Source organism: Photorhabdus hainanensis (assembly GCF_018448965.1).
Classification (GTDB): Bacteria; Pseudomonadota; Gammaproteobacteria; order Enterobacterales; family Enterobacteriaceae; genus Photorhabdus; species Photorhabdus akhurstii.
Map to the genome: position 1 here is coordinate 1 of NZ_RCWD01000027.1, position 57,671 is coordinate 57,671.

At 42.3% G+C, this 57,671-nt stretch carries 35 protein-coding genes and 1 tRNA gene (1 of these 36 running past the window's edge); 19 read left to right on the top strand and 17 right to left on the bottom strand.

The window, feature by feature from the left end; genetic code table 11:
- Positions 1 to 240, top strand: a 240-nt coding sequence (locus EAE92_RS16070; protein ID WP_214066812.1) for a transposase, incomplete at its 5' end; no start/stop codon positions are given.
- Positions 241 to 517: 277 nt separating this feature from the next.
- On the opposite strand, the gene mltD is transcribed toward EAE92_RS16070, so the two are convergent.
- A complete protein-coding gene (gene mltD, locus EAE92_RS16075; RefSeq protein ID WP_214068808.1) occupies positions 518 to 1,882 on the bottom strand; it encodes a murein transglycosylase D in 1,365 nt (454 codons plus the stop codon).
- Positions 1,883 to 1,953: 71 nt separating this feature from the next.
- Positions 1,954 to 2,706 (bottom strand): hydroxyacylglutathione hydrolase, encoded by a 753-nt coding sequence (gloB, locus tag EAE92_RS16080; RefSeq protein ID WP_214068809.1) that lies wholly within the window; start codon positions 2,704 to 2,706, stop codon positions 1,954 to 1,956.
- A gap of 42 nt (positions 2,707 to 2,748) precedes the next feature.
- Between gloB and EAE92_RS16085 the strand changes: the two genes are divergently transcribed.
- Positions 2,749 to 3,465 carry a methyltransferase domain-containing protein gene (locus EAE92_RS16085; RefSeq protein ID WP_214068810.1) on the top strand — a complete coding sequence of 239 codons (717 nt, stop codon included), beginning with the start codon at positions 2,749 to 2,751 and terminating at the stop codon, positions 3,463 to 3,465.
- Here the strand turns inward: EAE92_RS16085 and rnhA are convergent.
- Positions 3,462 to 3,932, bottom strand: coding sequence for a ribonuclease HI (gene rnhA, locus EAE92_RS16090; RefSeq protein ID WP_214068837.1), 471 nt, complete (start codon positions 3,930 to 3,932; stop codon positions 3,462 to 3,464). The two genes, EAE92_RS16085 and rnhA, sit on opposite strands and share 4 nt — an antisense overlap.
- 57 nt (positions 3,933 to 3,989) lie before the next feature.
- On the opposite strand from rnhA, the gene dnaQ reads away from it, so the two are divergent.
- A complete protein-coding gene (gene dnaQ / locus EAE92_RS16095) occupies positions 3,990 to 4,736 on the top strand; it encodes a DNA polymerase III subunit epsilon (protein ID WP_214068811.1) in 747 nt (248 codons plus the stop codon).
- Between the two features lie 129 nt (positions 4,737 to 4,865).
- Positions 4,866 to 4,942, top strand: a tRNA-Asp gene (locus EAE92_RS16100).
- Positions 4,943 to 5,084: 142 nt separating this feature from the next.
- On the opposite strand, the gene EAE92_RS16105 is transcribed toward EAE92_RS16100, so the two are convergent.
- The 4 genes from EAE92_RS16105 to EAE92_RS16120 all read right to left on the bottom strand — a co-directional run bounded on the left by EAE92_RS16105 (position 5,085) and on the right by EAE92_RS16120 (position 7,977).
- Positions 5,085 to 5,351 carry a helix-turn-helix domain-containing protein gene (locus tag EAE92_RS16105; protein WP_214068812.1) on the bottom strand — a complete coding sequence of 89 codons (267 nt, stop codon included), beginning with the start codon at positions 5,349 to 5,351 and terminating at the stop codon, positions 5,085 to 5,087.
- Between the two features lie 506 nt (positions 5,352 to 5,857).
- Entirely contained in the window at positions 5,858 to 6,526 is a 669-nt protein-coding gene (locus EAE92_RS16110; RefSeq protein WP_214068813.1) for a helix-turn-helix transcriptional regulator, read from the bottom strand.
- Between the two features lie 17 nt (positions 6,527 to 6,543).
- The gene (locus EAE92_RS16115; RefSeq protein WP_339959391.1) at positions 6,544 to 7,227 is read right to left on the bottom strand and encodes a helix-turn-helix transcriptional regulator; all 684 of its coding nucleotides are present in this window, start codon (positions 7,225 to 7,227) and stop codon (positions 6,544 to 6,546) included.
- 60 nt (positions 7,228 to 7,287) lie between these two features.
- Entirely contained in the window at positions 7,288 to 7,977 is a 690-nt protein-coding gene (locus tag EAE92_RS16120) for a PAS domain-containing protein (RefSeq protein ID WP_214068814.1), read from the bottom strand.
- A gap of 642 nt (positions 7,978 to 8,619) precedes the next feature.
- Here EAE92_RS16120 and tkt point away from each other — a divergent pair.
- On the top strand, positions 8,620 to 10,614 hold the full coding sequence (gene tkt, locus EAE92_RS16125; protein WP_214068815.1) for a transketolase: 1,995 nt from the start codon (positions 8,620 to 8,622) through the stop codon (positions 10,612 to 10,614).
- Between the two features lie 105 nt (positions 10,615 to 10,719).
- On the opposite strand, the gene EAE92_RS16130 is transcribed toward tkt, so the two are convergent.
- Both EAE92_RS16130 and EAE92_RS16135 read right to left on the bottom strand, forming a co-directional pair.
- Positions 10,720 to 11,091 (bottom strand): antibiotic biosynthesis monooxygenase family protein, encoded by a 372-nt coding sequence (locus EAE92_RS16130; protein WP_036780450.1) that lies wholly within the window; start codon positions 11,089 to 11,091, stop codon positions 10,720 to 10,722.
- A gap of 157 nt (positions 11,092 to 11,248) precedes the next feature.
- Entirely contained in the window at positions 11,249 to 11,770 is a 522-nt protein-coding gene (locus EAE92_RS16135; protein ID WP_214068816.1) for a MarR family winged helix-turn-helix transcriptional regulator, read from the bottom strand.
- A gap of 387 nt (positions 11,771 to 12,157) precedes the next feature.
- On the opposite strand from EAE92_RS16135, the gene epd reads away from it, so the two are divergent.
- From epd to fbaA, 3 genes are all read left to right on the top strand, one after another.
- On the top strand, positions 12,158 to 13,177 hold the full coding sequence (gene epd / locus EAE92_RS16140) for an erythrose-4-phosphate dehydrogenase (RefSeq protein WP_040153422.1): 1,020 nt from the start codon (positions 12,158 to 12,160) through the stop codon (positions 13,175 to 13,177).
- Between the two features lie 81 nt (positions 13,178 to 13,258).
- Positions 13,259 to 14,422 (top strand): phosphoglycerate kinase, encoded by a 1,164-nt coding sequence (pgk, locus tag EAE92_RS16145; protein ID WP_214068817.1) that lies wholly within the window; start codon positions 13,259 to 13,261, stop codon positions 14,420 to 14,422.
- A 62-nt stretch (positions 14,423 to 14,484) separates the two neighbouring features.
- Positions 14,485 to 15,561 (top strand): class II fructose-bisphosphate aldolase, encoded by a 1,077-nt coding sequence (fbaA, locus tag EAE92_RS16150; RefSeq protein ID WP_036808081.1) that lies wholly within the window; start codon positions 14,485 to 14,487, stop codon positions 15,559 to 15,561.
- 67 nt (positions 15,562 to 15,628) lie between these two features.
- Here the strand turns inward: fbaA and EAE92_RS16155 are convergent, their stop codons facing one another.
- The 3 genes from EAE92_RS16155 to EAE92_RS16165 form a co-directional block, all read right to left on the bottom strand.
- Positions 15,629 to 16,141, bottom strand: a complete 513-nt coding sequence (locus EAE92_RS16155; RefSeq protein WP_036808078.1) for a GNAT family N-acetyltransferase — start codon at positions 16,139 to 16,141, stop codon at positions 15,629 to 15,631.
- Positions 16,119 to 16,415 carry a type II toxin-antitoxin system TacA family antitoxin gene (locus EAE92_RS16160; protein ID WP_036808074.1) on the bottom strand — a complete coding sequence of 99 codons (297 nt, stop codon included), beginning with the start codon at positions 16,413 to 16,415 and terminating at the stop codon, positions 16,119 to 16,121. Before EAE92_RS16160 ends, EAE92_RS16155 begins: the two co-directional genes overlap by 23 nt.
- Before the next feature lie 504 nt (positions 16,416 to 16,919).
- The gene (locus EAE92_RS16165; protein ID WP_214068818.1) at positions 16,920 to 19,667 is read right to left on the bottom strand and encodes an RHS repeat protein; all 2,748 of its coding nucleotides are present in this window, start codon (positions 19,665 to 19,667) and stop codon (positions 16,920 to 16,922) included.
- A gap of 1,105 nt (positions 19,668 to 20,772) precedes the next feature.
- Here EAE92_RS16165 and EAE92_RS16170 point away from each other — a divergent pair.
- The 4 genes from EAE92_RS16170 (at position 20,773) to EAE92_RS16185 (ending at position 25,134) form a co-directional block, all read left to right on the top strand.
- The gene (locus EAE92_RS16170; protein ID WP_214068819.1) at positions 20,773 to 22,695 is read left to right on the top strand and encodes a lipase family protein; all 1,923 of its coding nucleotides are present in this window, start codon (positions 20,773 to 20,775) and stop codon (positions 22,693 to 22,695) included.
- Positions 22,692 to 23,435 (top strand): hypothetical protein, encoded by a 744-nt coding sequence (locus EAE92_RS16175; protein ID WP_214068820.1) that lies wholly within the window; start codon positions 22,692 to 22,694, stop codon positions 23,433 to 23,435. The genes EAE92_RS16170 and EAE92_RS16175 overlap by 4 nt, the downstream gene beginning before the upstream one ends.
- 101 nt (positions 23,436 to 23,536) lie before the next feature.
- On the top strand, positions 23,537 to 24,283 hold the full coding sequence (locus EAE92_RS16180) for a hypothetical protein (protein WP_246545249.1): 747 nt from the start codon (positions 23,537 to 23,539) through the stop codon (positions 24,281 to 24,283).
- Positions 24,284 to 24,384: 101 nt separating this feature from the next.
- Entirely contained in the window at positions 24,385 to 25,134 is a 750-nt protein-coding gene (locus tag EAE92_RS16185) for a hypothetical protein (RefSeq protein ID WP_214068821.1), read from the top strand.
- A gap of 817 nt (positions 25,135 to 25,951) precedes the next feature.
- Here the strand turns inward: EAE92_RS16185 and EAE92_RS16190 are convergent.
- The 3 genes from EAE92_RS16190 to EAE92_RS16200 all read right to left on the bottom strand — a co-directional run bounded on the left by EAE92_RS16190 (position 25,952) and on the right by EAE92_RS16200 (position 38,636).
- Positions 25,952 to 26,329, bottom strand: a complete 378-nt coding sequence (locus EAE92_RS16190; protein WP_214068822.1) for a VOC family protein — start codon at positions 26,327 to 26,329, stop codon at positions 25,952 to 25,954.
- A 234-nt stretch (positions 26,330 to 26,563) separates the two neighbouring features.
- Positions 26,564 to 30,994 (bottom strand): SpvB/TcaC N-terminal domain-containing protein, encoded by a 4,431-nt coding sequence (locus EAE92_RS16195; RefSeq protein ID WP_214068823.1) that lies wholly within the window; start codon positions 30,992 to 30,994, stop codon positions 26,564 to 26,566.
- A 52-nt stretch (positions 30,995 to 31,046) separates the two neighbouring features.
- Positions 31,047 to 38,636 carry a Tc toxin subunit A-related protein gene (locus tag EAE92_RS16200; RefSeq protein WP_214068824.1) on the bottom strand — a complete coding sequence of 2,530 codons (7,590 nt, stop codon included), beginning with the start codon at positions 38,634 to 38,636 and terminating at the stop codon, positions 31,047 to 31,049.
- A gap of 723 nt (positions 38,637 to 39,359) precedes the next feature.
- Between EAE92_RS16200 and EAE92_RS16205 the strand changes: the two genes are divergently transcribed.
- On the top strand, positions 39,360 to 40,271 hold the full coding sequence (locus EAE92_RS16205; RefSeq protein WP_281422784.1) for a LysR family transcriptional regulator: 912 nt from the start codon (positions 39,360 to 39,362) through the stop codon (positions 40,269 to 40,271).
- A 225-nt stretch (positions 40,272 to 40,496) separates the two neighbouring features.
- Here EAE92_RS16205 and EAE92_RS16210 read toward each other — a convergent pair whose 3' ends face one another.
- Positions 40,497 to 43,307: an RHS repeat protein gene (locus EAE92_RS16210; RefSeq protein ID WP_214068840.1), complete on the bottom strand. Its 2,811-nt coding sequence runs from the start codon at positions 43,305 to 43,307 to the stop codon at positions 40,497 to 40,499.
- A 155-nt stretch (positions 43,308 to 43,462) separates the two neighbouring features.
- Complete coding sequence (locus EAE92_RS16215; protein WP_214068826.1) at positions 43,463 to 50,608, bottom strand: Tc toxin subunit A-related protein; 7,146 nt, start codon at positions 50,606 to 50,608, stop codon at positions 43,463 to 43,465.
- A gap of 720 nt (positions 50,609 to 51,328) precedes the next feature.
- Here EAE92_RS16215 and EAE92_RS16220 point away from each other — a divergent pair.
- From EAE92_RS16220 to EAE92_RS16245, 6 genes are all read left to right on the top strand, one after another.
- Entirely contained in the window at positions 51,329 to 53,254 is a 1,926-nt protein-coding gene (locus tag EAE92_RS16220; RefSeq protein WP_214068827.1) for a lipase family protein, read from the top strand.
- Complete coding sequence (locus EAE92_RS16225) at positions 53,251 to 53,994, top strand: hypothetical protein (protein ID WP_214068828.1); 744 nt, start codon at positions 53,251 to 53,253, stop codon at positions 53,992 to 53,994. The genes EAE92_RS16220 and EAE92_RS16225 overlap by 4 nt, the downstream gene beginning before the upstream one ends.
- Positions 53,995 to 54,068: 74 nt before the next feature.
- The gene (locus EAE92_RS16230; RefSeq protein ID WP_214068829.1) at positions 54,069 to 54,809 is read left to right on the top strand and encodes a hypothetical protein; all 741 of its coding nucleotides are present in this window, start codon (positions 54,069 to 54,071) and stop codon (positions 54,807 to 54,809) included.
- 74 nt (positions 54,810 to 54,883) lie between these two features.
- Complete coding sequence (locus tag EAE92_RS16235) at positions 54,884 to 55,639, top strand: hypothetical protein (protein ID WP_339959392.1); 756 nt, start codon at positions 54,884 to 54,886, stop codon at positions 55,637 to 55,639.
- A 319-nt stretch (positions 55,640 to 55,958) separates the two neighbouring features.
- Positions 55,959 to 56,744 (top strand): DUF4123 domain-containing protein, encoded by a 786-nt coding sequence (locus tag EAE92_RS16240; protein WP_214068831.1) that lies wholly within the window; start codon positions 55,959 to 55,961, stop codon positions 56,742 to 56,744.
- A gap of 441 nt (positions 56,745 to 57,185) precedes the next feature.
- Positions 57,186 to 57,671, top strand: the 5' portion of a protein-coding gene (locus tag EAE92_RS16245; RefSeq protein WP_214068832.1) for a LysR family transcriptional regulator. Its footprint extends 426 nt past the window's final position; the window shows 486 of its 912 coding nt (coding positions 1-486); its start codon is at positions 57,186 to 57,188; its stop codon lies off the right edge, out of view.

The following is a 57,671-nucleotide window of genomic DNA, read 5'->3' on the forward strand; positions in this document are numbered from 1 at the left end:
AGTGTTAAGCTTCCTTATTTTCAGTGGGTTAACACAATGATAAGTAATGTAAAAAATTCGATACGCGGAACATATCATTCGATTAGCAAAAAGTATTTACCTCGTTATCTTGCCGAATTCTGTTTCAGGTTCAATTGGCGCTTTAACCTTAAAAAAACATTCGAACAGCTTATTTATTCATGTATCCGGGCAGCACCTATACCTGAGTATTTACTCAAGCTAGCTGAGATTCGATGGTAATCAGGTAATGTTTTATCTTGATTATATTGTTATATTATTTAAATGCGATTTCTTAAATAGCATATTTAACACGTTAATATGTTAATGATTAGTCTGATTTTAATAATTGAGTGTTGTAGTTATCAATTGATTATATAATTTCCTTGCATTGTTTATCAATTCGTTTGATTTCGAAGAGAATAAGCTAAAGCTTATTCCACTCAATATTAAGAAATGGCCCTAAAAGAGGGCCATCTATTATCTTCTTTCAACGATAAAATACCTACTGGAAAAGATTTTAAGCTTCATCAGAAAATTCATCGACATAGAGCGTTAACTCAATTCCTGGTTTGATATCTGTTGTTTTTATGCCATCGTTCCAGTTCATTAAATCCTTAATGTTGATACCGTGACGTTTAGCAATACTGGCGATTGAATCGCCTTGGCGTACACGGTAAATAATGGCGTTGTCATTATTTACCCTTAATACTTGCCCAATTTTTAATAATCTGGCGGTTCTCAGATTATTCATGCGTTGTAATTCACGGGTAGAAACGTTAAACCGCTTTGCAATAGCGGATAATGTATCACCTGAGCGAACTTTATATTGGCTTTGTTTACTCAATCGGCGGTTGTTGTTAGCAACTTCCTGGCGAATATTGTTTAAAACGGTTTTATTTGCCAGCGAGTGTTTAAATTGATCAACTTTTGCTTTTGGCAGCATGATGTAATGTGGACCGTTAGGCGATGTTACTCCTCGCTTATATCCGGGGTTATAGGCTTTAATCGATGTCAGGGACATGCCAGCCAGTTCCGCGGCCTGAGACAGCGTGATTTGTTGACCAACATCAACTTGAGCGAGCGCCCGTTGATTATTGGATTTTGGCAGCGTAATGCCATATTTATCGCTGTTACGGATGACATCACTGAGCGCCAAAACTTTAGGCACATAGAGCGTAGTCTCCCGTGGTAGCGGTAATGACCAGAAATCCGTTGGCTGACCTTTTAGCTGGTTTTCTTTGATTGCGCGCATAACACGGCCTTCGCCGCTGTTATAAGCAGCAATAGTCAATAACCAGTCGCCGTTGAACATTTTATTCAGGCGTTGTAACAGATTCAGGGCGGCAGTTGTTGATGCGGCGACGTCCCGGCGTGCGTCGTACCATTTATCCTGAGTAAGACCGTAATTGCGGCCCGTGTCCGGGACAATCTGCCACAGACCCGCGGCCTTGGCGCGTGAGGTGGCATGCGGGTTAAAAGCACTCTCCACTATGGGTACCAGTACCAGTTCCATTGGCATATCGCGTTGCTTGATCTGCCTGACTATCCAGTACATATACGGTTCAGCCCGTAAAGTTACATCGTGGAGATAGCTCTTGTTTTTCAGGTAATAATTTCGTTGTTCACGAACCCTGTAATTATCAGGGATTTTCATCTTCAACTCATCACGGATGTATCCCCACAGCTCACGCTGAGCGCCAGAACCATCCTCTCCCCAGTAGGCAGCAAGCTGATCGGTATCATTAGTTGCTGCTATCTTGCCTGTCTTTAGACTCGTTGAAGACGAATTCTGTGCCCGTTGTCCGGCTGTCGTCGACCAATCAGGCCCGGATTGACAGCCAACCAGCAAGACAGATGCGAACAGAATCGCTTTTGTCTTCATAATTAATTTTTATGGTTGCTTAAAAGACGACCAATAATACTTATCTTGGCTCGATATAGCAACTCTCTCAATCAGAATTGATCTTTTCGTCTTCTTAGTTGACAGAAAACGGCGGAAAGTGGTTGAGAGTTGGGGGGGATTCCAATATTTCTTTGTAAATCAATATCATCACATTTTAAGAAAATATTAATTTTTTTCTCGGTTTGTAATGTGGTTGGTACTGTTGGTTGATTGCTTTCCCTCATTTGGGTTACTTTTTGCTGATATTCGCTGATAGTCTGATTGGGTAAAACAGCATGAGCAAATTTCATATTAGAAACGGTATATTCATGGGCGCAACAGATCAGTGTGTCATCGGGCAACTCAGCTATTTTACTTAGAGATGCATACATCTGTTCAGCGGTTCCTTCAAAGAGGCGTCCGCAACCACCAGAGAACAAAGTATCCCCACAAAAGAGGTAAGGCGCTTGATAAAAAGCAATATGCCCCAGAGTATGGCCGGGAACGTCGATGATCTGGAAAGAAAAATGACCGAAATGGATGCTATCACCGCCACAGACTATCATCGTCGCACCTTTGCTCTCGGTTTCTTTTGGGCCGTATACTGGTAGCTCAGGGAATCGATCAATAATTCCAGGGACGCCGCCAACATGATCGTGATGATGATGGGTAAGTAGAATTGCATCGGGTATCCAGCCGTGGGATTTTAAGGTATCAAGAACAGGCTGTGATTCTGTCGGATCAACGATGACAACATGTCTGTTTTCATCACAAAGTAACCAAATGTAATTATCCGAAAGGACCGGAATGCTGATAAGCTCCATTGTATACCTCTTATTAACAGCGGGTTATAAGGAAAAGAAGCCATGAAATCTGCACATACAATACAGAATATAAATCCCCCGGCTTCTTGGGCTGATTTACCTTGGGGGGAGTATTACCGTGCCGCTTTGGAACGTCAATTACAACCTTGGTGGCCGAAAATATTTGGTTTCCATTTGTTGAAAGTCGGTAATTTGAGTGCTGAAATCGACAGCAAGGAGTGTCCGATTTTTAATCAGATTAATGTAGGTAAGGAAGGAAAGAATATGCAGGTGATTACTGATCCTTACCATCTACCGTTTGAAGGGAAGTCCGTTGATGCTTGTTTACTGAGTCATATGTTGGCTTACAGCGCTGATCCCCATCGTCTTTTACGGGAAGTTGATCGAGTGATGATTGATGATGGTTGGCTTATTATCAGTGGTTTTAATTCATTGAGTTTGCTTGGTTTGGGAAAATTAGTGCCGGGATTATGGCGTCATCAACCCTATTGCAGCCGGATGTTCTCCCTAATGCGCCAACTTGATTGGTTGAGCTTGCTTAATTATGAAGTGGTGTATCGTGACAGTTTCCAAATATTGCCTTGGCGAAATGAAATGGGTTTTGTTAATCGGCGCCTGTCTGTATTAGGTTGTGTCAGTCTGATTATTGCCCGCAAACGCACACTGCCATTAACGCTAAACCAGATAAGAGTAACGTTATTAAAACCTAAATTGGGCAGTGCTGTTGGCGTAACAAAATGTTACCGAAAGCGCAGTTAATCTCTATTTTCGAGATATCCAGCATCGGTTTCTGTTGGTGAATTTGCTGCGGCACGGGCTAATTCATCACAACGTTCATTTTCATCGTGTCCGGCGTGGCCTTTGACCCACAGCCAATCAATGTCATGGCGGTTAATGGCTTGATCAAGACGTTGCCATAAGTCGACATTACTGACCGGAGATTTATCTGCTTTACGCCAGCCGCGTTTTTTCCAGTTATGAATCCATTGTGTAATGCCTTGACGCACATATTGGCTGTCGGTGGTTAAGATAATTTTACAAGGGCGAGTCAGCGTTTCCAGGCCAATAATTGCCGCCATGAGCTCCATTCTATTGTTTGTTGTACGATAAAAACCTTCGCTAAGGGTTTTTTCGTGTTGTTGATAGCGCAATAACACACCGTAGCCTCCAGGCCCCGGATTGCCGAGACAAGATCCATCGGTGAAAATTTCTACCTGCTTGCTCATATCTGGTAGACTCTGCTTATTCAATTCAAAACCCTAAGTCTGACATAAAAAGGCATTATGAGCACGGCAATTACACGACAAGTTGTTCTTGATACCGAAACTACCGGTATGAATAAATTAGGTGTTCACTATGAAGGGCACAAAATTATTGAAATTGGGGCTGTGGAGGTTGTTAACCGTCGTTTAACCGGCCGCCATTTTCATGTCTATATTCAGCCGGATAGATTGGTCGATCCTGAAGCATTTGAAGTGCATGGGATCAGTGATGAATTTTTGCAGGATAAACCGCTATTTGCTGATATTGCTGATGAGTTTATTGAATTTATTCGCGGCGCTGAATTGATCATCCATAACGCTCCCTTCGATATCGGCTTTATCGATTATGAGTTTGGCAAGCTGGATCGTGATATTCCGCCAACTGCGGATTTCTGCAAGATTACTGATAGCTTACAACTTGCGAGAGGGTTCTTTCCGGGGAAAAGAAATAACCTTGATGCGCTATGTGATCGTTATGATATAGACAATTCTAAACGAACCTTGCATGGCGCGTTGCTCGATGCCGAGATATTGGCTGATGTCTATTTGATAATGACAGGCGGTCAAACTTCTCTTGCTTTTTCAATGGAAGGGGAAATTGCTGGTGGTGCGAATGTTGCTGAAATACAGCGTGTTACCCGGTCTCAAACGGCATTAAAAGTGGTTTATGCAACGGATGAAGAACTCGCAGCTCACGAATCCAGATTGGATTTAGTTGAGAAGAAGGGCGGGAGCTGTTTATGGCGTATAAGTCCTGAACAGAGTTAACATAAAATTGCGAATAAATCACCTTTTGGGGTGAAAAGTTGATCAAACTCGTCACTTTGTTATAAAAGATATTGACGGAATGATCTTGGATTCGTAATATTCACCTCGTTCTCAACCAGAACGCTGCGCGGTGCGGTAGTTCAGTCGGTTAGAATACCGGCCTGTCACGCCGGGGGTCGCGGGTTCGAGTCCCGTCCGCACCGCCAAATATTTCGAAGCCCTGGGTAGTTGCCCGGGGCTTTTTCGTTTGCTCTTATAACTTGTTTGTTTGTACTTACATCATGCAGTAATCTCTCGGTAGACAATATAGATGATAATGAAATTGCATTAACACAAGACATACAGATGCTACCAGCTTTCTACATAGCTTGTTTCTGCGACTTTTATTAAGAATTTGTTTTCTTTACCAGGTCTATAGCGTGATGGCCAAATATCCGATGGATGTAAACCTAATTCAGTAGCGATTAATGCTTCTCCCTTTGGCCACGGGCGATGTAATGCATTACTCAATGTCGATGATGCTAAACCAGCTTTACGAGAAACGGCTGAAAGATTTGTTCCTTGTTTTCTCAGTGCCGCAATAATATCTGCCGGATGCCAGTCTTGAATACCCATAAATAATCTCCAAGTTTTAATTGTGAGAAAAACATTGATAATAGATAAATTATCAATGTTTTGCTGTTTGGTAGTAATTAGGTGCAGATTATCGATCAAGGTTAATTGAATAGGCTATCGGAGAGAATACTGAATAATAGTATCGATTGTTTTATAACTAAATATTCCCTATATATTGCAGGTGTTTTTTCTTAATGTAAAGATCATTATTATTATCTGTGAAAAATATTCTTAGTTTAATAACTGAGATAACTAATAGTTTCTTATGAATATTTTTTTTGTTATTTTTGAAACAATTTATTGACGGTAATGAATATTACATTTACGTATACGTACATACAGAGAAATTCCTTATCTTTTGCAAACCACGACTCTGGGATTTTATTCCATATATCATCTGGTTGAGTCGTGGTAGAGTCAGTTTAATAATCTCATGTTTGGTTTTTATAATATTCTTGCCTTTTATAGTAACTTGGATATAAAGGTGAGATTTATAAATATAAGATTTATAAATAAGGAAATAAAAATCGCTCTGGTATATAAAGGTTAAAATTATTGAGACGACAATACTCCTCAAATTGAGAGTCAGAGTGCACTTTTAGTTTCTGATATGTTTTTTCTATCTGATCTTTTACCGATTGGTAAGAAATATTAAGTCTCTCACTGATCTCCTTTCTGCTATGTTTTGCCAGAAATAGGAAAATAATTTCCCACTCTTGTTGGGAAAATTGTTCCGAGGGAGAACAAAACATAACGGAGGGTGGCAATTTTCCATTGAAAAACTCTTTCAAAGAAAGCGCTTCCGCTTTCCGCCCATGAAAAATAATGCCAATACATTCATTATCTTCATTATAAAATGGGAATTTCTCGAAGAAATAGGAACAGAGATGTTTTTCTTTGCCAAATTTATGGGTTTCTAATGAGCATATACTTTTTTCCAAACGCATGACTGTTCTGTCATGTCGTTGAAATTGTTCTTCAAAGATTGCTCCTGCCCAGGGTAATTCACAATCAAAACGCCCTTCGACGTTCAAATTAAGCGGAATATCTTGTAGCATAGCCATTGCTTTATTTTCATAAATAAAGCAAGTGCTTTTATCTTTAATGCCCCAAGGATCATGGCTATGTTTTATGGTATTTATTATCTGTGCTGATATATTACCCGTTGTTTTCATATTTTTTATTTACCACATTATACAAACATTTTACTACCAGGTTTTAAAAATCTTTCTGGGACATAGAGATCAAAATCATTAAGGCGGCAGTATTCATCCAGTTGTTGACCAGAATTAATACCAATTTTCTTGTATATACGTAACATGTGCGTTTCTACCGTGCGATAAGAGATATTCAGTATTCGCCCGATCTGTTTACTGGTGTATTTCTGTAAAAATAGAAAAATGACATCCCATTCCCGTTGAGTAAATAGCCCAGAAGGGGGCTGGAACATGATAGAGCCGGGAAGCTTGCCATAAAAAAAGCGGGTCAGAGAATAGGCTTCGGCTTTCCATGCATGGAAAATGACGCCGACACATTGATTATCTTCATTATAAAATGGGAACTTTTCGAAGAAATAGGAGGAAAGTAATTTTTCTTTACCATATAAATGGGTTTCTAATGAGCATATTCTTTGTTCCGCTTGCATTACCGCTCTGTCATGGATCTGAAATTGTTCTGCAAAAGCGGCGCCTTCCCAAGGCAGATCATTGTCTAGGCGTCCTTCTACATTAAAACCGCGGGGAAGATCGCGCAACATAGCCATTGCCTTATTTTCATAGACAAAACGGGAACTTTGATCTTTTATGCCCCAGGGTTCATGACTGGTTTCCATGAGATTAATAATTTGAGGCGATACGGTTAATTTTTTATAGCTCACAATATAATTCCTATTGTTATTGAAGAAATATCTGGATTTTAGATTTGAATTAATGGGGATTTACAATACTTGGCTGCCAATAGCGACGAACCTTTCTGGAATATAGAGATCAAACTTATTGGCTTTGCAAAAATCTTCTAATTCTATATGCAGCGGTAGATTAAATTTTTGATAAATTGATTGAATATGATTAATGGCCTCTTCTGTACTTATCATTAATTCTTCGCTGATACTCTCTTCGTCCAGTGAGCGAAGAGTTAAAAAAAGAACTTCCCATTCAGTTTGAGTCAGTGTGTCGTTAGGGGGAGTAAATTCCAGAGCTGTTGGAGATACTTTTTCATGATAGTAAGCAATAGAAAAGTTTTGAACTTTCGACATATGAAAAGTAATGCCGATGCAGTTCCCATTTTCATCACAAAGTGGGTATTTACTACAGCGATAGATTTGCTTGACCTTATTTTCTTCAAATAGGTGAGTCTCAAGTGAAGTAACGGTTTCCATAGTTTGCATCACCTTTTGATCTTGACGGCAATATTCTTCTACATACTTCGCAATAGGCGAGGGCAGTTCCCCGGTTGAAAGCCCCGTAATCTCGAAATCTTCTGGCAGATTGAGCAGTTGGTAAAAAGCAGGATTTGCATATATAAATCTTGATTGGCGATCTTTTGCGCCCCAAGGCTCATTACTTTTTTCCCACATGTAAATTAATTGCGGAGTGATATTACTTGGTCTGTTTTTGATATTTGACATGAAAATGCCCTGATTGTTAATTAAGTAGTCATCTGCGTGTCTATTTTATATGTTATATTTAAAATAACCCGATCATATAATGGATTGCAATAATTAATTTGCCAAAAAATAATATTTTTTTATTTTATCTATATCTGTTAATCAAATTGCTTATTATTGTTGGTAAAAATTTCATCATATAAGAAAATATAACTACAAGTATTATTTTATCGTGAATTATTTATTTGGTTATTGATATTAAAATAATTTTGATTTTTGAGTGGTGTCTTTTATCTCTATTCACTATTAATAAATCAAATTATTAAGAGATCATTAGCATATAATTAGGAACAATATAAACAATCAATCTAGTCGCTGAAAATTACCATAAATCAAGAGTATGTCTCTGTTTAATGGGTTATTTTATCTGTTGATTGGCAACTAATAGCTGTGTTTAATTCATTTACCCATTTATATGCGCAATGAGTTTGTTTATTACTCTGATGACGCTGAAATTTATATAGAGCCATAAGGTAAATCAAAGAATTGTCGTTCAGATGAAATTAAGATAGTTTCCTGGTATTTGGCTTTAAAGATTGCGGTTTGTACGCTGTGCTGAGAAAATTATCCCCCTAAACGTTTTTATCCCACTTGGAGTAGAAAATGACCACTCGTAAAACCCTTGCTAATGCTATTCGCTTCCTGAGCATGGATGCTGTGCAGAAAGCAAAATCAGGGCACCCTGGCGCGCCTATGGGAATGGCTGATATCGCTGAAGTTTTATGGCGTGATTATTTGAATCATAACCCAACTGATCCACATTGGGTTGATCGTGACCGCTTTGTATTATCTAACGGTCATGGTTCTATGCTGATTTATAGCCTGTTGCATCTCACCGGTTATGATGTTTCCGTTGATGATCTGAAAAATTTCCGTCAGTTACACTCTAAAACCCCAGGCCACCCTGAGTATGGTTATACTCCAGGCGTAGAAACTACGACAGGTCCTTTAGGGCAGGGAATTGCCAACGCAGTAGGTTTTGCGATTGCTGAACGCACTCTGGCCGCGCAATTTAACCGTCCTGGTCATGAGGTCGTTGACCATAATACTTATGCCTTTATGGGTGATGGTTGCATGATGGAGGGCATTTCTCATGAAGTTTGCTCTCTGGCGGGTACTTTAAAGCTAGGTAAATTGATTGCTTTCTATGATGACAATGGCATTTCCATTGATGGTCATGTTGAAGGCTGGTTTACGGATGATACGGCAAGCCGTTTTGAAGCTTATGGCTGGCATGTGATTCGCGGTATTGATGGCCATAATGCAGCTTCAGTTAAAGCTGCTATTGAAGAAGCACGTAAAGTTACTGATAAACCTTCTCTGTTAATGTGCAAAACAGTTATTGGTTTTGGCGCACCAACCAAAGCGGGTACCCATGATTCTCATGGCGCTCCATTGGGTGATGCGGAAATCGCCGCGACTCGTGAAGCACTGGATTGGAATTATCCGGCATTTGAGATTCCAGCGGACATCTATGCTGAGTGGGATGCAAAAGAAGCTGGCAATGTGAAACAAGCCGCCTGGAATGAAAAATTCTCTGCCTATGAAAAAGCGTATCCTGAATTAGCCGCTGAATTCAAACGTCGTACCAGTGGCGAATTACCGGCAAACTGGGAAGCTGAATCCAAAGCATTTATCGAACAGTTGCAAAAAAATCCGGCCAATATCGCCAGTCGTAAAGCATCCCAGAACGCCTTGGAAGCGTTTGGCAAGGTGTTGCCTGAATTTATGGGCGGATCTGCTGATTTGGCGCCAAGTAACCTTACGATGTGGTCAGGTTCTAAGCCATTGAACGAAGATCATGCTGGTAACTACATCCATTACGGCGTTCGTGAATTTGGCATGTCAGCCATTATGAACGGTATCGCTCTGCATGGTGGTTTTGTGCCTTATGGCGCAACTTTCCTGATGTTCGTTGAATATGCCCGTAACGCGGTGCGTATGGCGGCATTGATGAAAATTCGCAGCATCTTTGTTTATACCCATGATTCAATCGGTTTGGGTGAAGATGGGCCGACTCATCAGCCGGTAGAACAGCTTGCTAGCTTGCGTGTGACGCCAAATCTGAGTACATGGCGTCCATGCGATCAGGTTGAATCTGCGGTGGCGTGGAAATATGCTATTGATCGTAAGGCGGGTCCATCAGCGCTGATTTTCTCTCGCCAGAATCTGGCACAGCAAGAACGTACTGCCGAGCAGTTGGCTAATATTGAGAAAGGGGCTTACATCCTGAAAGATTGTCAGGGACAGCCAGAATTGATTCTGATCGCAACTGGTTCAGAAATTGAATTGGCGGTGAGTGCTTACAATCAATTGACTGAGGAAGGTCGCCAGGTGCGTGTAGTCTCCATGCCGTCTACTGATGCTTTTGATAAGCAAGATGCCGCATACCGAGAAGCGGTGCTGCCTGCTGCGGTTTCGGCACGTGTTGCGATCGAAGCGGGTATCGCCGATTACTGGTTTAAATATGTCGGTATAAATGGCGCTATCGTTGGTATGGATACATTTGGTGAGTCAGCGCCTGCTGATCAACTGTTTAAAGCGTTTGGCTTCACTGTAGAGAATGTGGTCGCTAAGGCTAAAGCTCTACTGAAATAATTAGTCGCTTCATGAATGAGCGCACCTGAGATAAACGTTGAGCGGGTGCGCTCTTTTTCCGCACGATATCGTTATTGAAGATGGATCGTGGCGGCTTTCCTCGGTTTATGCCACGCAAATTCCGGGAACGGCTACTTTTTGGAACACGTGAGGCGAACCGACAATCCCATCAGGATACTTGGCGAGTTTCTCCTTGAATTCAGGATCTGTGAACGCGGCGCGGAAATGCTCCAGACTCTCCCAAACAGCATAGTTCATGAATGTGCCGCTGCCAGCGATTCCGCGATGTAATTGCGCGGAAATCAGACCTACCTTAGACCGGAAATATTCTGCATCTTCCTTCCAAGTTTCTATTAGGGTGTCAGCCATTGAGGGATCAACATGAAATATGTTCACCAGCACTATGGAGCCGTCGGTGTTCGAAAATAATTGTTCCCGCAGGGTTACGTGGGTGTCCATTTCTTCTAGCTTGACCATTTCTATCTCCTGAAAATTATGTGTTTATATTTATGCTTGTATTGCTATCCTGCCGAGGCGAGTCGCGTGATTTACGCGGCTTTTGACGGCAATAATATATCAGCGTAGAGACAAATGCGTTCCACCAATTACATGCTGTTTCCACGTTGTATTTCGTTTAACTGTTTGGTAATTCTTTATCGTGATTAACGAACGAATCCAGAGCGCTATGTCTTGTATTTGGCACCGGTGACTCTCCCAGCTCCGTCTCCAAGCTGATCAAGGTGTTTAATGTCACTTTTAGCTCGTTAGGATCAGAGGATTGCATCAGTGATTCGACCCATTCAGCTTCCAGCGATATCGCCGCATCAAAAGTACGCCAACCAAGTTCGGTCAGTTGATAGAGTGGCGAACGTTCATGGCGAGGATTAGTGAGGGTTCTCACCATCCCTGAACTTAGCCCGAGATTCAATTGCTTTTGCACGCCTTGGCGCGTGATACCCATTGCGGCGGCAATCTGAGGCGCGGTAGGTGGATGTGGCGCATGCGCAATCGCACCGAGTACTTGCCATCTCGCACTCGTGATTCCCAACGGAGCAACGAGCTGATCCCCTTTGGATAGCAGTAGGGCATTGAGCCGAAATACCGCCAATGTGATCTCAGTGAATACCTCAAACGCCGAAGTTTCCTCGGTTGACACGATTTACTTCCTTTTCCTTAGCTCCTCAAAAAACGACAACCAGTTTCCATTTATTGAGATTGAATGTCAATATTTCAACGAATGGTATTGATGATCCATGTCGCAGTTGTGAGTAAATAACGGTGGGATTGTTTCTTTCTGCTTGCTTGGGGCCGGTGAATATGAGCAACAGTCTTTAATTCGAAGGTTGACCACTTTTTACTATTGCTTGCTATCAATCTCCTTTTCCCTTAATCTCGTTATTTATAGCTGAATCGTTTCATTTTGTTGTCTGAAGCGGTTTTCTATGCACGGTTTTGACAGTTTTGTGATAAGCAATCAGTACATCAGTGATTTAGTCGGTTATTCTAAGCGGTTGGGTGGTAATAACTATATTCAGGGAGTAACATGACAATCAAGGTAGCAATAAACGGTTTTGGCAGAATAGGACGCAGTATTTTACGTGCTCTTTATGAATCTGGACGCCGGGCTGAAATTGCGGTTATTGCTGTTAATGAGCTGGCAGATGCCGAAGGAATCGCTCACTTGCTGAAATATGACTCAAGTCACGGTCGTTTTGCCTGGGATGTGCGTCTGAATAATGATCTGTTGCAAGTTGGTGATGATAATATTCGCCTGTTTCATCAACCTGATATATCGACGTTGCCCTGGCAAGAATTGGGGGTTGATATTGTTCTTGATTGCAGTGGGATTTATGGCAGCAGAGCTGATGGCGAGGCACATCTTGCCAGTGGCGCCAAAAAAGTGCTGTTTGCTCATCCGGGGGGCAATGATTTAGATGCGACGGTGGTCTATGGTGTAAATCAGCATTTATTGACAGCAAAAGATCGTATTGTGTCCAATGCTTCCTGTACCACTAATTGCATTATTCCCGTCATTAAATTATTGGATGATGAATTTGAGATTGAATCGGGCACAGTGACAACCATTCATGCCTCAATGAATGACCAACCGGTGATTGATGCTTATCACAAAGATTTACGGCGTACTCGGGCAGCCAGTCAATCTATCATTCCGGTGGATACCAAGTTGGCCGCAGGGATAACCCGGATTTTTCCAAAGTTCTGTGACCGTTTTGAAGCTATCTCCGTGCGCGTACCAACGATCAACGTTACGGCTATCGATTTGAGCGTTACGGTAAAATCTTCAGTAACTGTTAAAAAAATCAACGAATTAATGCAAAAATCAGCAGCTACTTCATTTCGTGGTATAGTTGATTATACCGAATTACCGTTAGTCTCAACGGATTTTAACCACGATCCCCACAGCGCGATTGTTGATGGCACACAAACGCGGGTTAGTGGGCAACACCTGATTAAGACATTAGTTTGGTGTGATAATGAGTGGGGATTTGCTAACCGAATGTTAGATACAACGTTAGCAATGGCTGCTACGGGTTTCAAATGATCTGTTGTTGATAGACGGCCATAATAGATTTGCACACGGCGCAAGATTAAATAATTTAGAGAATCAATAAGAGGATTCACCATGTCTGTAATTAAGATGACCGATTTAGATCTGGCGGGTAAGCGAGTTTTAATCCGCGCTGACCTGAACGTTCCGGTAAAAGATGGCAAAGTCACCTCTGATGCGCGTATCCGTGCCTCCTTGCCAACCATCGAAGCAGCATTGAAACAGGGCGCCAAGGTCATGATCACTTCTCACCTTGGCCGCCCGATTGAAGGCGAATACAACGAAGAATTCTCGCTGAAACCAGTAGTAGACTATCTAAAAGAGAAGTTATCCTCCTCCGTTCGACTGGAAAAAGAGTATCTGGAAGGCGTGGAAGTATCAGAAGGTGAGCTGGTCGTGCTGGAGAACGTTCGCTTTAATAAAGGTGAGAAGAAAGACGACGAAACTTTGGCTAAAAAATATGCTTCCCTGTGTGATATTTATGTCATGGATGCATTCGGTACCGCTCATCGTGCCCAGGCTTCGACTCACGGCGTGGCTAAGTTTGCTCCCGTTGCTTGTGCCGGTCCTTTATTATTCGGGGAATTAGAAGCATTAGGTAAAGCGTTGGATAATCCGGCTCGTCCAATGGTGGCTATCGTTGGTGGTTCTAAAGTTTCAACTAAGCTGACCGTGCTGGATACGCTGTCTAAAATTGCCGACCAATTGATTGTTGGCGGTGGTATCGCGAATACGTTTGTTGCCGCGGAAGGCCACAATGTTGGCCGTTCTCTCTATGAAGATGATTTGATCCCGGAAGCGAAAAAATTGCTGATAAGTTGTGATATTCCGGTGCCAACCGATGTTCGTGTGGCGACAGAATTCTCTGAAGCGGCCGAAGCAACCTTGAAATCCACCAATGATATTAAAGATGATGAGCAGATCCTCGATTTGGGAGATGAATCCGCTCAACGGCTGGCAGATATCCTGAAAAACGCCAAAACGATCCTATGGAATGGCCCGGTTGGTGTATTTGAATTCCCTAATTTCCGTCAAGGGACTGAAATTGTCGCACGCGCCATTGCTGATAGTGATGCTTTCTCTATCGCCGGCGGCGGCGATACGCTGGCAGCGATCGACCTGTTCGGTATTGCTGACAAAATTTCTTATATCTCTACGGGTGGTGGCGCTTTCCTCGAGTTCGTGGAAGGGAAAAAACTGCCTGCGGTTGTGATGTTGGAAGAACGTGCAAAACAGTAATTAAGTCATGACGGGTAGCGGCTGATTGGCTAGCTACCCGCTCTAAACAGGACCCACGTAACATGTCTAAAATTTTTGATTTCGTAAAACCGGGTGTCATCACTGGTGATGATGTTCAAAAAGTGTTCGCTATAGCCAAAGAAAACAACTTTGCTTTACCGGCGGTCAACTGTGTAGGTACTGATTCAATCAATGCCGTACTGGAAACCGCTGCCAAAGTTCGTTCTCCTGTGATCATTCAGTTCTCTAACGGCGGCGCTGCTTTTATTGCCGGTAAAGGTTTGAAAGTTGAAGGTCAACAAGCGGCTATTCTGGGTTCAATTTCTGGTGCTCGCCATGTTCATCAGATGGCTGAACATTATGGTGTTCCTGTGATCCTGCATACTGACCACTGCGCGCGTAAATTGCTGCCGTGGATTGATGGCTTGTTAGACGCGGGTGAAAAACATTACGCAGCGACGGGTAAACCGTTATTCTCTTCTCATATGATCGATCTGTCAGAAGAGTCTCTGGAAGAGAATATTGAGATTTGCGGCAAATATTTGGCTCGCATGGCGAAAATCGATATGACGCTGGAAATCGAGTTGGGCTGTACTGGTGGGGAAGAGGATGGCGTTGATAACAGCCATATGGATAGCTCCGCGTTGTACACGCAACCGGAAGATGTGGCTTATGCTTATGAGAAACTGAATGCTATCAGCCCACGTTTCACTATTGCTGCCTCTTTCGGTAATGTTCATGGTGTTTATAAGCCGGGTAACGTTAAACTGACGCCAAAAATTTTGCGTAACTCTCAAGACTATGTTTCTGAGAAATTCAATCTGCCGCATAACAGCCTGGATTTTGTTTTCCACGGCGGTTCTGGTTCTACCGCGGAAGAGATCAAAGAAGCAGTCAGCTATGGCGTTGTTAAAATGAATATCGATACTGACACCCAATGGGCGACTTGGGAAGGTATCCTGAATTATTACAAAAAGAACGAAGGCTATCTGCAAGGCCAGTTAGGCAATCCAGAAGGCGCGGATAAACCTAATAAGAAATTCTACGATCCACGGGTATGGCTGCGTGCCGGTCAGGTTTCTATGATTGCCCGTCTGGAACAAGCGTTCAAAGAATTGAACGCGATTGATGTGTTGTAATTGGTGAAAGAGTTCCCTCTGAATTTTCATGCAGAGGGAACGTTAGCCGCATTCAGTAAATGAGATGTTACATCGCATCTACTCTTTTTATCATTTCCATTGCAACAGCCATAGACATGAACAGTTTGCTCTTTGTCTGAGGAAACTCCTCAAACCCTACGTTCATATACAGTTTTTTGGCTATGTCGTTCTTTGCATCGACGATAATCATCGGGGTAGGAATAGATTGTGACGACTCTATAGCTTTTCGAATTGCATCTATAAGCAAGATTTCACCAAACCCTTGGCGTTGAAATGACTTACTTATAGCTAGGCGACCAATAAGTGCGCAATGTAGTGTAGAAGGGTACTTTTTCGATATTTTCTCTGGTAGTTCGTCTAGCTCTACCGTGCATAGTGCTAGGGAATAGTATCCCTTTATTTGAGATCCATTTTGACTACTTGTAAGGACGAATGTTCTTGATAAGTCCTTTTTATCATGTTGTCCCGATACTGCCTTCAAGTAGTTGTTTAGTGCGGGTTCACCACAGTTAAAATTATTTCTATCGTGTTTGTTTTTATCTAGACGTTCTATCTTCATTTTTTATTGTTTCTTTATGTCTACGAGCAGCACGAAGGAAACGTTCGTTTACCTTGATTGGTTTTTCCAATGCATGAACAAACGCCAATGCATCTTCTTGACACAATTGAATACGCATATTTTGTTCAATGAGTCTTTTTGCCTCTGCTACAGCAGCATTGGCAATAAAGCTATTCAAACTGGCATACCCTGATAGTGATAACGCTCTTTCAAGTAACTCCTTGATCTCTGAACTCACCCTTGTGGTGATTCTTTCATTTGCTAATGTGGCCATAAGCCTTACTCCTACCGCATTGCGGTTATTAGTTCTTTAGTTCACTATAGATATCCACTACTCGTTTACATTATTTATTTGGAGCTAGCGGAACATATTATTTGGTGAAACGCTAAGTTTGTTTCATTGGTTAGTCTAACATTGTTTTTAACAAAATTCAATGGATGTGCCAAAATGACACCATGTTGTGAGACTAAACAAGCCATAGTCAGATAGAACAAAAATCATCAAAATTCGGACGCAAGTGAATCCGAGTATGCAGAGTTGTTAGCAAAAACCGCCGTAAACCCTCTTTACGGCGGGAAGCAGTCACCTGAGTTGTACTAGCTCTAGTCTGAGCTAGTACAGTTAGTTTCTATTTAAAGTTCTATACCCGTCATCTTTCAAGTTGCCTCTTTGTTGGCTGCACTCGCTCACCCCGGTAACAGAGTTTGCTATGCTCCTGGGGATTCACTCCCTTGCCGTCGCGATGCATCTTGAAATCCATAGGGTATGTGACCAAATTTATGAAGTTCTCCGCATTCCTAAATTCTCAGCGATAGCCGCAGAGCGAATATTAATAGCCTCTGTTGATATCCTATTAATTTTATGTCCTTTCAATGATTTTTTAATTGCTTTCATTGTCAGGAATTTGCCAACGCCTTTGAAATTGTATTCTCTATTGATTGCAACATCCGGTTCTGTTGCTTGCAGCAGCGTTCTTTCTTCATTACTCAATTGCGTATAGGGATGGGCCAATGCATAGTTGACATGTAATTCTGATTGTTTATTTTTTAAATCATGATAAACCTTAACCTCCATTGCCGCATAAATTTTTCTTTCACCGGAATAATCATTTTTTTCACTTTTATCCATTAACGCAAAGAAATCGGTTTCTGAATAAAAATCAGGGTGATTGCTTCTATATCTATGCTCTTCGGCATATTCTGATATCGTATCTTGTATGGTTCTTGCCATATAACCGGATATTTCAGATCCTAAAGAAAGATTGGTCTTCGATTTTTCTGAAAGGGCGCTATTTTCTTCAAGCCGGCTATATATTATTTGGCTTTTTTCTATACCTTTTAGAAGTTCTTCATGGCTTAACAAATAACCCGATGGATCGGAATCACCGACACGAACCACTTTTAATGATTTATTCTTTGTATAACTGCTCTCTTTCTCGTTCCATTTAACAACATGTGAATTTTTAGCGGCCAATTTAAATTTTAATTCATCAAGGAAATTGACCTCTTTGGTATATTTTCCTTTTTCTGGCGCTAATCCATTTTCATCCTGTAAACTCACAGGATTATTTCTTACCATTCGGTATAGATTCAGCCCATCAATGGTTCCTGCCGGGTCCGCGCTTAACCATTTGCCCGCCCACGGTTGGTAATAACGATAACCGTAATAATACAGCCCGGTGGCATCTCGTTCTTTGCCGGAATAGCGAATCGTTTTATAGCTGGCTTCTGTTTGGCTGTTTGCTGCCCACAGCGCTGTCCCGCCAAATGGATAATACTCTTCCTCGCTGATAATTTGTCCTTGGTTGTCCAGTTCAAGTTGGCTGGAGCCGATCAGATTATCGTAGCTGTAACGTAGTTGATTGTTGTTGATGCCTTCTGGTTTACCGCTTTCCCAGTGCAACATTCGTATCTGTGCGCGGCCCGCTTCACCGAGTGTGATAACGTGTAACTCTTCCGTTGTTGTGGTGCTGTTCTGGGTTGTGCGTAGCTCCAGCCCCGGCAAATAGATTACCCGCTGTTGCTGCGTAGTATTCTGGGTTGGTTGTTCACTCACTTTCAGTTGTCTCATTCCGTTGCTGTCGTAGCGGTACCACTCATTTCCCGGGCCATTATTCACCTGCTTCAACTCTCCTCGTGGTGTCCAGATAAGCGTCTGTCCGGGTAATAAACTGGTTTGACGACCACCGGCATCAAACAACGTATCCACTTGATTTGGATCGGTGGTCAGCGTACTGAGAACACCTCGATTGCTGCGGTTTGAAAGGGTGATAGCCACGGTGTAGTTGTTCTGGGTAGCTGGCGAGCTGTGCCGAATTTGCGTCAGATTACCGCTGTGATCATAGCTGTAGCTGCGAGTATAGTTAGTGTAAGTATTGCTGTCAGAAGGTAGTGCAGGGGAGGGTAGTTGGTTATTTTGCTGACCTATATTAGCCATTTCCCGCCCGGCGGCACTGATAAGCTGATACAGGGAATCGTAGGTATAGTTATTCTCCGGGACCACTTTCTGATTGCGCCAAAAGCGGGTGGCTTCCGCATCGTTACGGATATTGATGACATTGCCTACCGGATCATATTGATAGCGTAAGTCTTGCAACACTTTGGCGTCTGACGGACGGCGGGTGGTAATGCCGATCAGCCGTTGGGTTTCTGGTTCATAGCTGTATTCAGTGATAACGCCGTTACCGTGCTCTTCGCGTAATTTTTGTCCGGCGGCGGAGTAGGTCAGCGATTTGATAATCGCTTGTTCGGCCTGACCTTTGAGCGTCAACCAACAGCCTTTTAGCTGCCCAGCCACGTCGTAGGCCAGACGCTGGGTGTTGCCTTTGGCATCGGTCTGGGTCAATAAAGCCCCGGTGGCATCGGCTTTATTTTGGGTGGTATAGACATCACTGCTCAGTTTTTGCTGCCAGAGGCTTTGGTCTTCACCTGTCCAGTCAGCATTTTGATCATCGACGAGTAGTTGCTGAGATTGTGATAGTACGACGCCAGCCAGAGAAAGGCTGTTGAGTTGAGTGAGTCCTGCGGTATCGTAATGACGGACACACTGACCGGCAAGGTTGTAATCTTTTTCTTGCGGCGTATTACCGGCCCAGATAAGACGCTCGGTTGTTTGCTCTTCTGCCTGTACTTGTTCGGTGATAATAAGCAGACGACCGGGAAGGGTGTTATCTTCATAACGATGGTTTTGGCGGACACCGGTTGCATTGATGATCAACACTGGGCGACCTTCAATATCATTGAGGGTAATAGTCCGACCGGCATCAACACTTTCTTCACGTAAAACCTGACCGGCAAGATTAAAGACGCGAATCAAGTTCGGACCGCTTTGGTTTTTATTTTTACGAGGATCGGTACTTTTTACCTGAAATCCCGGAATATTGAACTCATAGAGCGTAATTAATTCATCACTGTTTTCATCAACTTGAGTACGTAAATATTCCAACGTGCGTACATTTAATTTCCTGTTATCTAATACCCTAATTGAGGGGGTCTTTTGGTCAATTGCAGAATTGTAACTGCTCATATTTTAACTCCTTAGATGGTGTTAATCGTTAAGAAAATTTAAGTTATGGCAACAACCAAAAGACCTTATCACTAAACAGGCAAGGAAAGCGATTTATCGTGATGTTATTAATGCAAACGCTTTGGTAATTTTTGAGATTGTATAAATGGAAATTAAAGTTTCAGATAGTGGGTGTGATTGATCAACCATCAGGAAAACAAGTGGTTGGCAGATTTGATATATCGATGATGCTTAATAACGAATCACTTGTATATCATAGTTAAATATAAAAGAAATTTATTAAACCGCGATAGTCACAATACCTTAAAAACAATACTTTAAAAACAATACCTTAAAAACAGAGGATATTATGAGTTCTACATTCGATACAGCGAAGTCAGGAGATGATAATAAGAACATACCGCTTCTATCATGGTTCTGCACCTGTTGGGTATAAGACACCTAACGGGCTGTGATGTAACACAGATGAGGCTAATCCTTCAAATAGATGATGTTATTGGTCGCTTGATAAATGGTAATAAAGGTATTTTTAATTAAAAATTAATATGTTGAATGTTTAGAGTCATGATCATTGAGTGGAAAATCAGTAAAGGCCAAATGGTTTCATACATCGTAGACTGCTATTTTGGGGATGAGTTATTTTTGTCATTGCATCCGCCATTATATTTACAATAACTTAATCATTATTGAATTTGTAACACTTTGTTACAAAGTTTACTTTTTGTAAATGAAAAAAGTGGAAATTTTTTCTTGCTATTTGGTGATGATTTAATAATCATAACTTGAGTTCTGTCATATGGACAATATGAAGGACCTTCCAACTCCTGTTCCCTTATTCAAAGGGATTAATCGATAGGGATACATTTCGTCTTCCTGTCGTTCAGCTTGCTATTACTCACGGCATAAGCGGTGTTTCTTATCTGTGGTAATAGGATTTTTACTATCTTGTTTCCTTAGTGACGCAATCAATCACGGCTATTCCTGACAGGATATTGATGCTGATGAAAGTGATTGATAGCCGGGCGGGGAAATCTTGTGGAATTTTCACCACATGATGTTTGGGCTGCGTGCCTATCTGTAATAATAAGCAAAGGAAACAACACTGATGAGTACATTAGATCCGCGAGAATGTTTCGATTGTAGGCTGTTGAAACACTGGGTGGAATTTCAATTGGTGGATGAACAGGGGAAACCCTTGGTTAATATGCCTTATAGCCTGATAAGCAAGGGGCTACCGAATTATGTGCGCAAAGGAAAGACGGATGGTTTCGGGGTGCTCAGGGAAGAAGACCTGTCAGCTCATCCGGTGACATTGTATATCCATGCCCAATCGTTGGCCGATGAGATGGAACAGCGCCCGTTGCGGGAAAAACGGGGAGAAGAATTTTCAGTGGTGAAGCCGAAAGCAGAAGCCGAAGGCCATCAATATCGCTATGTGACTATCGGGCAGATCAGTGATGGGTTGCCAGCGTTAGATGATTGGAATGATCCCAAAAAAATTCCACCTCCCTATCATTTCCCAGATCCAGAACCCAAAGGGCTTTATTCCCGTCCGCTCAACTGTCGGCATGTTCTGGAGGTATGTCCATTCCGGGCTTGGGTTCTGCTGCTACATCATCAAAAAGAGTATTCCATTGTGAATGCTTATAATCAGTGTTTGATGAGCGTGCTGGCCTATGCTGGCGGGGATGTCGATGTTGAAGGTTCTGTACTTCACTTTTTTAATCGGCAAATGGTCGATGTTTCAAAGTTACCCTATAAAGTGGAAGCATTGTCGGCAACACCTGTCGTTTACGATGTGCCGTTTAGTAAACGTTATGCCCGGGTGGAGTTTATTGATTCACAAGCAGGGAACAACAAACAGGGTGATACTAAATTGTTTTATGCCGCCAGTGAGAAAGATGTGATTGTTAGTTGGCGGGGAACCGTTAGCCTGGATAATTACCTGACTGATGCCACGTTCCAGCCATTGGCTTTAAGTTGTAATGATGACAAAGCATTGTGCAGCGAGTTTATTCATCATGGTAAAGTGCATAAAGGGTTTTGGGAGGCATTTAATCTGGGGGGGAGGTTAATCGTTCCCAGTGATGACACTGAAACTATAACAGTGTTTCGAGATATCATCAGTTTGGTTATAAACAAACGATTATTTATTTGCGGCCATAGTCTGGGAGGCGCGCTGGCATTATTGCACAGCGCACAACTGAAAGAACACAATCCTTGTCTCTACAGTTATGGAATGCCACGAACACTCACTCGTAGTGCGGTAGAGGAATTGTCTTCTATTATCCACTATCGCCATGTTAATGAAGATGATGTCATCCCTGCTGTGCCATTTGAACAAGATATGGATAATGTTTTTTTCAATTATTGGGCGCCGGCGGGGTACGACTGGGCGGTTATGAAGTTGTTGTCGCCGTCACCGATTATTCAGGCAATTAAACAGGCGACAGCCAGTAAAGAAATTTATCTGCATCATGGTAAAGTTGTTCATTTTTTTCAAGCCAACAGTTGCCCGGAATGGCTGATTTCCGCCCGGAATGCCTCTCTTATAACGGGTGTTGCTGAAAAAATATTGGATAACACCACAAAGCTCTACTTAATTCCTGAGTTAAATCAGGAAACAGAAAAGGATTTTTCGCTGGCTGGGGAGCGGCAAAATGCGTTGTTTAATCAGCTCAGTCAACAAGAAAAAGACAAATTGTTTGTTGAAAACAGAAGTGCTGATTTGAAAGGCGGATTCGGTTTCTCTAACCATAGCTCGTATAAATATGCGGGTTATATTGACAAGCGCCTCAGAGAGTTATGTGAGCCGGATAAGGTTACAGTCTATCAGGATAGTCAGCGTCAATTTAAGGCGAAAATGGACAGTTATAAGATGCTTATCCCTGACAATGTTTACTACCGAAATCTCTATTTTCTGGATATGGATAAGCAGTTAATAAAATCACTGACGGTCAGCCAGCAGGAAGAACAAGGGGAACTGGCCTTACAGCATTACTGTGATAAACAGGAACTGTCTGTATGAAAATATTGAAGATAACGCTGCCCTTATTATTTCTCTATTTTATTTACTGGGCGTTTGGGGACGCCTTTTTTGACCGGCTTTTTCCTTTTTCACCTGACGAGAAGAAACAGTTGATTACGGTGGAAGGTGTCGCGCCGAAATATACAAAACCGTATGTGTCCGCGCAGTATATCTCAAAAGACTGTCTTAGATATCAGTTTGATGCAGGTATGTCGCCTTATCAAGTGCCGACTTATTATAAATTACGTCTGGATGTGAAGTCAGATCCCCAAACTGGTTACTTTCAGGCGAAATTGCCTTTCAATGGTGGAGGATGGTGTAAATGGAAAATCAATCAAGCTTCTGTGGCAGTGGGGTATACCGATGTCCGACATCTGGTGAAAGATGCCGTGCCGTATACGGGAACAGGTTTAACCGCATTTATTAACGATGCTGTTCAGACAAACATTAGCGAAATTGCGGCATTGAATACCATTGATTTCAGCCCAATTATTTACCCTGTTTTGGAAATGGCTGAGGGGAGCCCAAAAAGAATATTTTTACAGGGTCAAGTTAGTATGTATCCCTTTCGATTCAGGTTAACGCCGGATGCTGAATGGAAAATTATCTATAAGCCTAAACTGGATGAAACTAAGATGCCGAAAATTACTATCACTAACGGAAGGGGAGAATGGGTTGAATATCCTGACGGGCGAATTGACCTCCATCGCCAAACGATAGACTACTGGAAGATAAAGTAGTGCTAACAGAGTTTCCAGTAAAAACCATTGACCGTGGGCCAGTAGGAAGGACAAGGGGAACTGGCCTTACAGCATTACTGTGATAAGAAGGAATTATCAGTATGAAAATATTGAAAATAACGCTGTCCTTATTATTTCTCTATTTTATTTACTGGGCGTTTGGCGACGCCTTTTTTAACTGGCTGCTTCCCTTTTCATCTGCCGGAAAAGGGCAGTTGATTACGGTAGAAGGAGTGGCTCCGAAGTACACTGAGCCATATGTAGCAGCTATATATAAGTCAAAAGATTGCTTAAAATACCAATTTGATGCAGGTATGTCGCCTTTTAAAGTACCGACTTATCATAGCCTAGGTTTGGATGTAAAAGCTGATGCGAAAACTGGTTACTTTCAGGCAAAATTGCCTTTTAGTGGTGGAGGTTGGTGTAAATGGAAGATTGATAGAGCCTTTGTATCAGTAAGTTATACCGATGTCAGTCATTTGGTAAAAGATGCTGTTCCGTACGAGGGAACAGGATTAACTGCATTTATCAACGACGCGGCTCAAACAAATATTAGCGAAATTGCAGCATTGAATACTATAGATTTCAGCCCGGTTATTTACCCTGTATTAAAGATAGTTGATGGGCGCCCAAATAGAATTTTCTTGCAGGGCGTGGTGGATACGTATCCTTTTCGGTTGAAATTAACTCCAAGAGCGGAATGGAAAATTACCTATAAACCTAAGTTAGATGAAACCAAAATGCCTAAAATTATTATTCCACCAGGTAAAGAACCTTCAAGAGTTGAATATCCTGATGGCAGAGTTGATTTAGACAGAGATTCTATTGATTACTGGAAAATAAAGTAGTGCTAACAGAGTTTCCAGTAAAAACCATTGACCGTGGGCCAGTAGGAAGAATAAGGAATACTGGCCTTACAGAATTACTGTGATAAACAGGAACTGTCCGTATGAAAATATTGAAGATAACGCTGTCCTTATTATTTCTCTATTTTATTTACTGGGCGTTTGGCGACACCTTTTTTGACCGGCTTTTTCCTTTTTCGCCTGACGGGAAGAAACAGTTGATTACGGTGGAGGGTGTCGTGCCGAAATACACAAAACCGTATGTGTCCGCGCAATATATCTCAAAAGACTGTCTTAGATATCAGCTTGATGCAGGTATGTCGCCTTATCAAGTGCCGACTTATTATAAATTACGTCTGGATGTGAAGTCAGATCCACAAACTGGTTACTTTCAGGCAAAATTACCTTTCAATGGTGGAGGATGGTGTAAATGGAAAATCAATCGAGCTTTTGTGGCGGTGGGGTATACCGATGTTAGCCATCTGGTGAAAGATGCCGAACTCTCTTCGGGAACAGGATTAACCGCCTTTATCAACGACGCCGCACGAACAAATTATTCTGAAGCCTCTGAGACTCGTGCATTGAATACGATAAATTTCAGCCCGGTTATTTACCCTGTTTTGAACGTGGTTGAGGGATATCCAAACAGCATTTCCTTACAAGGCAAGGTAAATTCGTTTCCGTTTAGACTGAAATTAATTCCAGGAGAGGAATGGAAAATCACCTTCAAGCCCAAACTGGATGAAACTAAAATGCCAAAAATTACTATAACTAAGGGGAAGGAATGGGTTGAATATCCTGATGGACGAATCGACCTTAATCGCCAAACGATAGACTACTGGAAAATAAAGTAGTGCTAACAGAGTTTCCAGTAAAAACCATTGACCGTGGGCCAGTAGGAAGAATAAGGAATACTGGCCTTACAGCATTACTGTGATAAACAGGAACTGTCCGTATGAAAATATTGAAGATAACGCTGTCCTTATTATTTCTCTATTTTATTTACTGGGTGTTTGGCGACACCTTTTTTGACAGGCTTTTTCCTTTTTCGCCTGACGAAAAGAAACAGTTGATTACGGTGGAAGGCATAGCACCGAAAGACACAAAATCGTATGTGTCTGTTATGTATATCTCAAAAGATTGTTTCAGATATCGTCTGGATTCCAATATGTCGTCTTTTAAGGTAACAACTTATAATGACTTACTTGAAGGAACTTAATCCGATTTGAGTGATCTGGCAATCGTCAAAAAGAGAACGTCAACCTAATCGGACTGGGTTAGGTCAATTATGGCACCTATACCGATTCATCAAGGACATTGTTTAGATTTTGGTTTTAGAGAGACAGTATGAATTTAATAATAGCTGATGCATTGGAATATAAAGTCAGGGTAAAAGAATTCGCGTTTGGGAAAAAATGTCATTATTATCGGCTTGCAAAATACAAATATCATGATGTTCAAGTCTAGATTCTCGAAGAGGAGAAGCTAGACAGCCAAAACTGATCATAGGTAAATTATTTTGTTTTAGAAACTGATGCAATGCGTGTGCGATATTTATCTACTAGCTTTGAAAACCAATCCGTCATTAAAGTTTGTCCTATTCTATATTGACTAAATGTTTTCATAGATAATACCATTTTTTATTAATATTTCAGAATAATATTGACCGGATTATCTATAACTGGGATCAAGTAACGTAGTTGGTGCTGATATATCCAGCAAAGCGCCACTTTCATCTTTAATCAGAAGGCGGCGTTGGCCATAGGGCAAATCACGTGGTGGTTCAACGATATTGAATCCAAGTTTCTGTGCTTTCAAATAATAAGGCTCAACATCTTCTACAATACAAGTGATAATAATTCCCTGGCAAGAATTCTGATATATTTCTGGAATAAACTCACTCGTTCTTAAAAAAGCGGAAACTTGTCCATGTTTTTTAGAAGACATTGAAATAAACCAGTTAGATTCGTATTCAATATTAAAATTCAAGAGGTTGACAAATAAATTCCGTGTACTTATTAAATTATCAGTAAGAATGTTAGTTAGCATATTACGTCTCCTTCTTGAGGGATCTAAAACGTCAGAATTTATAACCAAGTATTCTGATAAACAAAGATATAGGAATGATCTCGTATTTTCTAACCCACTTTAACACATCCTTGAAAATGATAAAGTGCTTTGGTCAAGTGTCATAAATGTCGCAATTGAACTTTGTTCTGGCTGTGCCAGATTAAATTCATTTATATCCGCTCGTTAACATTAAACGAGCGAATATTGATTCAATTACACCAGCGCATCAGCGGCCGTATCATTCTCATCCTCACTCACGGTAAACCACGGGAAATATTGGCTTTGGCGCAGCCAGCCTTTTGCAGTAATAACCCGGATTTCCCGCCCAATCGGATCGTAGATATGAGTATCCGCATAGGCTTCTTTTCTGGCGCTGTCATCACTGACATATCGCCAGTCGTTGAGGAAATAGGGCTGATAAGTGCGTATCGTCTGCCCTTTATTATCATATTCGGTGCGTCCCGTGACCGCCCAACGCGTTTTAGTATCCGCCATTTTTGTCACCAGAGAACCGTCTTGGTTACGTTGCCAGGCTTCGCCTGCCTCATGTCGTACAGACGCTTGTAGCAGACGGCCAAAACCATCACTGAATGCGACTTGTTGGCGAATTTGCTGCTCAGAATCGCGGTCGTAACGGTCTGTGGTCAGCGTAAGGTTATGGGGAGGTAAACCAATGCTGTTGGTTAACAGTTTAACTAATGGTGTACTGATCTTTTGACTTTGTACCCAACAGCGGCGAGCTAGTGCGCAAATACGCCAATCTTCCGTGATAATCCGCGAATCACGCAGTGTCTTCTGCTCTTCCTGCGTTAATGTGTTGAAGGTTTCCTGACTGAATAGTGGCATCCAACTGTCCGGTGCATAGACCAGACACTGCGCGACAGGCAGTGGTCCGGTTAGATTAATAGCGGTATTGATATCGTTTGGTGGAGAGAATGGTTTTTCTTCTGGTGAAGAGTAACCTGTTGCCATACCGCTTTCGATTCCCCAGAAACGTTGCGTGACAAGGCGTCCCAGAGCATCCAAGGTGATGAGATGCACATTATCGTTGATGTCAGTCAGTTGCGTTGGTGTGAGAAAACGCCAGTCATAATTGGCTGAGACGGTGAAGCCGGCAGCATCTTGGGTTTGGGTGATGACACAATAGTGAGTATCCCATTTTAGCGTCATTTTCCCGGTTAACAGGGTGTTACGTTGTGCGACAGGACGCCAAAATTGTGCTTCCGTCCCGTAATCGGTATAGCCTTGACGCGCTACCCAGACGTTGTTTTCGCCGGTGCGAGGAAACAGGTAAGGCTGTTGTTGGTATCCGGCCTGTGTCAGAATTCCCGGTAATTCGTCTGGCGTAATACCGCCATCAAATGCGGATAACAGAGATTCCGTTAATACCGCCGTTTCGGTAAAGGCGATTAACGCTTGTCGTGTCGGCATTTTCAGTGGTGTTTGGTTTTTCCCGTCGGTATAGAACGTTCGTTGCTGATTGAGGTATTCGCGTGGTTTATCATCGGCAATCAGGCTATTTTCAGCACTCAGGGCTTCCAGATTTAAGCCATCAACAGGCACCTGTTTGGCGTCGTAAGTAAAGGCGTCACTGCGTGTGCCATCCGGTAATCCCAACACTCTGAGTTCATTACCAATAAGATGGCGCCAACTGGATTGTCGGCAGGTTAATCGCAATAGCTGTTGTTGATCGTCATAACTGCTGGCAAACAGCGTATCCGGTAGGGTATCGGGATACGGATTGGTTGTTGGTTGATTGCGGCGGGGATATTGCACGGAAACCTGTTTCAGTGGTTGCCCGAATAGGTCGCTGGACAGCGTGATATCCTGATTGCACTGGGGATCACTGATAATACGTTCATAGTGATAGCTACGGCTTTCCACGACTGAGGCCCAGAGCGCCGGGGAAACGGTGGCGCCATCTTGTAATTGGCGCACCTGTGGACGGGATTCAGTCACTGTATAGGGGATCTGCTGCTGTGCGCCGCCATCCAGCCCGTAGAGTTCACTACGCAGTGGCTGACCTTTTAGCGCCCGGTTTAACCAGTATAGATTATGGTCATCTTCCGGTGTCAGTGGAACATCTTTGCCCTCTTTCCAGAGAGTAAAACGTGGCGTAAAACCGGCGAAAGCTTGCTTATCGCCACGCCAATACCCGGCGGATAACGCATTATCTACCGCAGGTAATCCGGTGGCATACCAGCTTTTGGCAAGTGCCGGCGGTGTACGTTCCGGCGCATTGCCTTGAGCGAGTTGATGGCTGTCTGTCTGCTCAACATAACCAAAGCCACGAAATTCCCGCTCACGTCCATCCCAGGCGCCGTGGGCGTAACGTAAAGTGGTCACTAATTTATTGCCGCTGATTTCATCCTCGGTTGCTGTTTGCCAAAGGGTATGGACCGGGAAGGGCAGGTAACAGACCGGTGTTTGTCCGGTAGCCAATGCCGCAGCTTTTTCATCCAGCCAGAACTGGACAGAGCTACGGTAATGCAAGGTGTGATTGGCCCCCATATTGTTGTTCATTTCACTGAGTAACCACGGTTTCGCGTTGGTCAGATCGCAGCGCCAATGATGTGGCGCCATATGCGGTACGCTTAGGATCAGGCTGACAACGCCTAACCCTTGTACATCGGCTACTTGCAACTGGCAGGTGTCATCAAAACGCAGGCCGTCAGGAAAGTGGAGTGTGAATGGTTCTGCAAAACCGTTGCCACTTTCATTTCTGAAAATATCCAGACGGTCAGCATGAACATAAATCAAATCGGCAGGGCCGCTACCATCCAGATCGGCCAGATGAACTCGGTCAGGATTAAAACTGGCGGCAGATTGGCTGAATCCCGGCAATGCGATTGGCTGACCAAAACGGCCATGTCCCAGATTCGGCCAGCAGGTGACTTGAGTCGCGCTCACTTCAACCAGATGTGCTTGGCCTGAACCCAATACGTCACTAAACGCCACTAACTTACGGGCATCAGCGCCCGGTAAAGGCAGAGTGATATCACCGGATTGCACCACATCCCGCCCTTCGGTAAAACCATCACGGTTATTCGCATATAAGCGCACACTTTTGGGACCAATTAGCACTAAATCGGACAGTCCGGCCCCCATTAAATCCGCCAGTTGCGCGCGTGGATGGGTATATTCCACCGGCAAAGCGTTGAGTGGCGTAAAATGTGTCCAGCTACCATCCGGGTGCTGACTGTAGTAGCCCCTTAGCCCCGGCCCGGTAATCACCCAGTCCAGTTGTCCGTCACCGTTAATATCCATCAGTGAGGCGTTATCCTGCACAGCCGGTGTGATGGGAAGGAGTTGCATTTTCCCCCAAGTGACTGCGTTCATCTCTTCCCCGGCTTGACGTTGGGCGGATCGATACCACCAGCCATTTTTATCCTGATAGAGGATGCCGGGCACGCCTTCTCCTTTTAGGTCAAGTAGTTGCCAGCGCTGAATGGTGTTGAAATTTGCCAGTACATCCATTGATTGCCAGAGTGCGGTTTGTTCCGGCTCAAAAGGCTGATAGGCCAGTTCCAGTGGCGGCAGCGCGGTGACGGTGTTGTTGTCCTCATGGCCTACCCGGCGGACAGAAACGAGCGTACTGACCATCGCGTTTTCGTCATAATCCAGTATCAGACGCGACACTAGCGCAGGTTCATCATCCCCCTTTGCCTGACCAGACAGGGTTTGTAGACGGTGAAACATCAGTATTTGGCGGCATAAGCGGCGAGTACGCAATTCAAAACCGTATTCATAACGGGAAAAACGGTCTTTTCGGCAAAGCCAATTGCCTGTGGCTTTAAACAGCGGCATTTCAGATAAGCTGTTTTTGCGTTCACCGTAGTCAAATACTAAACAGAACAACCAGCCAGATTTAAGTGGGTCATCTCCGTTTAGCGCAGGAAAAACGTCGCTGGCGGTCAGGTTCCCGTAATGTACCGTTTGCAGGTAGCGCTGGACGGTTGCGCTGGGGTGGGCTGCTAGCTCGTCGGTTTCGCAACCTGCTTCATCTTCGGCGCGATATTGATAATAAATCTGTTCGCCGTGGGATGATACCGAAGCTTCCAACAGCCATTGCGCTGTTTGGTTAACATTGAGTGGATTACTGATACGCGCCTGAGGATTTTTGCCCAGTAAATGGACCTGTCCGTCGGGGCTGTATATCAGCCAGAAATCGGTTGCGCCGGTTGTTTGGGGTTGCCAGTATTCCAACCGGCTAAAGTGGCTTTCCAAGCGGGAGCGATAACCGGTAACAGTGAAAGTTGTTCCTAAATTGATGCCTTGCAATGAGGATTCACTGCGGATATCAGCTTGACCTGCCTCATTTAATGCTACGACCAACACTTCACCTTCCGGCCCCAGAAAAGTATCGGTTTCATCGTAATTCGGCACGCCGGTACTGGTGCGACGACGAATTGCCATGACGCCGCAGTCCCAACCGAGACCAAATGGGCTGTTACCGGTTCCACTGTTGTAATTCAGAGTGAGCGAGGGTGCGTAACCACGCCCGGCGGAAATGGGTAATGGCAGGGATAGGGCGGCCATACCATCCGGCCCGGCTGGTGTTAATGTTTCACCCATGCCGGTAATGGCGCCGCCGCCCTTGGGTAATGACAGCTCGGTAACACTGAATGTTTGTGAATTCTGCATAAAAACTCCTTACAGGCCCCGGTTCGGAGCCTGTTTTAGTACGTTGGGACGGTTATTTAATGGTGTAGCGAATATGCAAAATGATATCGTTCAGGGTTTTTAACATAGTGGCTTGTTTACCTTTATCCGGCATGGATGCATTTGGGAAGCTCAGTGTCAGCGTGCCTTGATCAATGGCGATGCCTTCGAATGGCAGGAATTTGCCATCGTTGAAATCGAGTTGGAATTGGCCGCTGTCATTCATGCCGTGAGAAACTGTCAGCGCTTCACAGCCGTTAGCTAATCCGGCTTTATCGCCGTAAGACAATATTGCCTGCACATCCTGATAGGGTCCCAGTAGCGCGGGCAGGGTGACGCTGATCTGTTTGATACGTCGAATTTTGCCAAGCGATGCTGGGTAATCCTCACGAATTTTCAAATCAGCTAATGAAACTGATGCTTGCAAAGAGGTTTTAGTGTCCGTGCCGGCGCCGAACGCCAAATTGTTACTACCATTGCCGACACTGCCTGAACCTTTACTCACCAGCTTGTCAATTTCCTGAGTCAGAGAGAATGGACCGTTATCTTTTGGTAATCCCGCATAAACTTCGGCCAGCGACACTGTGCGTTCAACCTCTAATGCGCGTTTATCGCGTTTCAGATGAGCGTCTTCCATTTGCGCCAGACTTAGCATCAAGGTTTCACCTGCAAGCAGACCGGCATAGGTTCCCTGCCATGCGCCCGGTTTAATGAAGCGGGCGGAATCATCATTGAGTTCCCAACGGTAAGCTTGTTCTGCCATCAGGCAACGCGCGACGGCCAAATCGTAGAACTGGAAGTAAATCGCCGCCAGTCGACCACGCAGCCAGTTGTACAACGCCTGATTGCTGAACTTACGTTGCAGGAAAGCCAATTGAGATTGGGTCTGTTCTTGTTGGGTTTTCAGACTAGTTTTCTGCAATACGGCGGCTTCACGGCGTACTGCCAACGATTTAAGTTGGGCGTCGAGTTGTTTCAGCTCCGCTTCGGCATTATTACGCTGGATCTCCCACTCTTGACGGCGACGACGGTAGGTTTCCGATTGGCTAATTTTATCCGCTTCGGTGTTCATAACATTCGCGGAGAACTCCATCACATAACCTGTCGCCTCAGCGATAGCCCCCCAACGGCTGCCGCCACCGGCAAAGCCGAAGATGTTAGGCACCAGATCAGCCGCCGCGCCGGCCAGACGGGATGCCTGAACCGCCGTGGTAAGCCCGGCGGCGGACGCTCGTAGCGTCATGGCTTGGTTTTCACCGGCGTTGATATTCTCATCGTACAGTTTGCCGTAGCTATCAAAGCGCGATTGTGCTCCCGCTTTGGATTTTTCCAACACCGTTTTCTCGGCATCCAATTCTTCAATGGTTTTGTCCTGAATGCTCAGGTTAGTCAATATCAGCTCGGCGGCTTGATTTTGTAATAACGCATTGAGCGCTTCCGCATCCTGACGTTCGATAATATTTTGTAACGTGGAGCCGAACTGGGTGAGCTGGCTGACCATGCCGCGCGCATTTTCCAGCATGTGCGGGAAACGCCACAGGGACATAAATGATTCCGGCAGTTTTCCTCCAGCTTGAGAAGTGGCGACGGCGGCGCTGAGTAACGCTTTCGGATCGGCCGGTGTGGCATAGATTGGCAGATATAACGGCTGACCGTCGATAGAGAGGTTATGACGCAGGTTGTATACTCTCTGAGCTAATGTCTGCCAGTAATTCATCATCACTTCATTGATTTGCGGCAGGAAGAGATCAGTCAGGGTATTGGCGCTGCGCAATGATAAAGGCGCCGGTGTAGGTATATTCTGCCGCAGAGCGACTATTGCGCTGGCGTGAGCATTTTGGGTAGTCATATCTGCGGCTCTGTCCAACCGTGGATCACTCCATGTCGTACTCAGCGGTAGATAAGGTTTGTCGCCTAATAGATGCAGCGCTTGCATATACCACATCTTCGCTTCGTTAAGTGTATCTCGCTCCAGTTGGCGATAAGCATGATCGCCGCGTGCTATCAATAGATCCAAGGTACGCATAAAAGTTGAAACTTTGTAGTGCATTGGATCGTGTTGTGCTACTGCGTCAGGATCGACAGAATCCAAAGGATTACTGTTCCAACTGGTGTCTTCCAGTAACGGGCGGACGTTCCACTGGTAGTTCTGAATCTGGCCGTGGACAATATAACCGGATGGACTCCAGACATATTTCAGCCAGCGGTTGGCTTCATCAAAGTTTTGTTCATGCAGCAAACGTTGAGCAACCAGCATCGGGGTATAGTAGAACAGTTCCCAGAAATAGAGGCTGTTCGCGCCGCTGAAATCCATTGGTTCAGTTTTTTGATTTTCTATAAAAATAGGATCACGGTTTTTTTCATTACCTTTGGGATAATAACCCTGAAAATTCGTACCATTCTTAAACCAAAACTCGCCAATTTTTATTGGATTAGCAGAATATTTTACAAATAAATAAATCCAGCTATCTCTCCCCTTATTATCTACCGGTTTTGTATTGTTACTACGCTCTTTTACAGATATATAAGTTTCAGAGAGATTAATTAATTGATTTTTATCTGTTAGTTCACCCTGATAAATGACATTTTCTTGATCAGGTTGTTTTTCACTGTTTCCTAACATAATTGTGATATTTTTGCTGCTACCGTGAAGACTTGAGTCGTATATTGGTAATGTTGCAGTAAAATTATCATTCCATAAAACAGGCTCTTGGATATTCTGAGTTTCCATGCTCAGAATCGTATCAATTCCGGTAGTAGCTCGTGCAATCAATTGACGGGCAAATAGAGTATTCAGGCGAGTACGATAGGCTTGCCATTGCATATATTGCGCACCATTTTCATTATGGTGCAGGGTCAGGGCATTATCGGTACTTACCTTGCGGGTAACAGGAATACTGAAACTTTCATAACCCAGTTTGCGTCCATCTTCCGCAAATGCGGTAAAGGTGACATCAATACTGGCTGAATTGTTAATAAAGTTCAGACCAGAACCGTCTATTTCAAGGGTATTAAATTGATAATACATTTCGTCAAAGTTAGGTGATGGCTGAATAGAAACATCTTTATCTGCGGTAAGCTCGTACTCTTTGCTACCAGCCTTCACAATTACCTTAACTTTTGCAGCAGGAATTGCAGTTTTGATTTCTTCTGCGTTATAGACATCAGTAGCAATAATACGGAGTCCATTATTTGTATCCTCCATATAGAGATATTGCTTAAATAAAGGCTCTTGATTAGAAGTATCTATAATATAGCCGTTATTACTATTGGTAACTTCTGAATATAGGCTTTTCCCCCAATTAGGAAGAAAGACACTTACTTTACCAATTTGGTTATCCCGATAAAACAGTAATCTACTTTCTCTATTATTAGTAGCGTTTCCACTATATTGATAAACCGGGTATATTAACTTTTTATTTGATGTCCATTGTGTATTGACACTCAGATTGGTGTAGATAATAAACTTATCACCCAATTTGCCATATTTTTTTATCAGGTCACACTGATGACGTGTTCGCTCATCAGCTCCTTCATGGGTAATTCTTAGCTTAGGTGAAATATGGATTTTTAAATCACTTGATGATGCTTGGTAACGGATAATGGGAATATCTCCACCATGCACCATACTGAGGTTATATTCTCCTCTGCCATAACTGTTATTGCTATTTACCGATGAAGGGATTTCATAATTTTCGGCATAGCGGTTATTCACTCTTCTGACATTATTGGTATCAAATTGTTGATAGCTATTATCCCGATAAACATTGCTCTGTTCTGGGGTCATATCTTTGGATGCCATATCGGAAAAGATATATAGCCCTTGCATTGAAGCGTTTTTATAACTATCGAGTGTGTCTTGCTGGTTATAAAACATCACCAGCAACGTATCTTCACCTTGATAACCGGCACAATAGAGTCCGGGCGCTCTATTTTTTGCCAGTGCTAGCCTGGATATTTTTTCATTGACATCAAAGGTGATTGGCGTATTCCAAGTGCCATCATAGCGGATATGCGCCAATTTCAGTTCATAACGATAATCCGTCTCGGTTTGATAGCCATCTTTGCTATTTCCTGTCTGTTTGGTGATCTCCTTTTGTTCCAACCAGAGCAGATACAGGCGGGATTTATATATCACTGGACGAATAGTGCTTTTATAAGGGTTAATTGGACAATCAATTTTGTGCCACTCGCTCCAGGCATTAGCGGCGAATTTACCGTTGCTGAATTTACTGTGATCGACACTGCGCCAATAATATTCACCGGCGTCAGTTTCACTGAGTCCGATAAAATAGGTCAATCCTTGATCGTTGTTAATATTATCGTGATATGCGCTAACAACTTTAAGATTAGCCACCTGTTCAAACGATGTCAGATAAGACATAAAGGCGTCTTCGACGGTATCGGCGTTTAACTGGCTTTGGCTGACGGATTGCAGTAATGCGTCCATCATTTTGGTTTGTCCGATACGCATGGTCGGATCAATATAGTTTTCCGGGTAGTAAACTAATTGAGAAACACCCGCCCAAGTGCTGTAGCGTTTATTGTATTTGTCCCAGTCGATAAAGAATTGGCGGCTGATAACCCCCGAATTGGCATTTTCTTCCACATTTTCCAATGCCCGGTTGACGTACAGTTGAATACTGGCAATGGCTTCGGCGATCCGGGTGGTTTTTATTGCAGCGGAAACCTGATTATCAATCAGTAAATACTGATACAAGTCATCACGGCTTTTAATAGCCGCCGCTGCCTTGGCGACTTGACGGATATAGTAGGTGCTTAACGCGGCACTGCGAGATTCATCCAGAAAAGCGTGTAATGTATCGGCCTGTTGTGAATTCAACCCGGCGGTTAATACGCCTGCCGCGTTTTCCCACTGGGCATAGGTCGGTGTCTCTTTCATTGATTGGATATAATCCAGCCCGACCAAAGCGGAAACGCCCTGTGGGGCGACATTCAATTGCCGTGCGACATTAACCCATTGCAGGATAGTATCGATAGATGTCCAATAGGAAAACGCATTTTCTGGAGTCACTGGGGGAAGATGTTGATGGTTTTGTGCTTGAGTACTGGCTTGCAACAGCAAATTAGCATCGAGATTCATGGCATCTGCCAGTTGTTCTGCCGTTAACGTGTTAGCTTCAAATGCCGCTAACACCGAGGAGGCTTTTTCACCTAGTGCGTTCACCCAATCCGCAAAACGCGTCAGCATGATCAGTGAAAGTGCATCATGCGCAGGCGCTGCTCCAGTTGGAGCGCCAAACATCTCTGATTTTGTCACAAACAGACGGAAGGCGTTTTCGTTGATGCCGGTGGAATGGTAAACCATTTCCAATTGTGCCAAAGCCTGACAATACTGAACGATATGTTCCTGCGTTTCTACGGCTTCCGATGAATCCGGCGTATACTTAGTATTCAACCAGTCCCAGAATTTTTCCGCTGTCATTGCGCCGTCGCCGGGCTGTAGCTTATCTGCCCAAAGCAGCACTGAATGGGCGACATTTTCCGATGATAATTGCAAGGTGGCCGCAATATAGGGCGCCATGACATGGAGCAAATCTGCTTTGTCTTTATCAAAACCTTGTAAACCGTGGTAGACGGTATCCAGCAAATTCTTAATTTCAGGCGTTAGCGTTTTGTTATAGCTGGTGGAGGTCATGACAAATAACTGGAACACGCTCCACTTCTGTGTATCTAACCAGCCGGTAATAGTATTGAGTTTTCTGAGCAGGGTAGCCAATTGCTTATCACTGATAGCGGATAAATTAGTTTTTCCTTCACCTACGGCAATCAGTAATAAATCCAGTTCATCAATGGTTAATTGATGAATATCTGCCAGTAATTTACCAATATATAAATTGGAAAGATTCTTTAGGTTATTTTTAATTTTTCCATCTTTATTATCATGGTCGGTAATTTTAAGCAGGCGGAAGAGCGAGACATCATCGATATTAAATGCACGCTTAAGTACAGTTTTGCGCCAATCACCGGTGCTGCCTGAATTTAAATCAATCTCTTCATCGCCGGTAGAAAAATATTGGCCGTTCAGTAATGGCGTGTTAAACAGGCGATCAAATTGGCTAGGTTGATTATCGTATGAACGTTGTGAAATAGGCGCGTTGCATAGTATCAGGGCAGTTTCAGCATTAATAGCATAACGCTGCATATAATATTTAGTCAGAAAAACTTTACCTAATACTTCTGTGTTGATATCCAGTTGTGGATTAACACTGCGTACAATGCCTTCCAGAATAGTAGGTGACAATTCTGTCGCACGGGATAGACGAATCGCTTTATTGAGTTTTAGCAAAAAAGAGTATTGGTTATACTCTTCAACGGTAAATTTTGCGGTAGCATAATGATAGCCTCCTCCCTTAGATACTCGTTGTAGACCGATTTCAAAAGGTTGATTAATATCAGTTGGCGTTAACGTTATACCAATTGTGTATTCGGTGTTTATTTGGGGAGTTATATCTATTTTAGCAAGTTCTTTACCGTCTTTTAATTCAATCTTCAGGTAAATAGCATCATCTTTAGATGTTTTAAAATTATAGTTTAATTTGTAATTCTCACCACCTAGGGGGAATAAGCTAACTTCATTTAGCTGATAGGGATTTATCATATATTCCCGAGTGATCCGATATACCTTAACCGTGCCATCACTGCTGTTGACTACCGGAATAATAAGTTGGTTATTACTATATTCCTGTTGACCGAAATTGCTGGCTTTACCAATAAACTGGCTAAGTTCTTCATCACTTAAATTGTAATAACGTTTAAGGTATTCCGGCATGGCCAGTGAGGCCGGTTCGATATTACCGAAGTTTTTCTTATAAAGTTCCTCTGCGTTACCTTCGGTAATCTCCTCTGTCAGAATATTAAACAATTCAGGCGAGATTGAAGCGTTAATACCCAGTAGGGAAGCTTGATGCATCAGCCCGGCAATTGCCGGTGATGCATTGAGTTGCTCAAGCCCGGGATCTTGTAGCTGAATAACTTTACGCACATTTTCATAAGCGTCGTGATAAGGGGTCGCGCCGGAAGGACGGAAAGTGGAGAGCATTTCCATCACTTTAGTATAATTTTCTAGTTTAGATTCAGTTTTAATATTTTCCAATAACAGCTCATTAGACAAAGAGAGGGTGGATAATTCTGTATCCATATTTTGCTGACTGAGCGCCATTGATTTGAGATCTGGGCGGCGGGTATCCAGATAATAAACGGCGTCGCTGGCGTGTAAGTTGCGTGCTTCACGATAAAGTTCAGTCAAATAAGCGGCGGGGGAGAACATGGAAGAAACGGTACCCGGCGCGACATATTGACTGGCTCTACCGCTAAATTGATTGTTATAGCCTATCAGTTCAGCATTGGGAGCGAGAATGGCAAGATGCACCGCATTTTGTAATTGGGGATTGGCGCGTTTGAGAATACGCGCCTCATACAGGCGATTATCCTTTTGGGCCTGTTGTGCATCATGATATAAGTCGTGTGTTTCGGACCAGGAGAGGTGCTCAGATACTTGCTGGCGAAATTCATTAAAAGAGCTGTGGCTAATATCTGTCAGACAATTAAAACCACACTGGCTTTTTAATACATCAGGTATCTCTTTTACAGACTCGTTCATATTTATTCCTTTTTATTCCTTTTAAATCATAAAGTAAATGAAACAGCCTTGTTGCTTTTACGTCATGGATCAATAAGAGAGTGATTCCGTTCCATCGGAAGAAGGGATAATCAAGGATAGGTTTTGAGAAATCGCTAAGGTACGTATAGAAATAGTACATATAGAAATAGTTTGCGAGTAACAGATAAACCTAATCTTGATCTCTCAGAGAATCACTATCTCATTGTTTTGTTTAAATAGCTGTTGCAAAAAAAGCAGCTGCAAAATTTGCAACTGACTTTCTAATAAGCGTTGAATGGAAATGGCGCTTTGTTGTTCACATAATGAACTGTGAGAGCAGGGTAAAGTTCAGTGATGGTGAATATAGATTGTATAATTTACTTGATGTTAAACCTGTGATTATTTTATATTGAACATTATGAATGCTTTGTCAACCAATTGAAATATTTAATTAAATGGTTAATATTGCCTGTTTTTTCTTAATAATAACATGTGACATTTATTTAGAATTATTATTGTGATTTAAGGGTGAATTACGTTTATTTGGCAACAATAATAAAAAATGTTTGATAACTGCTAAGAATAAAGATGATAAAACTCAATCTCAGTTAATACACACTTCAATGTTAAATAATGCAAAGAAGAAAAGTTGCTGTAATGTTTCATTGTTAATATTCCATTCTATTTTGGATGGAACAATTAATTAGAATAGAAGGATATATGATGCTATTTTGTTCAAAGCACTTGAAGTATTTTATGGAATCGGCGAAAAAAGAGTCATTCACTTTAGCAGCGGATACGCTTTGTATTACTCCTTCCCCCCTAAGTAGGATCATATATCAACTGGAACAACGTGTGGGCTGTCAACTGTTTGAAAGATTGCCGGGAAGAACCAAATTGACTGAGGAAGGGATGGCCTTATATCAGGAGCTATTGCCGTGTTATGAGAGAATTCAACGAGTTGAGGATAATTGGCATTATCGTAGAAGCGAGCAATTAGCAACTGCGGGAAAACTGGTTATTGGGACCAGTGGAGAATATATTAATAAAATCCCGGAAGTGATAAAAAGAGCGGTTCAACGTTATCATTATCGCGATATTTACATAAAAAATCATTTCATTATTGATGATTCGGCAAGAAAAGAGACAATATTTTCTGCTTTAATGAAAGGCGAGATAACCATCTATGTAACCACTGAGCATTATCCTGATAACGATGATATTATCAGAATAGACGGAGCTTATCAGATTCTGCGTCTTGCTATCGCGAATGATATTTTAGCAGCGGATAGTCATGCTGATGATATTATATATACACTGCCTTTAGCTCAACATAATAGTGCTTTCTTTAAACAATGTGACAGTTTTATTTCGCTGAATTATCTACCTGAGTACCAGAATTTAACTTTGCTAACTGTCCCTGATTTTACTCATCGGTTGGATTTAGTGAGATCGGGGGTGGCGATAAGTTTAATGACACCGAACGAAATGCTCTGTTCCGCTCACCTTCATCAAGGGATTACCTTTTTGAATTTTAAATCGTGTCCAACGCCGTCAGTGAGATATTGTGCTTATACTCTCAGACGTAAATATAAAGAGCCATTGAATTTATTGGTTTCCGATTTGATTGTTTGAAGGTTATCTTGAATAGTTATTTATTATTAGGTTAATTAAATGATGGGCCTGAATTAGTGAAATGTTAATGGTATTTAATGCAACGGGAGAAATGAGAAAGTGATGAAATAAATTTCTTCTCATGGTTCGAGGTTAAATACTTAAAGATGGTGGGTTGTTAAATCCCCTGAATAAAAACTCAGGGGATTGTTTGTTGTTATATTAATTAATCACTATTTTCCCAATTTAATTTGCACTGGATGATTTGAAATTACCGGTGTAAGTGTTACGTACATTTCTATGAATGGCTGCGGATTGGTTAATATCTTGCAATAATACATAGGTATCTCTGCCTTGATGTTTCATTGAAACAACTTCGAACGGTGTTTCTCTGGGGAATAGTATTTCCGCTTGCCCCGCTTCTGGTCCACTGGCTCTTATTTTCAATTTTTCAACGAAGCCTTTCCTCGAATCATCTAAATCCATTTTAAATACTTGCTCCCCACTTTCGTTATTATATCTAGATTTTGCTGCCACATTGACACCTGCATTCGTTAAAAATGCCATTTTGACGTATCGAGTTTCACTGTTTTCTTTTGGGTGAGTAAAACTCATAAAACCACGATGGGCCGATGTTGATAGATAAGCATTATCTGAAACAATATCACCAACGTTGATGCTATTTCCTTCCTGTGGGGAATGCCAGGGTGAGGGAGTGGAATTATCCACATAGGTCATCACCCGATAAGTTACACGCGTTTGTCTATCTTGCAGGGCAGATAATGTGGAATCTAAGTTTTGTACTGCCGTAGTAATATGGTTTTCCCTTATCGCGGTATTAATTTGCGAGCTATCCGTGGTGTAATCTTTAATTAGGCTGGTATTGACATCGGGTTTGCTCGTCAATAATTCATGGGATTCTTGCTCTGTTTGGGCAGCAATAGCCCTTTGACGTCTGAAAGTTTGAGGTTTTGCCATTTTTTTATAAACCGCTTCTTCCATTCCTGTAAAGGAACCCTGTTTTATTATCGCTTCTTCTGTTCTGTTGGCCGGTGCTAATCCCTGAACATCAAATTGCGTCACCGGATTATTTCTTACCATGCGATATAAATTCAGCCCATCAACGGTTCCTGCCGGGTCCGCGCTTAACCATCTGCCCGCCCACGGTTGGTAATAACGGTAGCCGTAATAATACAGCCCGGTAGCATCCCGCTCTTTACCTGAATAATGAATGGTTTTATAGCTGGCTTCGGTTTGATTCCTTGCCGCCCACAGCGCTGTACCGCCAAATGGATAATATTCTTCTTCATTGATAATTTGTCCGTCGCTATCTAATTCAAGTTGGCTGGAGCCAATAAGATTATCGTAGCTGTAACGAAGCTGATTGTTATTAATATCTGTTGGTTTACCGCTCTCCCAATGCAATACTCGGACCTGTGCGCGACCAGCTTTACCGAGGGTGACAACGTGTAACTCTTCTGTTGTTGTGGCGTTGTTCTGGGTTGTACGTAGTTCCAGCCCCGGTAGATAAGTTACCCTTTGTTGCTGCGGGATATTTTGTTGTTCATTCACTTTTAGCTGGCGTATGCCGTTACTATCGTAGCGATACCATTCATTTCCTGCGGCACTGTTGGCTTGTTTCAATTCGCCTCGCGGTGTCCATATTAAAGCTTGACCGGATAGCAAGCTGGTTTGATGGCCTCCCGCGTCAAATAAGGCATCGACTTGAGTTGGATCTGTGGTCAATGTGCTGAGTACCGCGCGGTTGCTGCGATTTGAAACCGTTATATCCGTCGTGTGGTTATTTTGCGTGGCCGGTGAACTATGCTGAATTTTCGTCAAATTGCCGCCACGGTCATAAGTATAAGTGCGAGTATAGTTGGTGTAGGTGTTGTTATCAGAAGGTAGCGCGGGGGTGGGAAGTTGGTTGCTTTGCTGACCGATATTGGCCATCTCGCGCCCGGTGGCGCTGATAAGCTGATACAGGGAATCGTAGGTATAGCTATTCTCCGGGGCTACTTTCTGATTGCGCCAAAAGCGGGTGGCTTCCGCATCATTACGGATACTAATGACATTGCCTACTGGGTCATATTGATAGCGTAGGTCTTGCAACACCTTGGCGTCTGATGGACGGCGAGTGGTAATGCCGATAAGCCGTTGGGTTTCCGGTTCGTAGCTGTATTCAGTGACAATCCCGTTACCGTGCTCTTCACGTAATTTTTGCCCGGCGGCGGAGTAGGTTAGCGATTTGATAATCACCTGTTCCGCCTGACCTTTGAGTGTTAACCAACTCCCTTTTAGCTGCCCGGCCACATCATAGGCCAGCCGCTGAATGTTGCCTTTGGCATCGGTCTGGGTCAGTAAAGCCCCGGTGGCATCAGTGTTACTTTGGGTGATATAGACATCACTACTCAGTTTTTGTTGCCAGAGGCTCTGGTCTTCACCTGTCCAGTCGGCATCCTGGTTATCGGTAAGCAGTTGTTGAGATTGTGATAGAACGGCGCCGGTCAGGGCAAGGCTGTTGAGTTGAGTGAGTCCTGCGGTATCGTAATGGCGGACGCACTGACCGGCAAGGTTGTGGTCTTTTTCTTGCTGCGTATTGCCGGCCCATATGAGACGCTCGGTCGTTTTCTCTTCTGCCTGCCCTTGTTCGGTGATAGCGAGCAGGCGACCGGGCAGGGTGTTATCTTCGTAGCGATGGTTTTGGCGGACGCCGGTTGCATTGATGGTCAACATCGGGCGACCTTCAATATCGTTGAGGGTAATCGTTCGGCCGGCATCGACGCTCTCTGTTCGCAGGATATTGCCGGTCAAATTATGTCGCCAGATAAAATTCGGTTGTACAGCGTTGTTAGTCTGTTTGGCGTCATTCAGGCGAGGATCAATGCTTTGGTTCAAATATCCACCGACATTATATTGATAGCGGGTAATACGGGTATCGGTATTTGCTTCTGCGGTAGTGCGGTGAAAACTAATATTACGGATAGCTAGTCCACGGTTATCGTGAACACTGACGGTAGGCGTATGGTGATAAAGTTTTGGGTCAATGTTTTTCATCATTATTTACTTCCTTTGTTATGTTAATTGCATTCAATCCTTTTACATAATAGGGATAATTTTTCTATTCAGGTACTTGAAATAACAGTGGTACGTAAGATGATTTTTAATGACAGGCCCTGATTAGGGCCTGTGGCAGGTGATATTGGGAATGATTATTCGAGAATGGTGTAACGAATGTGCAGAATAATATCGTTCAGCATCTGTAATATTGATTTTTGTTTACTGGTGGCATTGGGGAAGCTTAGCGTAAATGTTCCCTTGTCATTAATATCGATCCCTTCAAACGGCAGGAATTTGCCATCGTTAAAATCGAGCTGAAACTGACCGTTGTCATTCAGACCGTGGGAGACCGCCAAGGCTTTGCAACCTTTAGCTAATCCGGCAGCAGCGCCACCATAAGACAGGACAGCCTGAACATCTTGATACGGTCCCAATAATGCCGGTAAGGAGACGCTAATTTGTTTAATGCGGCGTGTTTTACCTAACTGCATCTCTTCCGGGTAGTCATCTTTGAGTTTCAGATCTTGCAGGGTTAGCGTCGCGGATAGCGTATTGTTGGTTAATTTCAATTGATTGCCGTCGTTACCGGCGGAAGTCTCTTTATCTCCTTGTAGCAACGCTTCAATTTTATCTTTTAATGCAAAGCTTTTCTCCCCTAAGGATTGGTACACCTGCGCCAGAGAAACCGTGCGTTCCACTTTCAGTGCGCGTTGCTCTTGTTTCAGGTGCGCGTCTTCCATTTGCGCCAGGTTCAACATTAGGGTTTCTCCGGCGAGCAGGCCGGCATAGGTTCCCTGCCAGGCTCCCGGTTTAATAAAGCGTGCAGAGCTATCATTAGTTTCCCAACGGTAAGCTTGTTCTGCCATCAAACAACGGGCGACGACTAAATCGTAAAATTGGAAGTAAATGGCTGCCAACCGACCACGTAACCAGTTGTACAGCGCTTGATTGCTGAATTTTCGTTGCAGGAACGCTAGCTGCGCTTGAGTTTGCTCCTGTTGGGTTTTTAGGCTGGTTTTCTGTAATACCGCCGCTTCACGGCGTACCGTTAGCGATTTGAGTTGAGCATCGATTTGTTTCATCTCTGCGTCGGCATTATTACGCTGGATTTCCCACTCTTGACGGCGACGGCGCCATATTTCAGATTGCGAGACTTTCTCTGCTTCAATTAACAAACCTTCTGCGGCGATACCGCCACCAATCGCAATGGCATTGGCAATTGCTCCATAGCGCGTCCCCCCGACTGCAAAGCCGTAGATATTGGGCACCATGTCCAGTGCGGCGGCAGCCATGTGCAAGCCTTTCAATCCTGAGGTAATACTTTGGGAAGCTATTCGCATATCCAGAGCTTGACGCTCACCGGCGTTGACATCTTCGTCATATAATTTGCTGTAGTTGTCAAAGCGCGATTTTGCTCCGGCTTTGGATTTTTCCAGCACGATTTTTTCAGCATCTATTTCTTCGATGGTTTTGTCTTGAATGCTGAGCGTTGTCAAAATCAACTCTTTGGCTTGATTTTGCAGCAGCGCATTTAAGGATTCAGCATCTTGGCGTTCAATAATATTTTGCAATGTGGAGCCGAACTGTATTAGCTGAGTGACCATACTACGGGCATTTTCTAGCATATGGGGGAAGCGCCACAGTGACATAAATGACGCTGGTAGTTTGTCCCCACTTTGAGAAGTAGCAACGGCGGCGCTGAGTAACGCTTTCGGATCGGCCGGTGTGGCGTAAATTGGCAGGTGGAGCGGTTGACCATCGATAGAAAGGTTATGACGCAAGTTATACAGGCGTAGTTCCAGTTTGTTCCAGTAGCTCAACATGACATTGTTGATTTGTGGTAGGAAAAGATCGGTCAAGGTGTTAGCGGAGCGCAATAATAATGATGGTGTTTGCGTGCCTTGCCGTAGGGTAGTTATTGCGTAGGCGTGTGCTTTTTGTATGGTCGTGTCTGCGGCATTGTCCAGACGTGGATTATTCCATGCGGAACTCAGTGGCAGATAAGGTTTGTTACCGAGCAGGTGTAGTGCCTGCATATACCACATTTTGGCTTCGTTCAACGTATCCCGCTCTAGTTGGCGATAGGCGTGATCGCCACGAGCTATTAGCAGATCGAGAGTGCGCATAAAAGTGGCTACTTTGTAGTGCATTGGATCGTGCTGTGCCACTGCGTCAGGATCAACGGAATCCAAAGGATCGCTGTTCCAACTGGTATTTTCTAGTAACGGGCGCACATTCCAGCGATAGTTTTTAATTTGACCATGAATAATATAGCCAGATGGGCTCCAGACATATTTCAGCCAACGGTTGGCTTCATCAAAGTTTTGTTCATGTAGCAAACGTTGAGCAACCAGCATCGGGGTATAGTAGAACAGTTCCCAGAAGTAGAGACTATTAGCGCCGCTGAAATCCATTGGTTCCGTGAAAGTTGGTATTACTCTGGCTGATACAAGTCCTGAGAAAGTCTTGTGCTTATAGGTAGTGTCGAATATAGCGGGTTCATTATTATCCTCTTTAACAAATCGAATGAAATTTGTTTCCACTTTTTGATAAACCGCGTAAATATAGAGATTGTTTTTATTTCCATAAGCATTATCAACGCGAGGTAAGAATAATTTTACTGTTGTTTGTGTAATATCGCTTAATGTTCCCTGATAAATAGGAAAATGATCCCCTGATTTAAAAATATCACCATACATAATCTTAAATGATTTATTAGTGCCGTGGGTATCAGGATTATATTTATCCATAACGAGTTCTATATAAGCCCCTATTCCCATCATCGGTTCCTGAATATTCTGAGTTTCCATACTTAGAATCGTATCAATACCCGTAGTGGCGCATTCAACTAATTGGCGAGCAAATAGCGTATTAAGGCGAATGCGATAGGCTCCCCATTGCATATATTGAGCGCCATTTTCATTATGAAAAAGAGTTAGCGCGTTATCGGTTTTAACCTTTCGAGTAACTGGGATACTGAAACTTTCATAACCCAGTTTGCGCCCATCTTCTGCCAATGCGATAAAAGTGACATCAATATTGGCTGAGTTATTAATAAATTTCAAATTAGAACCCTCTATTTCTAGAGTATTAAATTGGTAACACATTTCTTCAAAACTGGATGATGGCTGAACGGAGACATCTTTATTCGCTGTAAGAGAGTATTCTTTGCCAGCTTTAATTGTGACTTTAACCTTTTCAGGAGAAATTATTGTGTTGATATTTATTGATTCCCCAACATCGGTGGAAATACCACCTGCTTTATCCTCCATATAGAAATATTGTTTAAATAAAGATTCGTCATCAGACGTATCAATATAGCCATAGTTGCTATTGGTATTTTCTGAGTATAACTCTTTTTTAATCGTGGGAAGAAAGGCTTTTACCTTGTCAGTTGTATTATCTCGAAAAAATAATAACCTGCCTTTATTATTATTGGTGACATTTCCACGATATTGATAAACAGGATAGATGAGCTTTTTATTTGATGCCCAATGCGTATTGACATTCAGAAATGGATAAATAATAAACTTATCACCTGGTTTACCATATTTTTTTATCAGATCGCATTGAATACGTTCTCGTCCTTCTTTTCCATCATGAATTATTCTTAACTTTGGTGAAATATAGACTTTTAAATCACTTGATGCAACTTCATAGTTGATAACTATATTACCGCCATATACTTGGCTGAGATTATACTCCCCCCAATCATGGCTATTGCTATGATTGATCAATGAAGGAATTTCATAATCCTCTGCATAGCGGTTATTTATTCTTATAACGCTATTAGTATCGAAATGTGTATAACCGTTATTTCGATAAGAGTCACATTGTTCATTGGTCATATCTTTGGAAGACATATCGGAGAAGATATATAATCCTTGCATTGGATCAGTTTTATAATCATCCAATTTATCTTTTTTGCTATAAAACATCACCAGCAAGGTATCTTCCCCTTGATAACCTGAGCAATAGAGTCCAGGAGCTTGAGATTTTGTCAGTTCTAAAGCTAAGATTTTTTCATTTACATCAAAAGTGATTGACACATTCCAGGTGCCATCATAACGAATATGAGCCAATTTTAATTCATAGCAATAGTCAGTAATAACTTTATTATCCTTATCTTGTTTAGCTGTTTCCTTTTGTTCTAACCAAATCAGATATAAGCGGGATTTATAGATAACTGGGCGAATGGTGCTTTGGTAGGGATTAATTGCGCAGTCAATTTTGTGCCATTCACTCCAGGCATTAGCAGCGAATTTACCGTCGTTGAATTTACTGTGATCGACGCTGCGCCAATAATACTGATTAACTTCTGTTTTGCTGTGTCCAATAAAGTAGGTCAGCCCTTGGTCATTATTAACATTGTTATGATAAGCACTAATAACTTCCAAATTAGCGACTTGCTCAAACGAAGTCAGATAAGATTTAAATGCATCTTCTACCGTATCGGCATTTAATTGGCTCTGGCTGACGGATTGCAATAACGTATCCATCATTTTCGTTTGTCCGATACGCATCGTCGGGTCGATATAATTTTCGGGATAGTAAACTAATTGTGAAACGCCAGCCCAGGTGCTGTAACGTTTATTATATTTGTCCCAATCGATAAAAAATTGACGGGTAATAACATCAGAAACGGCATGGGTTCCTACATTTTCCAGCGCTCGGTTGACATACAATTGGATACTGGCAATGGCTTCGGCAATACGTGTAGTTTTTATTTCAGCGGAAACTTGATTATCAATCAATAAGTATTGGTATAAATCGTCACGGCTTTTAATTGATGCTTCCCGGTTAGCAATCTTGCCAATATAATAATTGCTTAATGCGGTACTGCGAGACTCTTCTAGGAATACGTGTAGAGTATTACTTTGTTGGCTGTCTAACCCGGCAGTTAATGCCATAGCTGCGTTTTCCCATTGGGAATAAGTCGGTGTTTTTTGAGCCGATTTTATATAATCTAATGCTATCAGAGGGCAAATACCTTGTGGGGAGATATTTAAATTACTGGCTATATTGGTCCATTGTAGAATAATGTCGATGGATTGCCAATTGGAGAATGTATTTTCTTTAGTAACCTGCTCATAATTTTGTGCCTGAATACTGGCTTGTTCCAGTAAATTAGCATCAAGATTCATGGCGTTAGCGAGTTGTTCTGCGGTTAAGGTTTTATTTTCAAAAGCCGTTAGAATAGGGGAGGCTTTTTCACCTAGAGAATTAACCCAATTGGCAAAGCGGGTTAGGGTGATTAATGTTGGTGCATTATGGGCTGGTGTCGCTTTATTAGGTTTATCAGGATTAGATTCATCAGGGATGCCAAAAATAGTTGGCTTTTCGATAAATAGACGGAACGCGTTTTCATTAATGCCGGAAGAACGATAAATCATTGTCAATTGTGCCAGACAGTGGCAGTACTGAATAATTTGTTCCTGCATTTCTGGTGGTTTTGATAATTCTGTAGTATCTCTATTTTGTAACCAGATCCAAAATTTTTCTGCGGTTATTTTATCTTCGCTTGGTTTTATCTTATCAGCCCAGAGAAGAATAGAATGTGCAATATTTTCAGATGGTAATTGTAGAGCTGCCGCAATATAAGGTGCTATGGCAGCCAGAAGATCTGTTTTCTCTTTATCAAAATTCTGCAAACCATTGTAGACCGTGTTTAGTAAGTTTTGAATTTCAGGCGTTAGCGTTTTGTCATAGTTGGTAGTAGTCATTAAAAATAACTGATAAACACTCCACTTTTGTGTATGCAGCCAACTGCTTAGGGTATCGAGTTTGTTAATCAGTCCTTGTAAGTTTTCATCATCAATTGTATAGAGATCTCTCTTATCTTCACCGATAGTCATCAGTAGTAAATACAGCTCATCAATCGTTAATTGATGAATATCTGCCAGTAGTTTAGTCATATAAAGATTAGAAAGATTTTTTATATTATTAACGATTTTTCCATCCGTATTTGCATGATTGGCAATATGGAGCAAACGATAAAGAGAAATATCATCGACATTAAAAGCACGTTTAAGTACTGCTTTGTGCCAGTTATCGGTACTGTTCAAACTTAAGTCAATATCGATATTTCCAGTAGCAAAATATTGCCCGTTGAGTGGCGGAGTATTAAATAGGCGATCAAATTGACTAGGTTGATTACTATAGGAATATTGTGAAATGGAATCATTACATAATATTAAGGCAGTTTCCGTATCAATATTGTATTTCTGAATATAATATTTAACTAGAAATATTTTCCCTAATACTGTTGGGGTAATGTTCTGTTCTGGAATAATTTCATCTAACTTTAAAAGCGGCAGATTCACGGCTTGTGATAATAAAAAAATTTTATTGATTTTTAGTAAATGTACTTTCTGAGTATTCAGTTCATTATTTGGATATTTACGAATAAATTGGCTGAGCTCTTCATCACTAAGATTATAATAACTTTTCAGATATTCCGGCATTGCCAGCCAGGCAGGATCTATTTCGCCAAAATTCTGTTTATAAACTGCCTCTGCGTTAGCTTCGGTAATCTCTTCTGTCAGAATATTAAGCAGCTCTGGTGAGATAGAGTTATTAATTCCTAATAATGAAGCTTGATGCATTAATCCGGCGACCGCCGGTGATTTCTGAAATTGTTCAAGCTTAGGATCTTGTAATTGGATAGCTTTACGTACATTTTCGTAAGCATCATGATAAGGTATCGTGCCGGAAGGACGGAAAGTGGATAATATTTCCATCACTTTAGTATCACTGTCCAGATTAGTTTGATTAGCTTTAATTCCTTTCAACAAAATTTCATTGGACAGAGAAAGAGTGGAAAGTTCGGTATCCATATTTTGCTGGCTTAGATCCATTGATTGGAGATCTGGACGGCGTTCATCCAGATGATAAACGGAGTCGCCGGCATGTAAATTACGTGCTTCACGATAGAGTTCAGTTAAATAAGCTGCGGGGGAGAACATAGAAGAAACCGAACCCGGCGCCACATATTGGCTGGCTCGGCCACCGAATTCATTATTGTAGCCTCGTAATTCAGCGTGAGGGAGGGTAATACCAAGGTGCACCGCATTTTGTAACTGTGGGTTAGCGCGTTTAAGAATACGCGCTTCATATAATTGATTCTCTTTTTGTTCCTGTTGTGCATCACGATATAAGCGGTTGGTCTCTGACCAGGAGAGATGATCAGAGACTTGCTGACGGAATTCATTAAAAGAATAGTGGCAAATATCTGTCAGACAATTAATACCATATTGGCTTTGTAATACATCAGGTATCTCTTTCACGTATGAGTTCATGTTTATTCCTTTTAAATCATAAGGTAAATGAAACATCCGTGTGATCTCTGTATCATCAATACAATAAGAGAGTGATTCCGTTCTACAGGAAGATGAGGGTAATCACTATGTCATTGTTTTCTTGAAATAGCTGTTGCAAAAAAAGCAGCCGCAAAATTTGCAATTGTTTTTTGCTCAAAACTGGATGTGGAAAATCAGTAAAGGCCAGATTTTTTTATATATCGTGGATTGCTTCTTTTGACAATGGGGTATATTGGTCATTGCACCCGCCATTATATTTACAATAACTTAATCTTTTTTTGAATTTGTAACACTTTGTTACAAAATCTACTTTTTGTAAATTTAAAAAAATGAAAATTTTTCTTGCTATTTGGTGATGATTTAATAATCATAACTTGAGTTCCGTCATATGGACAATATGACGGAGCTTTCAACTCCTGTTCCCTTATTCAAAGGGATTAATCGATGGGGATACATTTCGTCTTCCTGTCGTTCAACTTGCTATTACTCACGGTATAAGCGGTGTTTCTTATCTGTGGTAATGGGATTTTTACTATCTTGTTTCTTTGGTGACGCAATCAATCACGGCTATTCCTGACAGGATATTGATGCTGATGAAGGTGATTGATAGCCGGGCGGGGAAATCTTGTGAGACTTTCAACGCATGACGTGGGGTCTACGTGCTTACATATGTAACGTTAAAAGAAGGAAGTAAAACTAATGGGTATATCAGATCCACGCTTGTGTCTTGATTGTAAACGGTTTTTGAAAAACTGGGTGGAATTTCAGTTGGTGGATGAACAGGGAAAGCCGCTGGTCAACATGCCTTATCGCCTGATCAGTCGCGGAACCCCAGGTTATGTGCGCCAGGGGACAACCGACGGTTTCGGTGTGCTCAGAGAAGAGGATCTGTTGCCTCATCCGGTAACGTTGTATATTAATGCACAACAGCTGGCCAATGAGATGGAACAGCAGCGCCCGTTGCGGGAAAAACGGGGAGAAGAATTTTCAGTGGTGAAATCACAAGCAGAAACCGAAGGCCATCAATATCGTTATGTAACTATCGGGCAGATCAGTGATGGGTTGCCGGTGATTAAAGATTGGAAAGATTCTAAAGATATTCCACCGCCTTATCATTTCCCGGACCCGGAGCCAAAAGGCTATCAGGTTCATCCGTTAAATCGACGCTATGTACTGGAAGTGTGTCCTTTCCGGGCTTGGGTTTTACTGCTACATCATCAGAAGGAGTATTCCATTGTGAATGCTTATAACCAGTGTTTGATGAGCGTACTGGCTTATGCTGATGGGGATGTCGATGTTGAAGGTTCTGTGAAACACTTTTTTAACCGGCAAATGGTGGATGTTTCAAAATTGCCCTATAAAGTGGAAGCATTGTCGGCAACGCCTGTCGTTTACGATGTGCCGTTTAGTAAACGTTATGCCCGGGTGGAGTTTGTTGATTCACAAGCGGGAAGCAACAAGCAAGGTGATACCAAACTGTTTTATGTTGCCAGTGAGAAAGATGTGATTGTTAGTTGGCGGGGAACCGCTAGCCTGGATAATTACCTGACTGATGCCACTTTCCAGCCATTGGCTTTAAGTTGCGATGATGACAAAGCGTTGTGCAGTGAGTTTATTCATCATGGTAAAGTGCATAAAGGGTTTTGGGAGGCATTTAATCTGGTTGGAAAACTAACAGTTCCCAGCGATGATAAAAAGAAAGAAGTATTCAGTGACATCCAGAATTTGATTAAAAATAGAAAGTTATTTATCTGTGGTCACAGCTTGGGGGGAGCCTTAGCATTATTGCACAGCGCACAACTGAAAGAACACAATCCTTGTCTCTACAGTTACGGGATGCCACGAACATTAACCCGTAGTGCGGTAGAGGAATTATCTTCTATTATCCACTATCGTCATGTTAATGAAGATGATGTCATCCCTGCTGTGCCATTTGAGCAGGATATGGATAATGTTTTTTTCAATTATTGGGCGCCGGCGGGGTATGACTGGGCGGTTATGAAGTTGTTGTCGCCGTCACCGGTTATTCAGGCAATTAAACAGGCGACAGCCAGTAAAGAAATTTATCTGCATCATGGTAAAGTGGTTCATTTTTTTCAAGCCAACAGTTGCCCGGAATGGCTGATTTCCGCCCGGAATGCCTCTCTTATAACGGGTGTTGCTGAAAAAATATTGGATAACACCACAAAACTCTACTTAATTCCTGAGTTAAATCAGGAGACAGAAAAGGATTTTTCGCTGGCCGGTGAGCGGCAAAACGCGTTGTTTAATCAGCTCAGTCAACAAGAAAAAGACAAACTGTTTGTTGAAAACAGAAGTGCTGATTTGGAAGGCGGATTCGGTTTCTCTAACCATAGCTCGTATAAATATGCGGGTTATATTGACAAGCGCCTCAGAGAGTTATGTGAGCCGGATAAGATTACGGCCTGTCAGGACAGTCAGCGTCAATTTAAGGCGAAAATGGACAGTTATAAGATGCTTATCCCTGACAATGTTTACTACCGAAATCTCTATTTTCTGGATATGGATAAGCAGTTAATAAAATCACTGACGGTCAGCCAGCAGGAAGAACAGGGAGAACTGGCCTTACAGCATTACTGTGATAAACAGGAACTGTCCGTATGAAAATATTGAAGATAACGCTGTCCTTATTATTTCTCTATTTTATTTACTGGGCGTTTGGCGACACCTTTTTTGACCGGCTTTTTCCTTTTTCACCTGACGAGAAGAAACAGTTGATTACGGTGGAAGGTGTCGTGCCGAAATACACAAAACCGTATGTATCTGCGCAATATATCTCAAAAGACTGCCTTAAATATCAGTTTGATGCAGGTATGTCGCCTTATCAAGTGCCGACCTATTATGGACTGGATTTGGATGTAGAAGCTGATCCACAAACTGGTTACTTTCAGGCGAAATTGCCTTTCAATGGTGGAGGATGGTGTAAATGGAAAATCAATCAGGCTTCTGTGGCAGTAAGGTATACCGATGTCCGACATCTGGTGAAAGATGCTGTACCGTATGCGGGAACCGGTTTAATTGCATTTGTCAATGATGCAGTTCGGACAAACATTAGCGAAATTGCAGCATTGAATACCATTGATTTCAGCCCAATTATTTACCCTATTTTGGAAATGGCTGAGGGGAGCCCAAAAAGAATATTTTTACAGGGTCAAGTTAGTATGTATCCCTTTCGATTCAGGTTAACGCCGGATGCTGAATGGAAAATTATCTATAAGCCTAAACTGGATGAAACTAAGATGCCGAAAATTACTATCACTAACGGAAGGGGAGAATGGGTTGAATATCCCAGAGGACATATTGAAATCAATACCCAAATGGTAGATACCCGTTACATAAAGTAACGTTCTATAAGGTTGTGTTACCAGTTTATCTAAATGCCAACATGAGAATACTGTTATTAAAAGGAACTGTCCGTATGAAAATATTGAAGATAACGCTGGCCTTATTATTTCTCTATTTTATTTACTGGGCGTTTGGCGACACCTTTTTTGACCGGCTTTTTCCTTTTTCACCTGACGAGAAGAAACAGTTGATTACGGTGGAAGGTGTCGTGCCGAAATACACAAAACCGTATGTATCCGCGCAGTATATCTCAAAAGACTGTCTTAGATATCAGTTTGATGCTGGTATGTCGCCTTATCAAGTACCGACTTATTATAAATTACGTCTGGATGTGAAGTCAGATCCACAAACTGGTTACTTTCAGGCGAAATTGTCTTTCAATGGTGGAGGATGGTGTAAATGGAAAATCAATCAAGCTTCTGTGGCAGTGGGGTATACCGATGTTAGTCATCTGGTGAAAGATGCTGTGCCATATACGGGAACCGGCTTAACGGCATTTATTAATGATGCTGCCCGGACAAATATTAGCGAAATCCCTGCATCGAATACGATTGATTTTAATCCGGTTCTTTACCCTGTTTTAGAAATGGTTGAAGGATTTCCGAAAAGCGTGTCCTTACAAGGTAAAGTTGAATTGTATCCTTTTAGGTTGAAATTAACACCGGGAGCCAAATGGAAAATTATTTTTAAACCTAAACTGGATGAAACTAAAATGCCAAAGGTCATAGTAACCAGGAAAAGTGAATGGGTTGAATATCCTGACGGGCATATTGAAATCAATACCCGAATGATAGATACCCGTTACATAAAGTAACGTTCTATAAGGTTGTGTCACCAGTTTATCTAAATGCCAACATGAGAATACTGTTATTAAAAGGAACTATCTGTGTGAAAATATTGAAGATAACGCTGGCCTTATTATTTCTCTATTTTATTTACTGGGCGTTTGGCGACACCTTTTTTAACTGGCTTTTTCCTTTTTCATCTAAGGAAAAGGGGGCGTGGATAACAGTGGAAGGTGTCATACCGAAATACACCGAGCCGTATGTAGCGGCAAGGTATATCTCAAAATCTTGCCTTGAATATGAATTTAGTGCAACGATGACACCCCATAAGATGCCGACTTATAATGTGCTTTACCAGAAGGTAACTACTGATCCCCAAACAGGTTATTTTCAGACGAAATTGCCTTTTAGTGGCGGAGGTTGGTGTAAATGGAAAATTGAGCGGGCTTATGTATCGGCGAATTATACCGATGTCAGTCACCTGGTGAAAGATGCCGTTCCCTATTCAGGGACAGGTTTAACCGCTTTTATCAACGATGCCGAACGAGAAAATTATTCTGAAGCCTCTGAGACGTGCGCAGTGAATACTATAGACTACAGACCGGTTATTTACCCTGTTTTGAAAATGGTAGAGGGACGTCCAAACAGAGTTTCCTTACAGGGCATAGTAGATTCGTTTCCTTTTCGGTTGAAATTAACGTCAGGAGCGGAATGGAAAATCATCTTTAAGCCTAAGTTGGATGAAACCAAAATGCCGAAAATTATTATCCCACCGGGTAAAGAACCTTCAAGAGTTGAATACCCTGATGGAAGAATTGATTTAAACAGAGATTCTATTGATTACTGGAAAATAAAGTAGTGCTAACAGAGTTTCCAGTAAAAACCATTGACCGTGGGGTCAGCAGGAAGAACAAGGGGAACTGGCCTTACAGCATTACTGTGATAAACAGGAACTGTCCGTATGAAAATATTGAAAATAACGCTGTCCTTATTATTTCTCTATTTTATTTACTGGGCGTTTGGGGACACTTTTTTTAACTGGCTTTTTCCTTTTTCACCTGACGAGGAGAAATAGTTGATCACGGTAAGGCGTCGCGCCTTAAGTATCCTGCCAGACCGCTTTGTGCTGTGCAGGCTCAATTGGAAGCTAACTTGATTATCGATAACCAGGAGGATGTATGAACACTTCTATGAACTGGAAACAATGGCTGACTACGCCTAATAAGCCACCTGTTTTCTTTATGCTCAATTCACTGGCGGAACCTAACCCGGTGGAGCTCTTTTATCGTAATGACTGGGTAGAGCAGGCTTTTCCGCTATACAGCAAGACACCAATGGATCACCTGCTGGCGCAAAGTCCCTGGCTGATTCAGCCTAAGTCAGGTGGTCTGTCAGTAATCGGTCATCTGCTTGATAGCCAAACTCTGAGCGATAACAGTTGGGGTTGGGCTTATCGCAGTGAGGATTTATGGGCGCGACAGCTTAATCATTGGCGTTCACGCCAGCAGGTGATATTACAGGAGAAACAGGTGCTCTTACGCAGTATGGATGCGCGTATCCTCGGTCAGTTATTACCGGCAATGATAGTCAGCGATTGGTCGGCATTTTTGACACCGGTAAGTGAACTCATGATCGATATGCCCGAGCCACAGATTTATTATCGGCCTGAAAATTGTGGTCACGGTGGCAGTGAACAACCCTTTGTCTTGGGCGACCATTTAATTGAGGCTTGGTTACATTCTGATTATGCTTTTCAAGGTCAGGTATTCGCACTTATTAGCGATTTATGGGAAAACCACGGTGAATTGGCTGATAAGCTGGATGAGCCAGCAGGGAAATTACAGGAACGGATTATTGATTGGCTGAAATCGCGTTTAGAAAGTGGATGTAATATTAGTCACCTGACCAGTGCGGATTATTTACAGACGCTCGATGAACAATATACGGGCATCATTAGCGATTAATGGTCAATATTTTACGAATTTATAAACCTATCATTATGATGGTGATTTAAAACAAGAAGAAATGCAGTTAGTTTCTTCTTGTGAAATATTAATCAATTTTGGCTGGTGTAAATTATATAATTTATTTAATGTTATATTGATGTTAATTTAATGGAAGTATTTTTGTAATAAATTGAAATATAAAATATGAATGATAATAAGATATATTTATATTCAATGAAATGATCTGGGTTTTCATTAGAATCATTATTCCAACATAGTGGTAAATTATATTTATTTTATAAATGTAATGTAATTATTAAATAAATATTAAGAATTAAAGTGGTGAAATCTAATGTCAATTAATGCATGTCCTAATGTAAAAGAATGCAAAGTAGAAACATAGTTGTCATGTTCTATGGTTAATATTCTATTTCTGGAATGAAAACAAGAGGGTATGTGATGATATTTTGTTCAAAGCAACTAAAGTATTTTATGGAATCAGCTAAGAAAGAGTCATTCACGTTAGCAGCGGATACGCTTTGCATTACCCCCTCTCCACTTAGCAGGCTTGTATATCAACTGGAACAGCGTGTAGGTTGCCAATTATTTGAGCGATTACCGGGAAAAACCAAGCTCACAGAAGAGGGTAAGGCATTATATCAGGAGTTGTTGCCATGTTATGAAAGGATTCAGAAAGTTGAAGATAACTGGAATTGTCGTCGAAATTATAAATTATCAAACAGAGACAAACTGGTTATTGGCACAAGTGGAGAATATGTTAATAAGATATCTACAGTCGTAAAAAGAGCGGTGCAACGCTATCATTACCGCGATATTTGTATAATCAACAATTTTCTCATTGATGATTTAATAAGGCAAGACGCGGTATTTTCTTCCTTAATAAAAGGAGATATAACGGTTTATGTGACGACGGAATGTTATCCA

Excerpts from the sequence above, each read along its gene's own strand:
- EAE92_RS16155 (WP_036808078.1), bottom strand. The coding sequence starts at position 16,141 with ATGAAGATAGAACGTCTAGATAAAAACAAACACGATAGAAATAATTTT.
- EAE92_RS16190 (WP_214068822.1), bottom strand. The coding sequence starts at position 26,329 with ATGCTAACTAACATTCTTACTGATAATTTAATAAGTACACGGAATTTA.
- tkt (WP_214068815.1), top strand. The coding sequence starts at position 8,620 with ATGACCACTCGTAAAACCCTTGCTAATGCTATTCGCTTCCTGAGCATG.
- EAE92_RS16230 (WP_214068829.1), top strand. The coding sequence starts at position 54,069 with ATGAAAATATTGAAGATAACGCTGGCCTTATTATTTCTCTATTTTATT.
- mltD (WP_214068808.1), bottom strand. The coding sequence starts at position 1,882 with ATGAAGACAAAAGCGATTCTGTTCGCATCTGTCTTGCTGGTTGGCTGT.
- EAE92_RS16165 (WP_214068818.1), bottom strand. The coding sequence starts at position 19,667 with ATGAGCAGTTACAATTCTGCAATTGACCAAAAGACCCCCTCAATTAGG.
- EAE92_RS16225 (WP_214068828.1), top strand. The coding sequence starts at position 53,251 with ATGAAAATATTGAAGATAACGCTGTCCTTATTATTTCTCTATTTTATT.
- EAE92_RS16200 (WP_214068824.1), bottom strand. The coding sequence starts at position 38,636 with ATGAACGAGTCTGTAAAAGAGATACCTGATGTATTAAAAAGCCAGTGT.
- EAE92_RS16220 (WP_214068827.1), top strand. The coding sequence starts at position 51,329 with ATGGGTATATCAGATCCACGCTTGTGTCTTGATTGTAAACGGTTTTTG.
- pgk (WP_214068817.1), top strand. The coding sequence starts at position 13,259 with ATGTCTGTAATTAAGATGACCGATTTAGATCTGGCGGGTAAGCGAGTT.
- EAE92_RS16205 (WP_281422784.1), top strand. The coding sequence starts at position 39,360 with ATGCTATTTTGTTCAAAGCACTTGAAGTATTTTATGGAATCGGCGAAA.
- EAE92_RS16240 (WP_214068831.1), top strand. The coding sequence starts at position 55,959 with ATGAACACTTCTATGAACTGGAAACAATGGCTGACTACGCCTAATAAG.
- dnaQ (WP_214068811.1), top strand. The coding sequence starts at position 3,990 with ATGAGCACGGCAATTACACGACAAGTTGTTCTTGATACCGAAACTACC.
- fbaA (WP_036808081.1), top strand. The coding sequence starts at position 14,485 with ATGTCTAAAATTTTTGATTTCGTAAAACCGGGTGTCATCACTGGTGAT.
- EAE92_RS16130 (WP_036780450.1), bottom strand. The coding sequence starts at position 11,091 with ATGGTCAAGCTAGAAGAAATGGACACCCACGTAACCCTGCGGGAACAA.
- EAE92_RS16185 (WP_214068821.1), top strand. The coding sequence starts at position 24,385 with ATGAAAATATTGAAGATAACGCTGTCCTTATTATTTCTCTATTTTATT.
- EAE92_RS16210 (WP_214068840.1), bottom strand. The coding sequence starts at position 43,307 with ATGAAAAACATTGACCCAAAACTTTATCACCATACGCCTACCGTCAGT.
- EAE92_RS16170 (WP_214068819.1), top strand. The coding sequence starts at position 20,773 with ATGAGTACATTAGATCCGCGAGAATGTTTCGATTGTAGGCTGTTGAAA.
- EAE92_RS16160 (WP_036808074.1), bottom strand. The coding sequence starts at position 16,415 with ATGGCCACATTAGCAAATGAAAGAATCACCACAAGGGTGAGTTCAGAG.
- rnhA (WP_214068837.1), bottom strand. The coding sequence starts at position 3,932 with ATGAGCAAGCAGGTAGAAATTTTCACCGATGGATCTTGTCTCGGCAAT.
- EAE92_RS16105 (WP_214068812.1), bottom strand. The coding sequence starts at position 5,351 with ATGGGTATTCAAGACTGGCATCCGGCAGATATTATTGCGGCACTGAGA.
- EAE92_RS16215 (WP_214068826.1), bottom strand. The coding sequence starts at position 50,608 with ATGAACTCATACGTGAAAGAGATACCTGATGTATTACAAAGCCAATAT.
- epd (WP_040153422.1), top strand. The coding sequence starts at position 12,158 with ATGACAATCAAGGTAGCAATAAACGGTTTTGGCAGAATAGGACGCAGT.
- EAE92_RS16180 (WP_246545249.1), top strand. The coding sequence starts at position 23,537 with ATGAAAATATTGAAAATAACGCTGTCCTTATTATTTCTCTATTTTATT.
- EAE92_RS16195 (WP_214068823.1), bottom strand. The coding sequence starts at position 30,994 with ATGCAGAATTCACAAACATTCAGTGTTACCGAGCTGTCATTACCCAAG.
- gloB (WP_214068809.1), bottom strand. The coding sequence starts at position 2,706 with ATGGAGCTTATCAGCATTCCGGTCCTTTCGGATAATTACATTTGGTTA.
- EAE92_RS16175 (WP_214068820.1), top strand. The coding sequence starts at position 22,692 with ATGAAAATATTGAAGATAACGCTGCCCTTATTATTTCTCTATTTTATT.
- EAE92_RS16110 (WP_214068813.1), bottom strand. The coding sequence starts at position 6,526 with ATGAAAACAACGGGTAATATATCAGCACAGATAATAAATACCATAAAA.
- EAE92_RS16085 (WP_214068810.1), top strand. The coding sequence starts at position 2,749 with ATGAAATCTGCACATACAATACAGAATATAAATCCCCCGGCTTCTTGG.
- EAE92_RS16120 (WP_214068814.1), bottom strand. The coding sequence starts at position 7,977 with ATGTCAAATATCAAAAACAGACCAAGTAATATCACTCCGCAATTAATT.